56 protein-coding genes (1 of these 56 only partly in view) are annotated in these 56,271 nt (G+C 62.9%); 34 read left to right on the top strand and 22 right to left on the bottom strand.

All coding sequences use genetic code 11. The annotated features are described in order from the left end of the window. From AC3LB0_RS01915 to AC3LB0_RS01870, 10 genes are all read right to left on the bottom strand, one after another. Positions 1-645: the 5' portion of a cell division protein FtsX gene (locus tag AC3LB0_RS01915; RefSeq protein ID WP_488649481.1), read on the bottom strand. It extends 279 nt beyond the left edge of the window; 645 of the gene's 924 nt are visible here — the first part of the coding sequence; its start codon is at positions 643-645; its stop codon lies off the left edge, out of view. Beyond that, a complete protein-coding gene (locus tag AC3LB0_RS01910) occupies positions 645-1,370 on the bottom strand; it encodes a cell division ATP-binding protein FtsE (protein WP_488649480.1) in 726 nt (241 codons plus the stop codon). Before AC3LB0_RS01910 ends, AC3LB0_RS01915 begins: the two co-directional genes overlap by 1 nt. Before the next feature lie 9 nt (positions 1,371-1,379). Beyond that, positions 1,380-2,511 (bottom strand): peptide chain release factor 2 gene (prfB, locus tag AC3LB0_RS01905; protein WP_488649479.1). Its coding sequence is split into 2 segments (ribosomal slippage): positions 1,380-2,444 and positions 2,446-2,511, totalling 1,131 coding nucleotides; the frame shifts between segments, so codons are not numbered across the junction. A 54-nt stretch (positions 2,512-2,565) separates the two neighbouring features. Then, positions 2,566-5,274, bottom strand: coding sequence for a preprotein translocase subunit SecA (gene secA, locus AC3LB0_RS01900; protein ID WP_488649478.1), 2,709 nt, complete (start codon positions 5,272-5,274; stop codon positions 2,566-2,568). A gap of 13 nt (positions 5,275-5,287) precedes the next feature. Further along, positions 5,288-5,521 carry a hypothetical protein gene (locus AC3LB0_RS01895; protein ID WP_488649477.1) on the bottom strand — a complete coding sequence of 78 codons (234 nt, stop codon included), beginning with the start codon at positions 5,519-5,521 and terminating at the stop codon, positions 5,288-5,290. Next, on the bottom strand, positions 5,518-6,558 hold the full coding sequence (locus AC3LB0_RS01890) for a ribose-phosphate diphosphokinase (protein ID WP_488649476.1): 1,041 nt from the start codon (positions 6,556-6,558) through the stop codon (positions 5,518-5,520). The genes AC3LB0_RS01895 and AC3LB0_RS01890 overlap by 4 nt, the downstream gene beginning before the upstream one ends. Positions 6,559-6,589: 31 nt before the next feature. Beyond that, positions 6,590-9,283, bottom strand: coding sequence for a DNA gyrase subunit A (gyrA, locus tag AC3LB0_RS01885; RefSeq protein ID WP_488649475.1), 2,694 nt, complete (start codon positions 9,281-9,283; stop codon positions 6,590-6,592). 14 nt (positions 9,284-9,297) lie between these two features. After that, positions 9,298-11,271, bottom strand: coding sequence for a DNA topoisomerase (ATP-hydrolyzing) subunit B (gene gyrB / locus AC3LB0_RS01880; RefSeq protein ID WP_488649474.1), 1,974 nt, complete (start codon positions 11,269-11,271; stop codon positions 9,298-9,300). Further along, on the bottom strand, positions 11,268-12,143 hold the full coding sequence (locus AC3LB0_RS01875; protein WP_488649473.1) for a ParB/RepB/Spo0J family partition protein: 876 nt from the start codon (positions 12,141-12,143) through the stop codon (positions 11,268-11,270). Before AC3LB0_RS01875 ends, gyrB begins: the two co-directional genes overlap by 4 nt. A gap of 15 nt (positions 12,144-12,158) precedes the next feature. Then, on the bottom strand, positions 12,159-12,980 hold the full coding sequence (locus AC3LB0_RS01870; RefSeq protein WP_488649472.1) for a ParA family protein: 822 nt from the start codon (positions 12,978-12,980) through the stop codon (positions 12,159-12,161). Between the two features lie 116 nt (positions 12,981-13,096). Between AC3LB0_RS01870 and AC3LB0_RS01865 the strand changes: the two genes are divergently transcribed. The 25 genes from AC3LB0_RS01865 to AC3LB0_RS01745 all read left to right on the top strand — a co-directional run bounded on the left by AC3LB0_RS01865 (position 13,097) and on the right by AC3LB0_RS01745 (position 35,549). Further along, positions 13,097-13,576: a hypothetical protein gene (locus AC3LB0_RS01865; protein ID WP_488649471.1), complete on the top strand. Its 480-nt coding sequence runs from the start codon at positions 13,097-13,099 to the stop codon at positions 13,574-13,576. A gap of 9 nt (positions 13,577-13,585) precedes the next feature. After that, positions 13,586-15,508 (top strand): penicillin-binding transpeptidase domain-containing protein, encoded by a 1,923-nt coding sequence (locus AC3LB0_RS01860; RefSeq protein WP_488649470.1) that lies wholly within the window; start codon positions 13,586-13,588, stop codon positions 15,506-15,508. Next, positions 15,501-16,628 (top strand): FtsW/RodA/SpoVE family cell cycle protein, encoded by a 1,128-nt coding sequence (locus AC3LB0_RS01855; RefSeq protein WP_488649469.1) that lies wholly within the window; start codon positions 15,501-15,503, stop codon positions 16,626-16,628. Before AC3LB0_RS01860 ends, AC3LB0_RS01855 begins: the two co-directional genes overlap by 8 nt. A gap of 132 nt (positions 16,629-16,760) precedes the next feature. Continuing rightward, positions 16,761-17,306, top strand: a complete 546-nt coding sequence (gene rplU / locus AC3LB0_RS01850) for a 50S ribosomal protein L21 (protein ID WP_488649468.1) — start codon at positions 16,761-16,763, stop codon at positions 17,304-17,306. Between the two features lie 30 nt (positions 17,307-17,336). Then, on the top strand, positions 17,337-17,600 hold the full coding sequence (gene rpmA / locus AC3LB0_RS01845) for a 50S ribosomal protein L27 (protein WP_488649467.1): 264 nt from the start codon (positions 17,337-17,339) through the stop codon (positions 17,598-17,600). Between the two features lie 10 nt (positions 17,601-17,610). Further along, entirely contained in the window at positions 17,611-17,820 is a 210-nt protein-coding gene (rpmE, locus tag AC3LB0_RS01840) for a 50S ribosomal protein L31 (RefSeq protein ID WP_488649037.1), read from the top strand. A gap of 5 nt (positions 17,821-17,825) precedes the next feature. Further along, positions 17,826-18,860 (top strand): DUF1385 domain-containing protein, encoded by a 1,035-nt coding sequence (locus tag AC3LB0_RS01835; RefSeq protein ID WP_488649466.1) that lies wholly within the window; start codon positions 17,826-17,828, stop codon positions 18,858-18,860. Then, positions 18,860-19,942, top strand: coding sequence for a peptide chain release factor 1 (gene prfA / locus AC3LB0_RS01830; RefSeq protein ID WP_488649465.1), 1,083 nt, complete (start codon positions 18,860-18,862; stop codon positions 19,940-19,942). Before AC3LB0_RS01835 ends, prfA begins: the two co-directional genes overlap by 1 nt. Next, entirely contained in the window at positions 19,942-21,042 is a 1,101-nt protein-coding gene (locus AC3LB0_RS01825; RefSeq protein ID WP_488649464.1) for a N5-glutamine methyltransferase family protein, read from the top strand. Before prfA ends, AC3LB0_RS01825 begins: the two co-directional genes overlap by 1 nt. Before the next feature lie 6 nt (positions 21,043-21,048). Further along, the gene (locus AC3LB0_RS01820) at positions 21,049-21,915 is read left to right on the top strand and encodes a Cof-type HAD-IIB family hydrolase (protein ID WP_488649463.1); all 867 of its coding nucleotides are present in this window, start codon (positions 21,049-21,051) and stop codon (positions 21,913-21,915) included. Between the two features lie 69 nt (positions 21,916-21,984). Next, entirely contained in the window at positions 21,985-23,259 is a 1,275-nt protein-coding gene (locus AC3LB0_RS01815; protein ID WP_488649725.1) for a serine hydroxymethyltransferase, read from the top strand. Next, positions 23,259-24,299, top strand: a complete 1,041-nt coding sequence (locus AC3LB0_RS01810) for a glycosyltransferase family 4 protein (protein WP_488649462.1) — start codon at positions 23,259-23,261, stop codon at positions 24,297-24,299. Before AC3LB0_RS01815 ends, AC3LB0_RS01810 begins: the two co-directional genes overlap by 1 nt. Continuing rightward, positions 24,296-24,691, top strand: a complete 396-nt coding sequence (locus AC3LB0_RS01805) for an AtpZ/AtpI family protein (protein ID WP_488649461.1) — start codon at positions 24,296-24,298, stop codon at positions 24,689-24,691. Before AC3LB0_RS01810 ends, AC3LB0_RS01805 begins: the two co-directional genes overlap by 4 nt. Then, positions 24,688-25,644: a F0F1 ATP synthase subunit A gene (gene atpB, locus AC3LB0_RS01800; RefSeq protein ID WP_488649460.1), complete on the top strand. Its 957-nt coding sequence runs from the start codon at positions 24,688-24,690 to the stop codon at positions 25,642-25,644. The genes AC3LB0_RS01805 and atpB overlap by 4 nt, the downstream gene beginning before the upstream one ends. A gap of 70 nt (positions 25,645-25,714) precedes the next feature. Then, positions 25,715-25,924, top strand: coding sequence for an ATP synthase F0 subunit C (locus AC3LB0_RS01795; RefSeq protein ID WP_488649459.1), 210 nt, complete (start codon positions 25,715-25,717; stop codon positions 25,922-25,924). Between the two features lie 15 nt (positions 25,925-25,939). Continuing rightward, positions 25,940-26,512, top strand: a complete 573-nt coding sequence (atpF, locus tag AC3LB0_RS01790) for a F0F1 ATP synthase subunit B (RefSeq protein WP_488649458.1) — start codon at positions 25,940-25,942, stop codon at positions 26,510-26,512. 2 nt (positions 26,513-26,514) lie between these two features. Further along, a complete protein-coding gene (gene atpH, locus AC3LB0_RS01785; protein WP_488649457.1) occupies positions 26,515-27,060 on the top strand; it encodes an ATP synthase F1 subunit delta in 546 nt (181 codons plus the stop codon). 39 nt (positions 27,061-27,099) lie between these two features. Beyond that, positions 27,100-28,632 (top strand): F0F1 ATP synthase subunit alpha, encoded by a 1,533-nt coding sequence (gene atpA / locus AC3LB0_RS01780; protein WP_488649456.1) that lies wholly within the window; start codon positions 27,100-27,102, stop codon positions 28,630-28,632. Positions 28,633-28,659: 27 nt separating this feature from the next. Beyond that, positions 28,660-29,514 (top strand): ATP synthase F1 subunit gamma, encoded by an 855-nt coding sequence (gene atpG / locus AC3LB0_RS01775; protein WP_488649455.1) that lies wholly within the window; start codon positions 28,660-28,662, stop codon positions 29,512-29,514. 22 nt (positions 29,515-29,536) lie between these two features. Next, the gene (gene atpD, locus AC3LB0_RS01770) at positions 29,537-30,955 is read left to right on the top strand and encodes a F0F1 ATP synthase subunit beta (protein WP_488649454.1); all 1,419 of its coding nucleotides are present in this window, start codon (positions 29,537-29,539) and stop codon (positions 30,953-30,955) included. A 14-nt stretch (positions 30,956-30,969) separates the two neighbouring features. Beyond that, positions 30,970-31,386 carry an ATP synthase F1 subunit epsilon gene (gene atpC / locus AC3LB0_RS01765; RefSeq protein WP_488649453.1) on the top strand — a complete coding sequence of 139 codons (417 nt, stop codon included), beginning with the start codon at positions 30,970-30,972 and terminating at the stop codon, positions 31,384-31,386. 81 nt (positions 31,387-31,467) lie between these two features. Beyond that, positions 31,468-32,826 (top strand): UDP-N-acetylglucosamine 1-carboxyvinyltransferase, encoded by a 1,359-nt coding sequence (gene murA / locus AC3LB0_RS01760; protein WP_488649452.1) that lies wholly within the window; start codon positions 31,468-31,470, stop codon positions 32,824-32,826. Then, positions 32,823-33,821: a rod shape-determining protein MreB gene (gene mreB / locus AC3LB0_RS01755; protein ID WP_488649451.1), complete on the top strand. Its 999-nt coding sequence runs from the start codon at positions 32,823-32,825 to the stop codon at positions 33,819-33,821. Before murA ends, mreB begins: the two co-directional genes overlap by 4 nt. Positions 33,822-33,825: 4 nt before the next feature. Further along, complete coding sequence (locus AC3LB0_RS01750) at positions 33,826-34,536, top strand: PHP-associated domain-containing protein (RefSeq protein WP_488649450.1); 711 nt, start codon at positions 33,826-33,828, stop codon at positions 34,534-34,536. An 8-nt stretch (positions 34,537-34,544) separates the two neighbouring features. Continuing rightward, the gene (locus AC3LB0_RS01745) at positions 34,545-35,549 is read left to right on the top strand and encodes a lysylphosphatidylglycerol synthase transmembrane domain-containing protein (RefSeq protein WP_488649449.1); all 1,005 of its coding nucleotides are present in this window, start codon (positions 34,545-34,547) and stop codon (positions 35,547-35,549) included. Here the strand turns inward: AC3LB0_RS01745 and AC3LB0_RS01740 are convergent. Both AC3LB0_RS01740 and AC3LB0_RS01735 read right to left on the bottom strand, forming a co-directional pair. Beyond that, positions 35,546-36,625 (bottom strand): deoxyribonuclease IV, encoded by a 1,080-nt coding sequence (locus tag AC3LB0_RS01740; protein ID WP_488649448.1) that lies wholly within the window; start codon positions 36,623-36,625, stop codon positions 35,546-35,548. The genes AC3LB0_RS01745 and AC3LB0_RS01740 overlap by 4 nt on opposite strands. A 41-nt stretch (positions 36,626-36,666) precedes the next feature. Continuing rightward, complete coding sequence (locus AC3LB0_RS01735; RefSeq protein WP_488649447.1) at positions 36,667-37,371, bottom strand: ComF family protein; 705 nt, start codon at positions 37,369-37,371, stop codon at positions 36,667-36,669. Positions 37,372-37,428: 57 nt separating this feature from the next. Here AC3LB0_RS01735 and AC3LB0_RS01730 point away from each other — a divergent pair, with 57 nt between their 5' ends. From AC3LB0_RS01730 to AC3LB0_RS01720, 3 genes are read left to right on the top strand one after another with little or no spacing between them, the layout of a single operon-like run. Then, positions 37,429-38,445 carry a GNAT family N-acetyltransferase gene (locus tag AC3LB0_RS01730; RefSeq protein WP_488649446.1) on the top strand — a complete coding sequence of 339 codons (1,017 nt, stop codon included), beginning with the start codon at positions 37,429-37,431 and terminating at the stop codon, positions 38,443-38,445. Positions 38,446-38,454: 9 nt separating this feature from the next. Then, positions 38,455-39,690, top strand: a complete 1,236-nt coding sequence (locus AC3LB0_RS01725; protein ID WP_488649445.1) for a glycosyltransferase family 4 protein — start codon at positions 38,455-38,457, stop codon at positions 39,688-39,690. Continuing rightward, positions 39,687-39,968: a hypothetical protein gene (locus AC3LB0_RS01720; protein WP_488649444.1), complete on the top strand. Its 282-nt coding sequence runs from the start codon at positions 39,687-39,689 to the stop codon at positions 39,966-39,968. The genes AC3LB0_RS01725 and AC3LB0_RS01720 overlap by 4 nt, the downstream gene beginning before the upstream one ends. Here AC3LB0_RS01720 and AC3LB0_RS01715 read toward each other — a convergent pair. Genes AC3LB0_RS01715 through AC3LB0_RS01700 form a run of 4 tightly spaced genes read right to left on the bottom strand, consistent with a single transcriptional unit; the run spans position 39,965 to position 44,782 of the window. Beyond that, entirely contained in the window at positions 39,965-41,050 is a 1,086-nt protein-coding gene (locus tag AC3LB0_RS01715; RefSeq protein WP_488649443.1) for a PIG-L deacetylase family protein, read from the bottom strand. The two genes, AC3LB0_RS01720 and AC3LB0_RS01715, sit on opposite strands and share 4 nt — an antisense overlap. Before the next feature lie 16 nt (positions 41,051-41,066). Further along, positions 41,067-41,291 (bottom strand): hypothetical protein, encoded by a 225-nt coding sequence (locus AC3LB0_RS01710; protein WP_488649442.1) that lies wholly within the window; start codon positions 41,289-41,291, stop codon positions 41,067-41,069. 21 nt (positions 41,292-41,312) lie between these two features. Continuing rightward, on the bottom strand, positions 41,313-42,452 hold the full coding sequence (locus AC3LB0_RS01705) for a lipocalin-like domain-containing protein (RefSeq protein WP_488649441.1): 1,140 nt from the start codon (positions 42,450-42,452) through the stop codon (positions 41,313-41,315). Next, a complete protein-coding gene (locus AC3LB0_RS01700) occupies positions 42,449-44,782 on the bottom strand; it encodes an MMPL family transporter (protein WP_488649440.1) in 2,334 nt (777 codons plus the stop codon). The genes AC3LB0_RS01705 and AC3LB0_RS01700 overlap by 4 nt, the downstream gene beginning before the upstream one ends. Positions 44,783-44,803: 21 nt before the next feature. On the opposite strand from AC3LB0_RS01700, the gene AC3LB0_RS01695 reads away from it, so the two are divergent. Together AC3LB0_RS01695 and AC3LB0_RS01690 are read left to right on the top strand one after the other, a co-directional pair. Next, positions 44,804-45,517, top strand: a complete 714-nt coding sequence (locus AC3LB0_RS01695; RefSeq protein WP_488649439.1) for a nucleotidyltransferase family protein — start codon at positions 44,804-44,806, stop codon at positions 45,515-45,517. A gap of 7 nt (positions 45,518-45,524) precedes the next feature. After that, positions 45,525-46,748: a glycosyltransferase gene (locus AC3LB0_RS01690; RefSeq protein WP_488649438.1), complete on the top strand. Its 1,224-nt coding sequence runs from the start codon at positions 45,525-45,527 to the stop codon at positions 46,746-46,748. On the opposite strand, the gene AC3LB0_RS01685 is transcribed toward AC3LB0_RS01690, so the two are convergent. Together AC3LB0_RS01685 and AC3LB0_RS01680 are read right to left on the bottom strand one after the other, a co-directional pair. Next, positions 46,745-47,494 (bottom strand): metallophosphoesterase family protein, encoded by a 750-nt coding sequence (locus AC3LB0_RS01685; RefSeq protein WP_488649437.1) that lies wholly within the window; start codon positions 47,492-47,494, stop codon positions 46,745-46,747. The genes AC3LB0_RS01690 and AC3LB0_RS01685 overlap by 4 nt on opposite strands. A gap of 6 nt (positions 47,495-47,500) precedes the next feature. Next, positions 47,501-48,163 carry a DedA family protein gene (locus AC3LB0_RS01680; RefSeq protein WP_488649436.1) on the bottom strand — a complete coding sequence of 221 codons (663 nt, stop codon included), beginning with the start codon at positions 48,161-48,163 and terminating at the stop codon, positions 47,501-47,503. Between the two features lie 40 nt (positions 48,164-48,203). Here AC3LB0_RS01680 and AC3LB0_RS01675 point away from each other — a divergent pair, with 40 nt between their 5' ends. The 4 genes from AC3LB0_RS01675 to AC3LB0_RS01660 are packed head-to-tail and all read left to right on the top strand — an operon-like array spanning position 48,204 to position 52,689. Further along, positions 48,204-48,530 carry a hypothetical protein gene (locus AC3LB0_RS01675; RefSeq protein ID WP_488649435.1) on the top strand — a complete coding sequence of 109 codons (327 nt, stop codon included), beginning with the start codon at positions 48,204-48,206 and terminating at the stop codon, positions 48,528-48,530. A gap of 5 nt (positions 48,531-48,535) precedes the next feature. Beyond that, positions 48,536-51,229 (top strand): S8 family peptidase, encoded by a 2,694-nt coding sequence (locus AC3LB0_RS01670; protein WP_488649434.1) that lies wholly within the window; start codon positions 48,536-48,538, stop codon positions 51,227-51,229. Next, positions 51,230-52,519: an MFS transporter gene (locus AC3LB0_RS01665; protein WP_488649433.1), complete on the top strand. Its 1,290-nt coding sequence runs from the start codon at positions 51,230-51,232 to the stop codon at positions 52,517-52,519. It abuts the gene before it with no gap. Between the two features lie 5 nt (positions 52,520-52,524). After that, complete coding sequence (locus AC3LB0_RS01660) at positions 52,525-52,689, top strand: hypothetical protein (protein WP_488649432.1); 165 nt, start codon at positions 52,525-52,527, stop codon at positions 52,687-52,689. Between the two features lie 55 nt (positions 52,690-52,744). On the opposite strand, the gene AC3LB0_RS01655 is transcribed toward AC3LB0_RS01660, so the two are convergent. The 4 genes from AC3LB0_RS01655 to AC3LB0_RS01640 form a co-directional block, all read right to left on the bottom strand. Next, positions 52,745-53,818 (bottom strand): hypothetical protein, encoded by a 1,074-nt coding sequence (locus AC3LB0_RS01655; RefSeq protein WP_488649431.1) that lies wholly within the window; start codon positions 53,816-53,818, stop codon positions 52,745-52,747. 51 nt (positions 53,819-53,869) lie between these two features. Beyond that, on the bottom strand, positions 53,870-54,211 hold the full coding sequence (locus AC3LB0_RS01650) for a DUF805 domain-containing protein (protein WP_488649430.1): 342 nt from the start codon (positions 54,209-54,211) through the stop codon (positions 53,870-53,872). A gap of 8 nt (positions 54,212-54,219) precedes the next feature. Further along, complete coding sequence (locus tag AC3LB0_RS01645) at positions 54,220-56,112, bottom strand: DNA/RNA helicase domain-containing protein (RefSeq protein ID WP_488649429.1); 1,893 nt, start codon at positions 56,110-56,112, stop codon at positions 54,220-54,222. After that, on the bottom strand, positions 56,088-56,271 hold a 184-nt coding region (locus AC3LB0_RS01640), incomplete at its 5' end, for a hypothetical protein (protein ID WP_488649428.1). The genes AC3LB0_RS01640 and AC3LB0_RS01645, both read right to left, overlap by 25 nt.

Here is a 56,271-nt window from a genome sequence, read left to right as displayed (position 1 = left end):
CTCGTCGCTTCGCGCCAGGATGGCGAGCCGGATGGCGTTGACCACCACGGCAAGCACGGCGAGCGAGAAGCCGATCACAATGATCAGCCCAACGATGCGCAGCGCGCCAGTAATGGCGACCAAGCTCTCCGCAAGTGCGCGCCCGTCGATAATGCGGCTGATGGAGGCTGCGTCCGGAATTGAGGCGAGGCCGTCGGCAACCCGCCCCGTGTCTGCAGGGTTATCTAGGGCGATCTCGTAGCTGGCGGGGAGCGGGTTCACACCAAGGTTGCCGGTGAGGTCGGGCTCGCCGCGCTCCTTTAGGCGCACCTTAAAGGCGGCCAGCGCATCGTCCGCACTCACATACGTAGCCCCCTTCACCCCGTCTATCCCCTCAATCTGCACCTGGATTGAGCGAGCCTCGCTCTCGGTGACGGAGCTCTTGAGATAGGCGATGACCTCAACCTTTGAATCGGCATATGAGAGCGCCGCGTCGAGGCCCGCTCGAATAACGAGCACAGAGGCGAGGACCATCAGCATCAGCGTCATCGTCGTAGTGGCGGCGATCGTTGCGAGGCGATTGCGAGAGAGTCCATTTGCCGCCGCGGAAATGCTTAGCCGAATGAGGCGGCCGCGATTTGACTGGCTTTCGCGCTGCACGCTCATCAGCCCACCCGGTGATACGTTGCGTTCGCTTCATCGCGAATGAGGCGGCCACCCTCGAGGCCGATCACACGACGGCGCAGCGTAGTGACGATGTCAGAGTCGTGCGTCGCTACCAGCACCGTGACGCCAAGTCGATTGATGTCCATCAGGAGCTCCATGATCTCCCAGCTGATGAGCGGGTCAAGGTTGCCCGTCGGTTCGTCGGCGATGAGTAGTTCTGGCTCACCGACGATGGCGCGCGCGATTGCGGTGCGCTGCTGCTCGCCGCCAGAGAGCTCAGAGGGGTAACGATCGGCGAGACGCGCCAAGCCAACAATGCGCAGTGCTCGATCCGTTGCGGTGGCAACGAGGTCGGGCGCCGTCCCCGTTACCTCAAGGGCGAAGGCAACGTTCTCGCGAACGGTTCGTCGCGGCAAGAGGCGGAAGTCCTGAAAGATTACGCCAACGCGACGGCGAAGCTTCGGCACATCACCCCCAGAGAGGCGATGAACTGGAAAGCCTGCGACGTACACCTCGCCCGCCGTTGGCAGCACGTCGCGAACGAGGAGTCCGATAAGAGTGGACTTTCCTGCACCCGATGGCCCAACAAGGAAGGCGAACTCTCCGCGCTGAATGGTGAGGCTCACATCACCAAGGGCGATGTGGCCACTCGGGTAGGTCACGGAGATACCTTGCAGGTCAACGACTGCACCCTCGGTTGCATCAAGTTCTACTTCGTTGCTCATCGGTCGATCCTACTCCTCATCCACGCTGCCACCAGCGAGCGGTGCCCCAGTAGAGACACGCTCAAGCTCGGCAAGAATAAGCGCATCGAAGTCGCCATCAAGAATGCCGACAGTGTCTGAGGTCTGGCTGCCAGTGCGGTGGTCTTTCACCATCTGGTATGGGTGCAGAACGTAACTGCGAATCTGGTTCCCCCAGCCGGCGGAGATCGTTTCTCCGCGCACACGTGCAAGCTCATCTTCGCGCGCACGAATCTTTAGCTCAATCAGTTTGCCGCGCAACATGCGCTCGGCTGTTTCGCGGTTCTGCATTTGTGAGCGCTGGTTCTGACTGGAGACGACGGAGTTTGTTGGAAGGTGAGTGAGGCGCACTGCAGATTCTGTCTTGTTGACATGTTGGCCACCAGCGCCACTCGAGCGATACGTATCAACGCGAATCTCATCCCAGTTGAGCGTTACCTCGGCATCGTCTTCTACCTCTGGAATGACTTCGAACATTGCAAAGGTTGTCTGTCGGCGCTTCTGCCCATCGAATGGCGAGATGCGCACTAGGCGATGCACGCCGCGCTCCGCACGCAACCATCCGAACGCATTGCGACCGCGGATCTCTAGAACAACACTGCGATAGCCAGCGCCTTCACCCTCGGTGGAGTCGACGATCTCTGTTGCGAAGCTATGTCGTTCGGCCCACCGCATGTAGGCGCGCAGCAGAATGGCGGTCCAATCACACGCCTCGGTGCCACCGGCGCCCGCCTGAAGGGTGACGATGGCGTCGGCGTCGGCATACTCGCCGCTAAAGAGGAGTGAGGTGCGCGCCTTCTCGAAGTCGCTCTCAAGGAGCGCCGCCTTCGTTGACACCTCGTCTTGCAGCCCGTGGTCGCCCTCTGACTCGGCCAACTCGAAGAGTTCACCGAGGTCGCGCGCGGCGGTGGTGAGCTCCCTCCAGAGGGTGAGCTCTTCGCGCAGCCCCTCCGCCTCGCGGGCGAGCCGTCGAGCGACCCGCTGGTCATCCCAGAAGCCGGGGGCGAGCATCGCCGCCTCGATCTCGGCTAGGCGGGCAGCCTTTGTTACAGGGTCAAAGACGCCCCGAGGTTGCCTCGATGCGGCCGAGGAGGTCTCGCAGGGAGGCAGCGTCGACGCTCACCCTGCACCCTCACCCAGCCGAATCGCGGCATCCACGGGGGACTTGCTGCTCACGCTATGCGCCATGGCACTTCTTATACTTCTTCCCGGAGCCACAGGGGCACGGGTCGTTTCGGCCGACAGTGGCGGCAGCCACAACAGGCGCCTTTGGCGCTGGGGCTGACGTGGTGCTCGCTGCGCTGGTGGCGACGATCTTGGGGCGCGGCGCCTCCTGCTGCACCACGCTGACGCGCAAGATCGATCGGCCGATGCTGACGCGGATGAGTCCCTGGAACTCGTCATAGAGTTTGAACGCCTCTTTCTTGAACGCATTCAGTGGATCTTCTTGGGCGTATCCGCGCAGCCCGATGCCGCGACGCAGATCATCCACCTCAGTGAGATGTTCCACCCAGAGCTGATCGATGCTGCGCAAGATCACGGCGCGCAAGACGCGCGGCCAAATCTTTGGGCCGAACTCCTCCGCCTTCTTGTCCAGCGCCGCAAGTGCGGCAACCTCAATCGCATCAATCAGGATCGCATCTTCAACGATGTTCTCGAGGTTCTCTGGCGGCTCAATCCCGGCACGCTTTAAATCGCCCTTCAGCGCTTCAAGGCTCCAATCACCTGGAAGGCCTGGTGGGCAGTGCGTCATTACGATAGAGCGCGCCTCTGCGCTGAGCGAATCCTCGACCGTTAGGTTGAGATCGTCGCCGTGCAACACGCGATCACGTTCGCCGTAGACGGTCGCGCGCTGCTTGTTGATCACGTCGTCAAACTCAACGACGCGTTTACGAATGTCGAAGTTGTACCCCTCAACGCGCGTCTGTGCCCCCTCAATCGTGCGACTGACCATGGACGACTCAAGCGCCTGTGTCTCATCGAAGCCGAGGCGATCCATCAGGCTTACGACACGTTCGCCAGCGAAGCGCTTCATCAGGTCGTCTTCGAGCGAGAGGTAGAAGCGCGATGAGCCTGGGTCACCTTGGCGGCCGGCGCGACCACGGAGCTGGTTGTCGATGCGGCGCGACTCATGTCGCTCGGTGCCAAGAATGCGGAGGCCTCCTGCAGCGAGGACGATTTCGCGATTTGCTACACAGGAGCGCTCCGCTTCAGCGAGTGCCTCTGCGTAGGTTGCTGCATCAACCTCGGCAGGATTCAGGCCGCGCAGGCGCAACGCTTCAGATGCAAGCCCAGCAGGATTACCGCCGAGCACGATGTCGGTACCGCGGCCAGCCATGTTGGTGGCGATCGTCACCGCACCGCTGCGTCCCGCCTGTGCAACGACGGGCGCCTCACGCTCGTGCTGCTTCGCATTCAAGACGTTGTGGGTAATCCCTTCGCGATTCAGCAGTGCGGCAAGATGTTCAGAGCGCTCAACGGAGGTAGTGCCAACAAGCACCGGCTGGCCAGCGGCTCGCCGCTCCTTGATGTGCTCCACGATGGCGCCATCTTTCGCGCGCTCTGTACGGTAGACAAGATCGGACTGATCGTCGCGCACCATCGGTTGATGCGTTGGGATCGCGGTGACCTCAAGGCTGTAGATCTTGCTGAACTCCTCTGCCTCGGTCATCGCAGTGCCGGTCATGCCGGCGAGCCTGCCGTAGAGGCGGAAGTAGTTCTGGAAGGTGATCGTTGCAAGGGTCACCGACTCGCGCTGCACGTGCAGTCCCTCCTTCGCCTCGATTGCCTGATGGAGGCCTTCAGACCAGCGCCGCCCTGGCATCTTTCGCCCAGTGAACTCGTCGACGATGACAATTTCGCCGCCCTCAACGATGTAGTCTCGATCACGCTTAAAGAGTGCATGCGCACGAAGCGCTGACTCAAAGTGGCGCGCCATGAGTGGATCGCCGCTGTAGAGGTTCTCGATGCCGAGCATCTGCTCGACGCGAGCGACGCCATCCTCTGTCGGCGAAACGGCCTTCTCCTTCTCGTCAAGGAAGTAGTCGCCGCCGACCGCCGCACCAGTGTCACGCGCGCGCAGGCGCGGCACAAGCTTTGAGAACGTTGCGTAGAGATCCTGCGACTCAGCCGCCTGGCCGCTGATGATGAGTGGCGTTCGTGCCTCGTCGATCAAGATGTTGTCGACCTCGTCGACGATGGCGAATGCGTGACCGCGCTGTACGCGCTGCTCGAGCTCGGTGACCATGTTGTCGCGCAGGTAGTCGAATCCGAACTCATTATTCGTGCCGTAAGTCACGTCAGCGGCATACGCTTCGCGTCGGGTGACGGGGCGCAGCTTGGCGGTCTGCTCGTCGCTGCTGTGATATTCGGGATCAAACAGATACGAGCTGTCGTGGGCGATGACGCCGATGCTGAGACCCATGAAGGCGAAGATCGGCCCCATCCAGCGTGCGTCGCGACGGGCGAGGTAGTCGTTCACGGTCACCACGTGCACGCCACGGCCGCCAACGGCGTTGACACTGGCACCGAGCGGACCAACGAGCGTCTTCCCCTCACCGGTGCGCATCTCGGCGATTTTGCCTTGGTGCAGCACGATCGCACCGAGGATCTGTTCGTCGTATGGGCGCATCCCCGTGGTGCGGCGCGACGCTTCGCGCGCCGCTGCGAGAATCTCTGGCAGCTCGTTGTTGAGCGCCGTCTTTAGCGCCTCGCCCTCAAGGGTGCGCAGTACGGCAGAGATGGCGTCAATGCGCGATCGGATCTCACCATCGCTTGCGGCCTCCATCTCGTCGGCGCGCGAGTTGACCGCGTCGAGGATCGGCTTGAGGCGACCGAGCTCGCGGTCGTTTGAATCTACAAGTCGGGAGAGAAAGCCAAAGACCATCGCAGGGAGAGGCCTAGCGCCAGAATCCGGCGGAGTACCCGATCACCAGGATGCCGAAGGTAAGCGCGGCGAGCACAACCCAGTAGAGGGCGCTTGCCGGCCTGCTGGTCGGATTCATTTCAGGATTCCTCATTGGTGCGGCATTCCATCGCGGGCTACGCAGCGATGCGCGCCAGTCCACGTTCTTCTCGGGAGCACGCGCAACAATCGCACCACGCTCGTCCGGACGGTGCAGCTTGAGGGTCATCGCCGCCGCGTTCGCTTCTCGCTCGTCGGAACGGTCGAGACTGGTCCTGACTGGTGCTCATCCCAGAAGAGCATCTCCTCGGCGGTGGCCGACTCTTTACCGAAGAGGGCGCCAACCGATTCACCGAGGTGAATTCGCCGGATGGCCTCGCCGAAGAGTGGCGCAGAGGAGAGGCGCTTGATCTTCGTGCTCTTTGCCCCGATCGGCATTGGGATGGAGTCGGTCACCACCACCTCGAGCACGTTGCAGTTCTCGATGCGCTCAATCGCCGGACCAGAGAAGACACCGTGTGTTGCACATGCGGTTACCTCAATCGCGCCGGCCTTCTCAATCGCACGGACAATTTCAGTAAGCGTTCCAGCGGTGTCAATTTCGTCGTCGACGATGACGACGCGCTTCCCCTTCACGTCACCGATGACGTTCACTACCTCGGCCTGGTCGTTGTTCCCTTCGCGTCGCTTCTCAACGATCGCGAGTGGTGCGTTGAGGAGTTCTGCGAAGGTACGCGCGCGCTTGGCGAAACCGAGGTCGGTGACGACGACGAGGTTCTCGGTGCCGCGCCGGCGCATGTAGTTGGAGAGGAGATGCACGGCGGTGAGCTCGTCGACAGGAACGTTGAAGAACCCCTGCAGCTGGCCCTGGTGCAGGTCGAGGGTGAGGATGCGGTTTGCGCCAGCAACCTGCAGCATGTCAGCGACAAGTCGTGCCGTGATCGGCACGCGCGGCTGATCTTTCTTGTCGGAGCGACCGTAGCCGTAGTACGGGATGACGGCGGTGATGCGGCCAGCCGAGGCGCGCTTGAACGCGTCGATCATGATCAGCAGCTCCATGATGGAGGTGCTCACCGGGCGCGATGTGGGCTGCACGATGAAGACATCTTTCTCGCGAGCGTTGTCGAGAATCTTGACGAAGATGTTCTCGTTGGCGAAGGCGAAGACCTCTGCCTTGCCGATCTGGCGTCCGAGGTAGCGTGCGATCTTTGCCGCAAGTTCGGGGTTGGCGTTCCCCGTGTAGACGTCGATTGAATCTGCCCTCATCGCCGTCCTCCGCTCTCTGGACGGGTCACCCTTAGCGACCCGTACGCTTCTTCGGGGCTGGCTTCCCCTTTGCGACCGGCTTTGACTTCGCTGCTGGCTTCCCCTTTGCGGCCGGCTTCCCCTTTGATGGAGTGCCACCCTTGGTTGTCGGGCGAGGTGCCTTCACAACCTTGGCGATCTTTGGAGCCTCGTCAGCTTCGTCCTCATTGTCGCCTGTGCCGTTGCGCTTTGCCAGACCCGTACGGAAGGCGGCGATCCCGGCGACCTTGTCACCCTCACGAAGGGTCATCACGCGCACCCCTTGGGCACTGCCGTCCTTGCGGGTGGCAATGCTCTCGAGCTTGGTGCGCACGACCTGCCCCTCAGCGCTGATCAAGATCACCTCTTCGTCGGCCTCGCTGACCTGGCGTACGGCCACAACAGGGCCGGTCTTGCGCCCCTCGAGTGGGATCAGGCGGACACCCTGGGTGCCACGGTGCTTGCGGGCGAAGGCGCCCACAGGGACGCGCTTCCCGTGGCCGGTCTCCGTAAGGACAAGAAGGTCTGCACCAGGCTCCGCCACGGCCATGGCAACGACAAGGTCACCCTGGCGGGCAAGGCGAATGCCGATCACGCCACCAGCGGTGCGGCCCATGGCGCGCGCCTCGCGCTCGTGGAAGCGGCAGATGCGCCCCTGGCGGGTGGCTATGACCAGGTCATCTTCACCCGAGGTCTGAATCACCTGGGCGAGCTCATCGCCCTTATCAAGGGTGATGGCGATGATGCCGGTGGAGCGCACCTTCTCGAACTGCTCAATCGCCGTCTTCTTGATGATCCCCTTCTTGGTGGAGAAGGCGAGGTAGCTGCCTGGTGTGAAGCCGTTCAGGATGATCGTGGCGACCGGGGTCTCGCCCGACTCTACCTGCACCCCTGGAAGATTGACGATCGGGATCCCCTTGTTCTGTCGCGAGGCGTCAGGGATCTCGTGCACCTTGGCGCTGAAGCCGCGCCCCTTGTTGGTGAAGAAGAGGGCGTAATCGTGGGTGTTCGCGACCTGCAGCGTGGCGACCGCATCCTCTTCGCGCGTGGTCATGCCGATCACGCCCTTGCCGCCGCGATGCTGCTGGCGATAGGTGATGAGCGGCTGGCGCTTGATGTAGCCGCGGCTGGAGATGGTGATCACCACATCTTCGTCAGCGATCAGGTCCTCGTCCGACATCTCGCGCGTTGCATCTTGGGCGATCTTGGTGCGACGTCGATCGGCGAACTTCTCCTTCAGCTTGGCGAACTCATCCGAGATGATCTTGGAGATGCGCGCCGGTCGAGAGAGGATGTCTTCGAGTTCGGCGATGAACTTGATCACTTCGAGATATTCGTCCTCAATCTTCTTGCGCTCGAGTGCGGCGAGGCGGGCAAGGCGCATGTCGAGGATTGCCTGCGCCTGCAGCTCGGTGAGCTTGAATCGCTCCATGAGATGGGTGCGCGCGATATCGACGTCGGCTGCCGCACGAATCGTCTTGATCACCGCATCTAGATTGTCGAGGGCGATCTTGAGTCCTTCGAGGATGTGGGCGCGCTCACGTGCCTTCTTCAGTTCGTATTCCGTGCGGCGTCGCACGATGATGCGGCGGTGGTCAATGTGGTGCTGCAGTACCGACTTCAGCGAGAGGGTCTGCGGCTGCCCATCGACGAGCGCGAGCATGTTCATGCTGAATGCAGAGCGCAGCGGGGTGAGCTTCAACAGCTTGTTGAGCACCTTATGTGGATTCGCATCCTTCTTAACCTCAACGTAGACGCGCATGCCGTCGCGGTCAGACTCGTCGCGCAGGTCGGCGATGCCATCGAGGCGCTCCTCTTTGACGAGGTCCGCAATCTTCTCAACGAGCGATGCCTTGTTTACCTGGTACGGCAGCTCGGTGATGATGATCGCCGTGCGATCGCCACGCGACGCCTCTTCAAAGTGCGTCGCGCCGTCAACAACAACGCGGCCGCGTCCGTGCGCGTACATCTGTCGCACCGCATCAATGCGCTCCGTTGCGCCTGTGAGTGGATTCTTGATGGTGTCGTAGCGATAGAGGATGCCGCCGGTCGGGAAGTCTGGCGCATTGACGTACTTGCAGAGATCGTCGACGGAGAGTTCAGGGTCAGCGATCAGGGCGATGGCGGCGTCGGCGATCTCGCCAAGGTTGTGCGGCGGAATGTTTGTCGCCATGCCGACGGCAATACCAGAGGAGCCGTTGACGAGCAGGTTCGGTAGGCGCGAAGGGAGAACGCTTGGCTCCTTCTGCGTGCCGTCGTAGTTCGGCGTGAAGTCGACGGTTTCGTGATCGATGTCGGCGAGCATCTCACCGGCGATTGAGGTGAGGCGTGCCTCGGTGTAGCGCATCGCAGCGGCGGAGTCGCCGTCAACGGAGCCGAAGTTTCCTTGGCCATCAACGAGCGGATGACGCATGGAGAAGTCTTGTGCGAGTCGCACGAGTGCGTCGTAGAGGGCGCCGTCGCCGTGTGGGTGGTACTTGCCCATCACCTCGCCGACGATGGCGGCGCACTTGCGATAGGCGGAGCCGCCAGAGAGGCCCATCTCACCCATCGTGTACAAGATGCGGCGGTGTACCGGCTTGAGGCCGTCGCGGACGTCGGGGAGTGCGCGCGCCACGATCACGCTCATCGCGTAATCGAGATAGCTCGTTCGCATCTCGTCTTCGATGCGAATCGAACGGACGCTCACTCGTGCCTCGTCGCTCATGCTCTCATCGCCTCCTATACGTCCAGGTTCTGCACTTTGTGGGCCTCAGCCTTAATGAAGTCGCGGCGCGGCTCAACGCGCTCGCCCATCAGCATCTCGAAGATCTCGTTCGCCACGGAGGCATCTTCAATGCGCGCCTGCAAGAAGACGCGGTTGTCGGGATTCATTGCCGTCTCCCAGAGCTGCTCGGCATTCATTTCGCCGAGGCCCTTGAAGCGCTGCACGCTGACGTTCTTCGTCTTGAACGAGGCGATCGCCTCGTCGCGCTCCTTCTCAGTCGACGCGTACTTCGTCTCCTTGCCCGTGCTCACGCGGTAGAGCGGCGGCTGGGCGATGTAGAGGTAGCCCGCCTCAATGATGGCTGGCATATAGCGATAGAAGAAGGTGAGCAGCAGCGTTCGAATGTGCGCCCCGTCAACATCGGCGTCGGTCATGATGATGACGCGGTGGTAGCGCAGCTTCGTAATGTCGAAGCGGCCGTTCGAATCTTCCATGCTGGAATCCTGAATGCCGGCGCCGAGCGCCATGATCAACGTGCGAATGTTGTCGCTGCCGAGAATCTTGTCGATGCGCGCCTTCTCAACGTTTAGCAGCTTGCCGCGCAGCGGGAAGATCGCCTGGAAGCGCCGATCGCGACCCTGCTTCGCCGAACCACCGGCCGACTCACCCTCCACGATGTAGAGCTCAGACTTGGCTGGGTCGCGCTCTTGGCAGTCGGCGAGCTTGCCAGGGAGTGCGCTCCCCTCAAGTGCGCCCTTGCGCATGACGAGCTCTTTCGCCTTGCGCGCCGCTTCGCGTCCACGCGCCGCGTTGAGCGACTGACGAATCACCTCTTTACCATCTGAAGGATTCTCTTCAAGGAACTGCGTCAGGCCCTTGTTCACGGCTGTCTGCACGATCCCCTTGATCTCGGCGGTGCCGAGCTTCGCCTTTGTTTGGCCCTCGAATTGCGGATCGATAAGTTTCACGCTGATCACCGCGGTGAGGCCCTCGCGCACATCTTCACCGGTGAGGTTTGGATCGTTGTCTTTCATCGCACCGTTCTTGCGGCCCCAGTCATTCAGCGAGCTGGTGAGTGCGGCGCGGAATCCGGTGACGTGCGTTCCACCGTCAACGGTGTTGATGTTGTTCGCAAAGGCAAGAAGTGTCTCGGACCACGAGTCACTCTGATACTGGAAGGCGACCTCTACGGTGGTCGTCCCCTCCACCCCTTCGATGTAGACAGGTCGATCGTGTGTGACCTTGCGCTTGCGGTTGAGGTGGCGCACAAACGAGACGATGCCACCCTGGAAGTAGAAGGTTGCTTCGCGATCGGTGCGATCGTCCAGCAACGTCATCCAAAGACCCTTGTTGAGATACGCGGATTCGCGCAGACGATTTGCAAGTGTCTCAAACGAGTACTCAGTGCTCGAGAACATTTCCGGATCGGGCAAGAAGGTGGTGAGTGTTCCACGTCGGCCAGCCGACGGATTTCCCTTTACAACTTTGGTGCGTGGCACGCCGCGCTCGTACTCTTGCGACCAGACGAATCCGTCACGCGCTGATTCAACGCGCAGCTTGATGCTCAGCGCATTGACGACCGAGACGCCGACGCCGTGCAGTCCACCAGAAACTTTATAGCCGTCGCCGCCGAATTTTCCGCCGGCATGCAACACGGTGTGCACAACTTCAAGCGCATCTTTTCCGGTGGAGTGTTTACCAACTGGAACGCCGCGACCATCGTCGGCGACGGTGATGGAATTATCTTTGTTGATGCGCACAACGATGCGCGTTGCATGCCCGGCCATCGCTTCGTCGACAGAGTTGTCGACGACTTCATAGACAAGGTGATGCAGACCGCGCTCATCGGTGGAGCCGATGTACATGCCGGGACGCTTGCGTACCGCTTCAAGCCCTTCAAGAACTTGAATGCTGGATGCGCCGTAGTCGCCAGAGACCTTTTTTCCGCGGCTACTCGTTGCGGCTACAGCGCCCCGTTTTTCGGTCACCCAGTCACTCCCTTGATCTGCTCTACGAGCCGATGCAGTTCTTCATTTGAGTAGTAATCGATCACGATCTGTCCGCCCTTGCCGGCAGGCTTCACGCGCACCGGAGTGCCGAGATGCCCCTCAAGATCGCGCTGCAGTGCAGCGAGCTCTTCACTTGGCAGTGCGCCAGGCTTTCGCTTCGTGGTGATTGTACCGCGCGCAGCACCGCGAACCGTTGACGCGGCCGCCTCTGCGCCACGCACGGTTACTGCATCGCGCACAAAGGTGCGCGCGAGCCACGCCTGCTCTGATTCGGGAAGGCCAACGAGCGCGCGCGCATGCCCTTCACTGAGTCGCCCAGCGGCAACTTCGTTCTGCACATCAGTAGAGAGATCGAGAAGGCGCAGCGTGTTTGCAACAGTGGTGCGCGCCTTGCCGGCGATCACCGCAATCTGCTCCTGCGTCAATCCAAACTCATCGGCGAGACGTCGATAGGCGTGTGCCGTTTCAATCGGCGACAGGTCACTGCGTTGAACGTTCTCAATCAGTGCCAGCTCAAGGCGTGACTGGTTGCCAACAACGCGCACGACGGCGGGGATCGTGCTCTTTCCTGCAAGCTTTGAGGCACGGAGACGTCGCTCGCCTGCAATGAGCGTGTAGCCGTTCGGCCCCTCCTCGACAACGATGGGCTGCAGCACCCCATGCTCACGAATGCTCTCGGCGAGTTGTGCCAACTCAGCAGTCGAGAACTCTGTGCGTGGCTGATATGGGTTCGGTTTAATCTTGCTGAGCGGAATCTCCAGCGCGCCTGCACGCGTAGCCCCCACGGCGCTCGCCGCCTCTGGGATCAGTGCGCCGAGGCCTCGCCCGAGACCGCTGGCCTTCTTCGCCATGCTCCCTCCTTATTACTAGCTGGCGCCTACAGGGGTTCCGTTGAACACCCGGGCATCGAATTCCGCTGCAGCCTGTGCGTACGATTCAGCACCCGAGGTGCCTGGCGCGTAACTCCGGATCGCAATCCCGTGGCTTGGCGCTTCGGCTAAGCGTACCGAACGCGGCACGCGGGCTCGATAGACCAGATCCCCGAAGTGGCTCTCCACCTCGCGCACCACGTCGCTGCCAAGTTTCGTGCGGGGATCAAGCATGGTTAAGAGGAGGCCATTCACCTCTAAGGCGGGGTTGAGACGCTCCCGCACGAGGCGAATCGTGGCCATGAGCTGCGAGAGCCCCTCCAGGGCGTAGTACTCGCACTGCACAGGAACAAGCACGGCATCAGCGATCGCGAGGGCGCTGACGGTAACCAGACCGAGCGAAGGGGGGGTGTCCACGAGGATTACCTCGGCATCCCCTGCGCTGCGGAGGCCAACCGCAAGCTGGCGCTCGCCACTCTCGTCGCCTGTGGCGAGCTCAACGTCGATCCCGGCGAGGTCGGCAGAGCCCGGAATGAGCGTGAGGTTCGGGATCGAGGTCGGCTGGGCCAGTTCCGTCGCCGGTCGGCGCCCAACAAGGAGGTCGTAGGCGGTCGGCGCCCCTTCAGGAAGGGTGAATCCGAGGCCACTGGTGAGGTTTCGCTGGGGGTCAAGGTCGACCACGAGCACGCGGCGCCCTGCATGGGCGAGCTCAGCGGCGAGGTTGAGCACAGTGGTGGTCTTGCCAACCCCGCCCTTCTGGTTCGCACACACGATGATCGGCGCGTGTGATCCGGCAGAGTGCTGGGTGGAGGTATTCACGCTTCTATCGTAGCAGGAGGGGGCTACGGCGGGGTTCCGCTGGGCATGTTTCACGTGGAACAACAGCGGTTCGACCGGGGGGTGCGCCGAGGCGCCTGCGGGAGTATCCTGAGGCGATGAACAAGCAACTCGGCTACGTGCTCGGAATCGTGCTTGCCGCGCTCATTCAGGCGCGGCTCCTGCCCGAACTCGGTCTGGAGCGCGCGATCAACCTGCCAATCGTACTACTGATTGTTACAGCCTCAGCTGATCGGCGCACGCTCGTGCTGGCCGCCGCAACCTTCGCCGGGCTGACGATCGACATCGCCCTCTTGCGGCCACTTGGGCTTACGAGCCTTGCGATGATCGCTGGTGTGCTGGTTGCGAGCCAGATTCGTGGCGCTGGCGATGCCCTGCTCCTCAAGAGATTTGTCGCCCTCCTGTTTGGGCTGGCAGCGAGTAGCGTGACGATCTTCCTGCTCAGCGGCGGAGGGATCGGCCGTATCGGCGAGAACGCTCTTGGGCTCGCCCTGAACCTTGTGGCCGGCAGCGCCCTGGCCTGGTTTGGACAGCGTCGACGCAGGGGCCACCAGTTCGACCAATCACTTCGCGGGTAGCGCAACAATATGACACCCCCTCAGGTTTATCCGGGTGGCGGTGGACCAACCGATCGTGAGGTTCGTCGACGTCGCCCCCTGCGATTCTTTGCCGCCGCACTTGTCGTTCTTCTAACGTTTGGCGGGCTCGGCGGGCGCTTAATCCTCATTCAGTTTGGCGCGACAACCTCGTCGGGCACAACGAGTACCGTGGCGCGCGGCCATCGCATTGTTGAAGAGCTCATCACGCCGGCACGCGGGCTGGTGTATGACCGCAGCGGGCGCGTGCTTACAAAGAATGTTGCGGTGTACGCGGTGCAGATTCGCCCCGGTGACCTGTCGCTCACCATTCGCGCGAGTGTTGTGAAAACGCTCGGCGAGATTTTGAACATGGATCCCGTGCGCATCATCACGCTGCTTGATCGCAGTACCGGTTCGCTCTGGGAGCCAATTCGCATCGCTAACAATGTGAACGAGCGCGCTGCGAGGCTCATCAATGAAGAGCGCGCCAGCCTGCCTGGTGTAGAGACTGTTGTTGAGGCTCGACGCGTCTATCCGTACGGAACGCTCATCAGCCACATCGTGGGATACGTTGGTCGCATTGACGCAGTTGAGGCGAGCACGCTTGCTCCAGCCGGATACACCGTCGTTGATTTCATTGGGCGTGCAGGCGTTGAGGCGAGCTATGAGGAGACCCTTCGCGGTGCACCAGGAATTCGCCAAGTTGAAATTGATGCAAAGGGCCGCCTTGTGCGGATTCTCGGTGTGACGAAACTTCCGGTTGATGGGTCTTCACTAACGCTCACCATTGATATTGAGGCGCAACAGCGCGCAGCGACCGCGCTGGAGTGGGGGCTCAAAGGGTCGGGCACCAAGGAGGGCGTCGTTGCCTCAATGAATCCACAGAACGGCGAGATCATTGCGATGGCCTCACTCCCCACATATGACAACAATGATTTCTCTGCCGGGATCAGCAACGCAAAATATCAGAAATATCTCGCGGACAAATTCTCGCCGCTGCTGAACCATACGGTCGGCTCGTACTTCCCTCCGGGAAGTACGTACAAACTTGTGACGTACTCCTGTGCGCTGGACAACAATCTCGTCACACCAACATCACGATTCCCATCTACGGCCTATCTCGAAGTGGACGGCGAGAAGTTTTATGAGTGGAATCGTGTGGGATTCGGTGGCTCGCTGACACCCTCTGAAGCATATTCGTGGAGCTCCAATGTGGTGACATTCCAACTCGCACGACTCATCAAGATTGATCGACTTGCAACATGTGGTCGACAGTGGGGCTTCGGTGCACCAACGGGTGTCGACCTACCGAGTGAGATCTCAGGGCTCGTCCCTGACCAGGCGTGGGCACGCTCCACCATTAATCGCGGACTCTACAACGCTGAGGTGCTGCAATCGGCGCAGGGCCAAGGGTACGACTTGGTGACGCCGATCCAAGTGCTCAACTCGTTTGCCGCGCTTGCAAACAGCGGCACACTCTGGCGGCCGCACGTCGTACTCCACATCACGCAGCCAAATGGAAACATCACGCCAATCGCACCGGTAGTAAATGCGGTGGTGGGGATGCGAGAGTCCACCTATCGCGAGATGCGCCTCTCCGGCCGCAAGATGGCGCTGAACCCTGGGCCGTCGCAAGGGGTTTCGCGAATGCCGCTCTTCGTCTCTGCCAAGAGCGGCACCGCGCAGTACGGCGTCCGTGACAGCCTTGGCCGGCTGCCGTACCACAACTGGATGGGCGGCTTCGTCGCCCCAACGAACGATTGGTCAAAGAGCGACTCCGACTTCGCCTATGTGGTCTTCATGCATGGCACCAACACCGTGGGGAATGCGGCGAAAGAGGTGACGAAGTATTACCTGCAGTTGCAGTTTGATTTGAAGCGGGACTACCGCTCTGCGGGGCTTTTAGCGCGGGGGAACTTCTTCGGTGAATAGACTCGACTCGCCGCTCGGCTCCGCCCTTCGCCGCGTAGACTGGATCGCTGCGGCCACCGTTGGGCTACTAGCGCTGACCGGAATCGGCATGGCCTGGGTCAACGCACGCAGTTACGGGCAAGAGCTGCTGACGCCGGACTCGCTACTCGTGCGCTCGCTGGCCTGGACACTCCTCTCTATCGCTGTCTATAGCGTGACAACGCTGGTGAACTGGCGCTGGGTGCGCACTTTCGCCTGGCCGCTCTACGCCGCAAACATTCTGCTGCTGATCGTCACGCTGATCTACGGCGTCGACTCTGGTGGGAACAACCGAGCGATCGCGATCTTTGGTCTCGCCATCCAGTCAAGCGAGCTCAGCAAGATCCTGACGCTCGTCGTCATCTCCACAGCACTCACGCGGGCGGACCGCACGAGCGGCGGGCTGCAAGATCTACTGCTGGCGGGCGCCATTGTTGCTCCACCGTTCTTCCTCGTCGTGGCGCAGCCAGACCTCGGCACCGCGCTGGTGTTGGTAGCGGCGCTCTTTGGCGCCCTCTATCTCTCTGGCGTCGCGACACGCTGGATTGCCGCCCTCACAAGCCTGGTCGCCATCAGCGGCGCCCTGGCGTGGGTCGTAGTGCTGGCGGATTATCAGAAGGAGCGACTCCTCGCCTTCATCGACCCGAACGCCGATCCGGCCGGGCCGAAGTACCAACTGCTGCGCTCACTCGAGGCGATCAGGGGGGGCGGCCTCTTTGGCGCAGGCGCTGACGGCACCGCGATCCTGACCCCCCTCCCAGTACAAGAGAGTGACTTCGTCTTTGCGGCGCTTGTCCGTGCGTTTGGCGCGGTTGGCGGCTTCTTTGTGATCGCTCTGCTCGCCATTCTGGTTGGGCGCCTGGTCTGGCATGCCTGGACCTCCCCCGATGAGTTCGGGGTGATCTTTGCCGGAGGGATGGCCACCGTCGTCCTCTCCCAGACGCTCGTCAATATTGGGATGAACCTCGGCGTTGCCCCCATTACGGGGATCACCCTCCCCTTTGTGAGCTACGGCGGAGCCTCCGCAATCTCGCTCGCCTTCGGCCTCGCCCTCGTGCAGAGCCATCGAGTACACGACGGAGGCTCATCGCCGATAATGTAACAATAGGGCGCGGTTGACGCGGGAGAGCCCTGATCGTAGACTTCCCCTCCCGCGACTGACCCGTCCGTCAGACCGCGACTCGCCCAGCAGGCGCCGCCTGTACGGCGCACAGACAGTGAGGACAGGGGAACCATGTACGCAGTCATCGAGACCGGTGGAAAGCAGTATCGAGTGGAGCTCGGCAGCGAGCTGCACGTTGAGTTGACCGGCGCTACCCCAGGGAGCGAGATCTCGTTCGACCGTGTCCTCCTTGTGCGCACCGACTCCACCACGGAGATCGGCACCCCTGTTGTTGCTGGCGCAAAGGTCACCGCAACGGTGCTTGGCCAGGAGCGCGGACCAAAGACAATCAGCTTCAAGTATCGACCGAAGGCGCGCAGCCGCATCACCAAGGGGCACCGCCAAGAGTTGCACCTCATCAAGGTCACCGAAGTTGCCGTGAACGGCACGAGCGCGAAGGCGCTCTACGAAGCCGGTGCTGCAGATCGCGCCAAGGCGCAGGCCGCCGCAGTCGCCGTCGCCGCTGATAAGGCGAAGGCCGATGCCGCAGTTGCCGCAACACTGAAGGGTGGCGCGCCAGCCGAGGCGAAGGCAGCGAAGAAGCCAGCCGCAAAGAAGACAGCAACCGCAAAGCCGGCAGCGAAGAGCGCCGACGCATCGGCCGCCGACACCGAGTAACGCAGCGAACGCTGAGAGAAGGAGAGACCCATGGCACACAAAAAGGCAGGCGGAAGTGTTCGCAACGGACGCGATAGCGCTGGTCAGCGCCTTGGCGTGAAGGTTGGCGACGGCCAGAAGATCAACGCTGGTGGCATCATCGTGCGACAGCGCGGCACCACCTTCGCCGCAGGGCGCGGCGTTGGCCTGGGCAGCGACTACACCATCTATGCAACCGTCACCGGCAGGGTGAAGTTCGACCACGCGTCGCGCACGAAGAAGCGCGTCAACGTTGTCGCTTCACCAGACGCCTAGAGAGTCGCTGATGAAGCCAGAGATTCATCCCAAGTACAACACCATCGAAATTACGTGCCTTGCATGCAGCACGAAGTTCTCGATCGGCTCGACGCGAACCAGCGAGCTCAAGACGGAAGTCTGCTCAAACTGCCATCCGTTCTTTACGGGGAAGCAGCTGATTCTCGACACGGCTGGTCAGGTCGAGCGCTTCCAGAAGCGCCTCGGTCGCTCGCGCTGATCTCTATGCGGCGCCGACTCGGCGTCGCTGCGCGATTCGCGCAGGACCGCTTCGCAGATGTTTCACGAGGGCTACACGCCGTATCTCTGAGCGCGCGCCCAACGAGCGGCGCAGCGTATGGTGGCCAGGCGCTGATCGACGGCATTCTGATGCGCGGACCATCACACATTGGCGTGGCGCTACGCACCGTTGATGGTGGCATCGCGGTGACGTCAGAGCCGATCGCCACCGGACCGATTCGTCGACGCTTCACACGCATCCCAATCTTGCGTGGCGCCGTTGTTCTCTGGGAGACACTCGCACTCGGCAGCCGATGGCTGCTGCGCAGCGCCGACGTGTCGGCGGGTGATGAGGAGCGATCAACCGGCGGCACCGGCTCAATGATCGCAACACTGGCGGTCACGCTTCTAATTGCCGTGGTGATCTTTAATGTGCTCCCAGCGATTGCCGCGTCGGCGATTGTGCACGCACTCGGCTTCACAGAGCTGCTCGTGGAACGCGCGATTGACGGACTCTTGCAGGTGGGAATCTTGCTTGGCTACCTCGCAGCGGTCGGACGCAGCAGCGATGTGGATCGCACCTATCGCTATCACGGCGCAGAGCATCGCGCGATTCACGCGCTTGAGAACGGTGAGCCGCTCACGCGCGAAGCGCTCTCGCGCTGGCCAACGGCACACCCACGCTGCGGCACCGAGTTCCTTGTTGTCGTCATTCTCGTGAGCATCGTCAGCTTCTCGCTGGTCGGTCGACTCGATCCGATCCCAACGGTGATCAGTCGCATTGCAGGGATTCCGCTCGTTGCCGGTCTCGCCTATGAGATTCTTCGACTCCTGGGTCGCTATCGAACGAACCTGATTGCCCGCGCGTTGGCAGCACCAGGGATTGCCGTACAGCGCATCACCACGCGACGACCTGACGATGGCATGCACGACATTGCGATCGTTGCGCTGACCGCGGCGATCGAAGCGGAGGGTGGCGTTGTGCCGAGCGGCTCAGAGCGACCAGCATCACGTGCGCTGCAGCCGCTGAAGGTGACCTGATGGCTGACGTGGTGCAACTCAACGCGCGACTCGCGGCGGCGCTCAAGGCGCGCGCCGAGCTTGAGGCGCAGCTGACACTTCCTGAGGTACTCGCCGACCACACCGCCCTTGCTCGCATTGGCCGCGAGTTGTCGCGCACCGCACCGCTTGCCGAGGCGGGCGAGGTCCTCACCGCCGCCCGGCTGCGCGTGACCGATTCACGCTCCTTTGAGGCGGATCCGGGGGCAGACGCAGAGATGCGTGACCTCGCCGCCACTGACCGTGCCGAGGCCGAGGCGATCGAGCGCGACGTTCTCGAGCGACTCCCGGGCCTTCTGCTTGAGCCTGATCCAAACGATGGGCGAGATCTGCTGATTGAGGTGCGTCCTGGCGCTGGTGGCGACGAGGCTGGCATCTTCGCCGGCGAGCTCTTCCGCGCCTACCTGCGCTACGCCGAACGCCAGGGGTGGAAGAGCGAGGTTGATGTGATCAGCGAAACCGGCGTTGGCGGGATTCGCGAAGGGGTGATGGAGGTCTCTGGCGAAGGCGCATGGGCCGCCTTTAAGTGGGAATCGGGAGTGCACCGCATTCAGCGCGTTCCGGCAACTGAGTCAGCGGGGCGTATTCACACCAGCACCGCCACGGTTGTGGTGCTTCCAGTGGTGACCGCTGTTGACCTGGTGATTCCCGAAAACGATATTCGCATTGACGTGAAGCGCGCATCGGGGAACGGCGGACAAGGGGTGAACACCACCGACTCCGCAGTGCGCATCACGCACATCCCGAGCGGCATCGTGGTCGAGATGCAGGACGAGCGCAGCCAGCTGCGCAACAAAGAGAAGGGGATGGCGATTCTGCGCAGCCGCATTATCGCCGCCGAAGAGGAGCGCAAGCGCGCCGCCGACTCCAAGGCGCGCAAGGCGCTGATCGGCAGCGGTGATCGTAGCGAGAAGATTCGTACGTATAACGGGCCGCAGAATCGCGTCACCGACCACCGCATCGGCTTTGACAAGTTTGATGTACCCGGGATTCTCGGCGGCGACCTCGCCCCATTCCATGAGGCACTCGCCGCCGCTGAGCAGGCGGCACGACTGGCGGAATGATGAGCGAAGAGCAGATCGCCAGTCGACCAGTCGTAGAGCGCGAGGCCGATGGCCCCGCACTGCTGCGCGAAGCAACGTTGCAGCTTGAGGCGGCGGGAAGCCCAACACCGCGCCTTGATGCCGAGACGTTGCTCGCAGCACTGCTCGGCACCCGCGTTGCCACACTGCGCACCGCCGTTGCTGCAGGGTTTCCACTCCCACTCCCAGCGCTCAGCGAACTCCCAGAGCCGGAGCCGCTCAGCGATCAACATCCACAACTCGCCGATGCGTTGCGCATCGCGCGCAGCGCGCTACTTGCCGGCGACGCGCCATCTGCGCTCGCAGCACTAGTGCAGGAGCGCGCGACAGGTCGACCGATCAGTCACCTCACTGGACGTCGTGGATTCCGCAGGCTCGAGCTGCTCGTCACGCCGGACGTGCTGGACCCGCGACCAGAGAGCGAACTGATCATTGAGACGGCACTCGCCTTCCTCACCGACCGCGTTGCTGCCGACCGCGCACTCGGCCGTGCGCCCCATCCACTCAACGCCGCCGAGATCGGCACCGGCAGTGGCGCACTCGCCGTGACGCTCGCCGACGAATCACCAGTGCCCCTGCGCCTCATCGCCACCGACATCTCTGGCGATGCGTTGATGGTGGCGCGCGCGAATGCGTTGCGCTGTGGCGTTGCGTCGCGCATCACCTTCATGCAGGGCGATCTTGCGGAGCCGCTCCTCGCCGCGCGTGCACCCGGCGATCCAGCGCACCTCGATCTCCTGATCGCCAACCTGCCGTATGTGCCAACCGCGGATGTTGATGCGGCGAAGGCCGCCGCCAGCATTCGCGACCTGGCGCCGCGCGACCTGGCGCGCCTCGGCATTGCCGCAGAGCCACGCCTTGCACTCGATGGCGGCGGTGATGGGCTGGAACTGATTCGCCGACTTATCGCCGAGCTGCCGCGCCTGCTGCGCCCAGGTGGCGCCGCACTCCTTGAATTCGGTGACGGTCAGGGTGACGACGTTGCGCGTCTCGCCGATGGCCTCGGCATCGGTTGGCGCGTGGCCGTTCGCGGCGACCTCTCGGGTCGCGACCGCATGGCCGAAATTCGTCGGAGTGGGTAACGCGTCATGGCGGTGAAACCTGCGTTCCCAATCCGACTCCTCGTTATGGATCTCGATGGCACGCTGCTGCCACACGACGGCGTGATCGCCGAGCGCACCATTGATGCGATTCGCGCGGCGCGCGCCAAGGGGGTGATCGCCACCATCTCGTCGGGGCGCAACGTGCCGTCGATCATCGAGTATGCGCATCAGATCGGTCTCGACGGTCCGCTGATCGGCATGCAGGGGGCGATCGCGCGCGAGATCCCGGCGAAGGGCGAGGCGGGCTCGGGGCGCATGATCCGGCACTTCCCCTTCCCCGCTCACCTCGGGTCCAAGGCGGTCGCCTGGTGCCGCGAGAACAACCTCTGGGGCCACGCCGTGATTCGCGATGACCTGCGCTTCGATGTTCGAGATCCCCATGTGCGCCAGTACGAGGTTTGGCTGAAGGGGAATGCCCTGAAACGCCTCGGCACGGTTCCAGACCTTATTGGCTACCTTACCGAGCGCAAGCTGCACCTCTCCAAGGTGGTCGCCCACGCCCCCGAGGGGCACGTCGACGGGATACTAAATCGCGCTCGGGCGACCTTCGCCGGAGAGCTCGATGTGACCATCAGCCACCCCGAATACCTGGAGTTCACCGCCCCTGGGGTCAATAAGGGAACCGCCCTCCGCTGGCTCGCCCGACGCCTCAAAATCCCCCTTGGGCAGGTGATGGCCATCGGCGACCAGTACAACGACCTAGAGATGCTCGACGTCGCCGGGCACGGGGTGGCGATGGCCGGCGCACCCGGCCCAGTGCGGGCCGTGGCGCAATATGAGGCACCCCGCTGTGAAGAGGACGGCGTAGCGCGCATGATTGAACGCCTGATCCTCGGATCAGCGGGAGAATAGGGGTCAAGCACCCGCATTGGGGCAGAGGAGAGGGAGGGGACCATGAGCAACGCCGCACACGATCCGTTGATGAACCTGAGCCTTCGCAAGGTTGACCCTGAGCTCGACGCCATCTTTGTCAAAGAGGCGGTGCGCCAGCGCGACCACATTGAGCTGATCGCCTCTGAGAACTACACCTACGCCGCAGTGCGCGAAGCGCAGGGCTCCATCCTCACCAACAAGTATGCCGAGGGTCTCCCAGGGAAGCGCTACTACGCCGGTTGTGAATTCGTCGACGAGGCGGAGAACCTTGCGCGCAGTCGCGCGCTGGAACTCTTTGTTGGCAGCGAGCATGTCAACGTGCAGCCGCACTCTGGTGCCTCTGCCAACATCGCCACATTCACCGCCTCAATGTCACCGGGCGACTCATTCGTTGCCATGAGCCTCGACCAGGGCGGACACCTCTCCCACGGTGCATCGGTCAACATTTCAGGGAAGTGGTTCAAGCCAACCTTCTACGGCGTTCGTGCCGAAGACGGTCTAGTAGATTGGGATGCAGTACAGCGCGCCGTTGATGAAGCGAAGCCGAAGGTCGTCATTGCTGGCGCATCGGCGTATCCGCGCGTACTCGATTTTGAAAAATTTGCGGCCATCGCACATGCAGCGGGAGCAAAGCTGATGGTCGACATGGCGCATATCTCAGGAGTCGTTGCGGCAGGGCTACACCCGAGTCCATTCCCGCACGCTGACTACGTCACCACCACCACACACAAGACGCTGCGTGGACCGCGCGGCGGCATGATCTTTGCGCGAGCAGACGAAGCGGCTGCCATTGACCGGGCAGTTTTCCCTGGGAATCAGGGCGGACCACTCATGCACGTGATCGCCGCCAAGGCGGTTGCGTATAAGTTGGCGCTGCAGCCGGAATTCCGTGCGTATATGCAGCGCACACTCGACAACGCGAAGGCGCTCGCCGCAGCGCTCGCCGCCCGCGGATTCGGTGTGATCACTGGCGGCACCGACATCCACCTGATTCTCTGCGACGTGACACCGCTTGGCGTGACGGGCAAGGAGGCTACGGCTGCATTGGAAGCGGTAGGCGTGACGATTAACAAGAACAGCATTCCAGGTGAGACGCGCTCGCCGATGGTGACAAGTGGCGTTCGCTACGGCACGCCAGCCGCAACCACGCGCGGCATGGGGCCCGCCGAGATGGAACAGATCGCACAGTGGTCTGTTGAGGCGATCGCCGCGCGCGAGGATGCGACCAAGCTTGAGCAGATTCGTCGCGAGGTAGTAAAGGTCGCCCAGAAATTCCCAGTCCCCGGTAACGATGCTGCGGAGCTAGCGGCCCGCGAGAGCTAATGGAGACCGCTCCGCTCTATCTCGCGATCGCACTGCTCGCTGCACTTGTCGCACTGGTCGGCACAAGGGTTGCGCGACAGGTTGCCCTCTCTCTAAACATTGCCGATGCGCCAAACGAGCGGCGCATCAACACAACCCTGATGCCGCGCGCTGGCGGTTTCGCCGTTGCACTCTCCTTCTTCTTGGTTGGTGCGGCGGTGACGATCCTTGCCGCACCACTCGGTCTTACGGGCGGCACCCCACTTCCAACCTCCGGATCTGCCGCGCTGCTCCTCGGCGCCCTACTCGCCGGTGTCATCGGCCTTGCCGACGATCGCTTCGATTTGCGCGCACGCTGGCAGCTCGCCGGGCAGCTGGTGATTGCGGCGGTACCGATCGCGTTCGGCGTGCGGATCGCAATCCTGTCGAATCCATTCGGCGCAGGTGACCTGTTGATCCCTGACGCCATTGGGCTCGCCCTCACCCTCTTCTGGGTTCTCGGCATGCAGAACGCCATGAACTTCATCGATGGGCTCGACGGCCTCTCGGGCGGGATCGCCCTTATCGCTGCGGTCACCCTTGGGGTGATCGCCCTCCCGGCGACCCCCCTCCTCGCCGCCCTCTGCTTCGCCTTGGCGGGTGCGCTCGCCGGCTTCCTACGACACAACTTCTACCCCGCCTCCATCTATATGGGGACGAGTGGGATCCTGGCGGTCGCCTACGCCCTCGCGGTCCTCTCCCTCCTCGGCACCGCCAAGGTCGTCGCCGCGCTGCTGATCCTGGGGGTGCCCATCATTGATGCCTTCTTCGTCATCGTGGGGCGGCTCCTGGCCGGGCGCTCCCCATATAGTGCCGACAAGACCCACATCCACCAGCGCCTGATCGACGCGGGGCTCAGCCACCGTGGGGCAGTCCTCGCCCTCTACGGCGTCACCCTCCTCCTCTCCGTTGGGGCGGTTGTGCTGACCGCAAGCGCCGCCCTGTACGCCTTTGCCGGGCTCCTCGTGGTGCTCGGCGGGGCGATCGTCTGGCTCTCGCGACGAGCGGAGCGCCGTGCATGAGCAACCCCACCCCAGCCCCAAAAAACGAACGCGAGTTTGGCGACCCTCCGCTAGAATCGCCGCAGATTCCCGAAAAGGCTGTTGGCCTGACGTCCGACATCGGCAAGGGTGCGTATCTCGCCCTCTTCTCGCAGATCGGTATCAGCCTCCTCATCGCGAATCTCGGTGGAGCACTCCTCGGACACTGGATCGACGGTCAGCTCAACAGCGGACCGATCTTCCTGCTCCTTGGATTTGTCGGAGGCTTCGTCGCTGGCGCGGTGGCCGCAGCACGGCTGGTGCAGCGAACGTTGCGCCGCCTTGATGCATTTGATGTTGCAGCGAAGGTAGCGAAACGAGAACGTGAGGCGCGCGAACGAGACGCCGCACGATTGAAAGGTAGGGTTGAATGAGCGTCGCTTCGGCGAAGAAGAGCTCAACGAAGCGCACCCTTCTTCTTGCCGCGGTCGGCGTAATCCTTCTTGACGCATTCGCGATTGTCATGTTTGGCGGCGTCGGACTGAACAACTTCCCTGGCGACGTCATCAAGCGGTCGCTGGAACCGATTGTTCCCCACACGGTGATTGATCTCGGCGGCGATCCAAACCATGCCGCGTCGCTCTTTGACTTCTACCCATCCATTACCGGCTCGATCATCATGAGCTGGGTCGTGATGGCGGTCGTGATTATTCCGCTGACGATTGCAGCACGACGACTCAAGGAGATTCCGAGCGGCGCGCAGAACGTGTTGGAGTTTGCCATCGAGGGCCTCACCTCATTCGCGATGGGGATCGGCGGCCCAGGTGCGAAGCGCTTCATCACCTTCTTCCTCGCCTGCTTCCTCTTCATTGTTGTCTCGAACTGGTCAGGCTTGATTCCAGGCGTTGGTCGAGTGTATGAGTTCCGCGCGCCAACGAGCGACGTGAATGTCACCGTGGGCTTGGCACTCGTCGCCTTCGTCTACTTCCACTACCAGGGCGTTCGTGCGCTCGGCATTGGTGGCTACCTTGGAAAGTTCTTCACCCTCAAGGGCGGCCCTATCGGCCTCTTTGTTGGCGTGTTGGAGTTCTTCCTTGAGCTGGTGAAGCCGATCACCCTGGCAATGCGACTCTTCGGCAACATCTACGGCGGTGAGCTTGCCCTTACCGTGATGACCACGATCACCCTTGCCTTCATTCCAGTTGCCCTGTATGGCCTCGAGCTCTTCGTGGGCCTCATGCAGGGGATCATCTTCAGCGTCCTTGTCCTCGTCTTCACCATGCTGGCCATGGAGGGGCATCACGAGGAGGGGCACGATGAGCACAGCCCGGCAGCGGCCGGGGATGGCGCGACGGCGGGAGCCGAATCGCGAGTTGCGGCACACTAGCCGCAGGCAGTAACGGAGCGTCGGACGCACGGCACGAGTCCGGGCGGCGACACAGTAGGAGGTACGAATCATGGAACAGCTTCAGGCGGGCATCGCAGCCCTCGGCGTAATTGGGCCGGCCCTCGGCGTAGGCATTGCCACTGCGGCAGCCGCTAGCGCAATCGGTCGCAACCCAGAGGCAGCAGGTGCAATCCGCGGCGTCTTCATCATCGGTGCCGCATTCGCAGAAGGCCTCGGCGTTCTCGCGATCGTACTCGGCATCCTTTCACTCGTTCTCTAAGGCGACTGACCACCGATGCAGGCAGTCGACCTGATCCAGGGGGCGCTGAGCGCCATCCCGTTTGCTGAGGCCGCCGCTGGCGAAGCCGAAGGCGCCGGGCTGAGCTTCAACCTCTTCTGGATCCTTGTCTCAGCGGCGAACTTTGGCTTCTTCATTATTGTGCTGCGTGCAGCTGCGCTCGGCCCGATCACGAAGATGCTCGACGAGCGACGTGAGCGCATTGAGCGCGGGCTTCGCGAAGCGGCTGAGGCCACGATCGCCAAGAGTCGCGCTGAAGAGGCGGCGGGCGTTGCGCTCGCCGACGCTCGACGCGAGTCGAACGAGATCCGTGCAAACGCCGATAAGGCTGCGGCACAGATTCGCGATGAGCAGGTCGCCACGCTGAAGGCGGAGTTGGATCGCATGCGAGCCGACGCCACCAAGGAGATTGAGGCGGCGCGCGTCAGCGCCCTGGCCGCAATCCGCAGTGAGGTCGCCGATCTCGCTATTGGTGCCGCCACGAAGGTGGTCGGCTCCTCAATGGACGGCGATCGCCAGCGCGCCCTCGTGGGCGAGTTCTTGGACGAGCAGTCCAAGAAGGGGAACTGATCGTGGATCGACCGCTCGGCTCTGCACGACGTTACGCAGCGGCACTCCTTGGCCTGGCCAAGGACGCGTCGTCAGCAGCATCGCAGGCAGACGAGCTCGACCGCCTCGCGGCGGTGATTGCGGCACCAGGCGCACGCCAGATTCTCGATGACCCACGCACGCCAGCAGCTGGCCGTGTGGCGGCGCTCGAGAAGGCGGCGGGCGGCACGGTGAGCCCACACATTCACACGTTGGTCGGCATGTTGGCGCGACGACGCACCCTTGCGTCGATCCCGGCAATCGCCGAGGCGACGCGCGACGCGCTAAATGCGCGCAACGGCATCACCATTGCACGTGTGGTTACCGCCCTTGAGGCGAGCCCTGCAGAGCGCACACGATTCGAAACCGAGGCCGCCACGATGGCGGGCCATGCAGTTCAGATGTCGTACGAAGTAGATGCAAGCCTCGTCGGCGGAGCAACGCTCCGAGTCGGCGATCGACTTGTTGATGGCAGCGTTAAGGGGCGGCTCTCGCGAATGCGTGAGCGGATCCTCTCGGTCGCCGGCTGAACCGGCAGAGCGCGTAGAGCAGCGAGGAGCGAGAAGATCATGGCAATTCGATCCGACGAGATCATCAGCATTCTGAAGGCCCAGATCGAAGGGTTTGATGGGAGCGCCGAGTCGCGCACCGTCGGCACCGTTGTTGAGGTGGGCGATGGCATTGCACAGGTCTACGGACTTTCAGGCGCGCTCTCGTCTGAACTTCTGGAGTTCCCAAACGGCGTTGCCGGCATGGCCTTGAACCTTGGTGAAGAGACGGTCGGCGCCGTGCTCCTTGGCGACGCGAAGTCCATTAAGGAAGGCGACACGGTTAAGACGACCGGCAGGGTTGTTGAGGTGCCAGTCGGCCCCGAGCTGATCGGACGTGTTGTTGACCCACTCGGTCGACCGCTCGACGGCAAGGGCCCAATCAACGCGAAGAAGTCGCGCCCAGTTGAGCGCATCGCTCCGGGCGTTATTAGTCGTAAGTCGGTAACGACGCCAGTGCAGACCGGCATCAAGGCCGTTGACGCACTGATTCCAATCGGCCGCGGTCAGCGAGAGTTGATCATTGGCGACCGCCAGACCGGCAAGACCGCCGTTGCTGTCGACACGATCATCAACCAGAAGGGGAAGGGCCTCATCTGCATCTACGTCGCGATCGGCCAGAAGCTCTCGACCGTGCGCACCGTTGTTGCGCAGCTCGAGAAGCAGGGCGCCATGGCGCACACCGTGGTGGTGGTCGCCGGCGCCGAAGATCCAGCACCGCTCCAGTACCTCGCACCATTCGCCGGTTGCGCGATTGGCGAAGAGATCATGGAGAACGGCGTCACGATCGACGGCGTGCTCGTACGCGATGCACTCTGCGTCTACGACGACCTTTCGAAGCACGCGGTTGCCTATCGCGAGATGGCGCTCCTCTTGCGCCGACCACCAGGACGCGAAGCCTACCCAGGCGACGTCTTCTATCTGCACAGCCGTCTGTTGGAGCGCGCAGCGCGACTCTCCGACGATCTCGGCGGTGGCTCACTGACGGCGCTGCCGATCATTGAGACGCAGGCGGGCGACGTGTCGGCCTACATTCCGACGAACGTCATCTCGATCACCGACGGCCAGATCTTCTTGGAGACCGACCTCTTCAACGCCGGTCAGCGACCAGCGGTGAACGTTGGTATCTCCGTATCGCGCGTGGGTTCCGCCGCGCAGACGAAGGCGATGAAGAAGGTTGCCGGTCCGTTGAAGCTCGACCTTGCGCAGTACCGCGAGCTTGCGGCCTTCGCACAGTTCTCGGGCGACCTCGACAAGTCGACCCGCGACCAGCTGACGCGCGGCGAGAAGCTCTCGTCGATCATGCGCCAGCCGCAGTACCAGCCGGTCTCGATGGAGCGACAGGTTGCGATTCTGTATGTGGCATCGAAGGGGAAGCTCGACGACGTACCAACGCCGCGCGTTGGTGAGTTTGAGACAGGCTTCGGCACCTTCCTTGAGCGCGAGCGCACCACGATCCTGACGAGCATCGCTAAGGAGAACGCGATCTCTGACGATACGGCGAAGGGTCTCGATGAGGCCGTTGACGCATTCCGAAAGGGGTTCCTCGCCTAACGGCGAGGGGCGAGCGGCGAGGAGAGCATGCCAAGCCAGCGCGAGATTCGGCGACGAATCGGATCGGTGAAGAACATTCGCCAGATCACCCGCGCCATGCAGTTCGTTGCCGCCTCAAAGTTGAAGCGCGCCCAAGACGCCACGCTGGCGAGCCGCCCGTATGGGCACTCGATCGACGAGGTCATCGCCGACCTCGCCTCAGTGCTGGGCGAGGAGGGGCACCCGCTCCTGCGCAGCCCAGAGAGCGGCGCACCACGCACGATCGTGCTCTTCACGACCGACCGTGGCCTCGCCGGCGCCCTGAACAGCAACCTGATTCGCTTCGCCCTGAAGGAGCTCGAGACGGCCGGCGCAGGGAGCAAGGTCATCACGATCGGCAAGAAGGGGCGTGATGCCCTCGCCCGCGGCGGGTACGAGATCAGCGCCGCCTTCCCGGGGTATGGCGATAAGCCGACCTTCGGCGATGTCACCGCCCTCGTCAGCCTCCTTGTTGGCGACTTCCTCTCAGGTCGCTCGGCGGGCGTCACCCTGATCCACCCAGCATTCATCTCCACGCTGACGCAGCGCCCAGAGGCGGTGCAGCTACTCCCGATCACGGCGTCGGCCGACACCGCCGGCATCCCCGGGAACCAGTTCCTCTTTGAGCCCGACCCGGCGGCGGTGCTTGAGGCGCTGCTGCCACGCTACGTTGCGACACGCATCTACCAGGGCGTGCTCGAGACCACGGCGTGCGAGCAGTCGAGCCGCATGGTGGCGATGAAGAACGCAACGGAGAACGCAGGCGACCTCATTAGCGATCTCACGCTCACGTACAACAAGGTGCGACAGTCGAACATTACGCGCGAAATGATCGAAATTGCTTCAGGCGCAAGCGCGAACTGAACATAGAAAGGCAGGAGGAGTGATGGCGAACGCAACCGCAGCAAAGGCAGGAGCCGTAGGAACCGTAGTTTCGATTACGGGACCGGTCGTTGACATTGAGTTCGCCGCACGCGAGCTGCCAGCGATTTACAACGCCGTACGCATTGATCGAACCGACGGTTCGCTCGTTGTTGAGGTGCAGCAGCATCTCGGCAACAATCGCGTGCGCACCGTTGCCATGACCACAACCGACGGGCTCGCCCGTGGCGCAAAGGCGACCGACCTCGGCTCACCGATCTCGGTGCCAGTTGGCGCCGGAACGCTTGGCCGCGTCTTCAACGTGCTCGGTGAGCCGATCGACCAGGCTGGCGACGTGAAGGTCGATCAGTACCTACCAATCCACCGCTCCGCACCAGCGTACGAAGATCTCACCACCGAGACCGAACTCTTCGAGACTGGCATCAAGGTTATTGACCTTGTCTGCCCGTTCAAGAAGGGCGGCAAGATCGGCATCTTCGGCGGCGCCGGCGTCGGCAAGACCGTCGTGATTCAGGAGCTGATCCGCAACGTTGCGCAAGAGCACTCCGGCTACTCCGTGTTTGCGGGTGTCGGTGAGCGTTCACGCGAAGGGAACGACCTGATCGGCGAAATGCGCGACTCGGGCGTTATCGACAAGACCGTAATGGTGTTCGGCCAGATGAACGAGCCACCTGGAGCACGACTGCGCGTCGCACTCTCGGGCCTAACGATGGCCGAGTACTTCCGCGATGCGGAAGGGCGCGACGTGCTGCTCTTCATCGACAACATCTTCCGCTTCACCCAGGCGGGCTCTGAGGTTTCCGCGTTGCTCGGCCGTATGCCGAGCGCCGTGGGCTATCAGCCGAACTTGGCAACGGAGATGGCGGCGCTCCAGGAGCGCATTACGTCGACGAAGAAGGGTTCGATTACCTCGCTGCAGGCCGTGTACGTGCCAGCAGACGACTACACCGACCCAGCGCCAGCAACCACCTTCGGACACCTTGACTCGACGATTCGCCTTGAGCGATCGATCACCGAGCTCGGTATCTACCCGGCGGTGGATCCGTTGACGTCGACGTCGCGCGTGCTCGATCCGCTCGTGGTTGGTGTGAACCACTACGAGACGGCGCGAGAGGTGCAGCGAGTGCTGCAGCGCTACCGCGACCTGCAGGACATCATCGCCATCCTTGGCCAGGACGAACTTTCGCCTGACGACAGGCTGCTGGTGAACCGTGCCCGCAAGTTGCAGCGTTTCATGAGCCAGCCGTTCTTCGTGGCCGAGGTATTCACGGGCCGTCCCGGCAAGTTCGTGAAGATCGCCGACACGATCGCCTCGTTCCGCGAGATCCTCGAAGGGAAGGCCGACGACCTGCCAGAGCAGGCGTTCTTCCTTGCAGGAACTCTCGATGACGTTCGGGCGAACGCCGTCGCACTGAACAAGTAAGGGTTCGAACCGATATGCCATTTACGTTGGAGATCGTGACGCCGGAGCGCCTCGCCTGGAGGGGCGAGGCCTCCGCGTTGGTCTTACCAACAATTGATGGCGAGGTCGGCATCCTGCCGAAGCACGAGCCGTATGTGACCGTTCTTGGCGCAGGCGAAGGGCGCATCACCGCACTCGACGGATCGATTGAGTACATCGCCATCATTGGTGGTTTCGTGCAGGTGCGACCCGATCGCGTGGTGGTCCTTGCTGAGTCGGCCGACCTGTCGGGGGAGCTCGACACTGCCGCCATTGAGAAGGCGAAGACTGCCGCGGAAGCGGCGATCTCCGGTGCCGGTACGCAGGATCCCGCCTCACTCGCTACCGCCCGAGCCTCGCTGAGCCGAGCGCTCCTGCACCTTCGCGTCGCCGAGCGCCGCCGCAAGCGCTAGCGCACGCCGCCGCCCGTGCGGGTGGCCAAAGAAAGTGAGCCGCTGTTGGACGCTTCTGCTGCAAACGGCGAGAATCCGCCCATGACCGCCGTGAAGCCGTTCTCGTGGGAGTACCGTCCGATCCCCCTGGCGAAGGAGGAGTTCCGCATTCAAGGCGGGCAACCCCTGGCTGGCCGCGTGCGGGTGAGCGGCGCCAAGAACGCCGCCCTGAAGGTGATGGCTGCCGCAGTGCTGACCGGCGAGCGCGTGAACCTCGAGAACATCCCAGGAATCCTCGACATTGATGTGCTTGCTGACACCCTGCGCGACATCGGCGTGACCATCGAGCGACCAACCCCCGAGACGATGAGCCTGCAGGCAGCCAACGCCGAATGGCTCTTTGTGCCGCTTGAGGCGGCGGCGAAGATGCGCGCCAGCTTCATGCTCCTTGGCCCGCTCTTGGCTCGCTTTGGCCGCGTGATCATTAGCAACCCGGGTGGCGATCGCATCGGTCGTCGCCCCGTGAATCTGCACGTTGACGCCATGCGCGCCCTCGGCGCCGAGATCGACTATCGCGACGGCTACTACTTTGCGAAGAGCAACGGCCGTCTTAAGGGGGCAACCATCACCTTCCCGCAGATCACCGTGATGGGCACCGAGAACGCGATCCTCGCCGCCGTCCTTGCGAAGGGGACCACCGTCATTACACCGGCGGCGCAGGAGCCCGAAGTTGATGACCTGATCGTGCTGCTGAACGCGATGGGCGCGCAGGTCGCACGAACCAAGCCCGACCGCATTGAGATTCAGGGTGTCGACGGGCTGCACGGTGCGAGCCATCACATCATGCCTGACCGTATTGAGGCGGGAACATTCGCCGCCGCCGCCGCGGTTGTGGGCGGCACGATCAATATTGATGGCGTTGAGCCAACGCACATGAAGGCCTTTATCGATCTGCTCGGCGAACTCGGTGTTGATCATGCGATTGAGCCCGATCCAGTTGATGCAACGCGCAAGAGCTTGCGCGTAACAGGGCTCCCTGCCGGTGGCGCATACAAGCCCACCAACATTCGCACGCAGCCGTTCCCTGGGCTCGCCACCGACCTGCAGCCATCTGCAGGGTTGATGCTGACGCGCGCCGCTGGTACGAGCACCATTGAAGAGACGATCTTTGAAGACCGACTTGAGTGGCTCGTTGGACTTCGCGGCTTTGGCGCACAGGTGGAGATCGTTGATCCGCGCACCGCGCACGTCACGGGCCCAACCACGTTCCGCGCCGCTGAGGCGGAGATTCCAGATCTACGCGCAGGTGCCACACTGATGCTCGCCGCTCTGGCCGCACCAGGGGCGAGCCGCATTCACGGCGCGCACCACGTGCGCCGCGGCTATGCGAACATTGAGGAGAAGTTCCGAGGCCTCGGCGCGGAGCTCACCCACGTTAGCGAAGAGGGAGTGGCGGGATGAAGATTGGCATCGACCTAGGAACCGCAAACATTCTCGTCTTCGTACAGGGGAGCGGCATTACCGTTCGTGAGCCGAGCGTTGTTGCCATCAACGATCGCGATCAGATTGTGGCCGTTGGCAATGAGGCAAAAGAGATGCTCGGACGCACCCCTGGCTCCATCACCGCTATTCGACCACTGCGCGATGGTGTGATTGCCGACTACGTCGTTACCGAGGCGATGCTCCGTTACTTCATCAAGAAGGGCACCGCCGGACGATTCTCGTTCGGCCGACCAGACGTCCTCGTGAGCGTTCCAGCCGGCTCAACGTCGGTAGAGAAGCGCTACGTGCTCGACGCTGCGCGTCAGGCCGGTGCAGGGAAGGCGTTCCTCATTGAAGAGCCGATGGCGGCAGCGATCGGCGCAGAGCTGCCGATCAGCGGCCCGTCGGGGAACATGATCGTCAATATTGGCGGAGGCACCGCTGAAATTGCCGTGATCTCACTGTCCGAGATTGTGGTGAGCAAGTCGCATCGTGTTGGCGGTAACCGCTTCGACGAAGCGATCGCGCTCTACATTCGCCGCAAGTACAACCTGATGATCGGCGATCGAACCGCCGAGCAGGTGAAGATTGAGATCGGCAGCGCCCTCCCACTTGAGGAGGAGTTGACGACGAGCGTGAGGGGTCGCGACATGATCGCAGGCCTGCCACGCGAAGTGAAGATCACCTCGACCGAAATCACCGAGGCGCTTGAGGTGCCGCTGCGAAACCTTACTGACGCTATTCGCGCCGTGCTGGAGCAGACACCGCCAGAACTAAGCGCCGACATCATCGACAAGGGAATCGTGATCTCTGGCGGCGGCGCGCTGCTCCGCAACATTGACCGCCTCATCACCACCGTCACCGGTGTCGCCTCACACATCGCTCCGGACCCGCTGAGCTGCGTTGCGAAGGGGACGGGCATCGCGCTCGAACACTTCGACCAGTTCGCGAAGTCCATGACCAGCGCGGCCTAATCCTATGGCGGCCCGCGCCGTCGTTGACCTGCACTGCCACACCAGCGCAAGCTTCGACTCCCTGAGCGACCCGGTCGCCGTTGCCCGTACCGCGGCGTCGCGGGGGATTACCCACCTCGCCATCACCGACCACGACCGCATCGACGGCGCCCTGCGTGCCCGTGACGCCGTCACCCCTGGGCTGGCGGTGATCGTTGGCTCTGAGGTGCGCACCGCCCAGGGAGACCTGATCGCCCTCTTCCTCGAGCGCCCCATCGCCGCCGGCCTCCCCGCCAGCGAGGCGATCGCCGCCATTCGCGATCAGGGTGGGCTCGTGGGGATCCCCCACCCGTTCGACGGCTGGCGTGGCTCGCTGCTTCGCGACGAGGCGGCCCTCTCGCTGCTGAGCGAGGTCGACTGGATCGAAGGCTGGAACGCCCGACTCGTTGCGCCAGGCGGCAACCAGCGTGCCACCGAACTTGCAATCGCTCGCGGTATTCCGTCGGTAGCTGCGAGCGATGCACACACGCTGCTCGAGATCGGTGGCGCCGCCACGATCATGACCGGCGACCTCGACACCGCAGCCGGATTTCATTCGGCGCTGCACGGCGACCTCACGCGCATCACTGGTCGTGGCGCACTCCTTGCGCGCCTCTTCACGCCGATCGCAAAGCTCGTTAATGCCACCCGTGGGAATCGACGCGTGCGCCCAGGCGTGACCTTCGGCGAACGCTAGGCGATCAGATGCTGCTCGCCCGACTGACGCGCCGCTCCACCATCTTCGCCCTGCTCCTGACGGTGGTCCTCGTGGCAGGCGTGTTGCGCGCTGCGACCTCATTCAACCTTGCTGAAGTAGCCGCAACGCTTAATCGCGCGAACGCCGCATGGATTCTTGTTGCGCTCGCAGCCAGTTGGAGCACCTTTCCGCTGCGAGGCTTGCGCTGGCGCATGATCCTTGCCGCGTCTGGTCTGCAAATCTCGCGACGCGCCGCAACGGAGATTCTCACCCTCTCATTCTGGGTGAACTGTGTCTTGCCGGCGAAGATGGGTGATGTCTATCGCGGCTGGCTGCTGAAGCACAATGGCGCAACGTCGTTTGGTAACGCCGTCGGCACGGTGATTGCGGAGCGACTCGTTGACCTCGCCACCGTCGCGCTCCTTGGTGCCGCCTCGACCTTTGTGGCCTTCGGTGGAAAGCTGCCACCAACCGCGCTCGCGCTCACCGCGATCGCCCTCGGCGTCGCAGCGGCGACAACGCTGTTTCTGCTCGTTGCACGCGGCTTTGCTGCCACACTCATCTACGCGCTGCCGATCCCCGATGCGATCAAGAGCGGCTTCACCAACGCCGCGGCGTCGCTGCGCGCAGGGAGCGGCGGAAGAGTGGTTCGCACCGCCCTGCCGTTCTCGCTGGCGATCTGGATCGGCGAGTCACTCCGACTCGCCGCGGTCGCTATGGCGCTTGGGCTCTTTGTGGTGAATCCAGCGGCCGGTCAGATCGGCATTGCGAGCACGATCTTTGTGGCGCTCGTTTCGGCGGTGCTCACCGTGGTGCCATTCACGCCAGCAGGAATCGGCGTTGTTGAGGCGGGGATGGTCGGCATTCTCGTTGCGCTCTTCGGCTTCTCACCCGAGTCGGCAATTGCGCTCGCGCTGCTCGATCGCCTCGTTGGTGTTGGCAGCTTGATCGTTGGCGGTGGTGCGCTCTTCGCCCTCTCGCCGTATCGGCGCGGTGTTGGTTCGTTGCGCTAGCGCTTCTTCTTCGCGACGGGCTTTTTCGCGGCAGTCTTCGTTACGGCCGGTTTCTTTGCAGCTGGCTTGGCGGCAGGAACCGGCTTCGCTGGAACCGTCTTCACCTTCTTGACCTTCGGCTCTTCGGCGGGGAGTGGCTTCAGCTTGAGTGTCCCTTCGGAGAGCTGCAGGCTGCGCTCAATGTTGAGCTTGTCCCAACCCGCCTCCATGCCAGGGGTCTCGAGGTAGTAGTTGACGTGCGCGAGGCGCGGATGGCGAATGAGCGCCGCAAGACCGCGCGTGCCAACCTCGCCGCCACCGATGTGTTGGTGACGATCGAGCTTTGAGCCGTGCGCCGCCTTGCTGTCGTTGTAGTGAATCATCACCAGCTTCTCGAGGCCAATCTTCTTGTCGAACTGCTCCACAAGGCGGTCGACCTCATCGTCGCCCTTCATCTCAACGCCAGCACCCCAGAGGTGGGCGGAGTCGAGGCAGTAGGCAACGCGCGACAGGTCGATGCCGCGGGCGCCCATTGATTCGTGGATGTCGATCAACTCGTCAAGGCTCTCGCCGATCCCATTGCCGCCACCAGCACTGTTCTCGAGCACCAGGAGTGCCGAGTCGTCGGCGAGCGGCACGCCGTCCAGGATGCGCTCCACCGCCTCGGCGACGCGGGCAACACCCGCCTCAATACCGGTCCCCATATGTGAGCCGATATGGACGTTGACGAACGAGGCGCCGTACTCAGGCGCCACGCGAAGTTCGTGGCGGAGCAGCTCCACCGTCTTCTCACGGAAGAGAGGGTTCGGTCCGGCGAGGTTCGCCAGATAGGCGGCGTGTACGGCGAGCGGCCCGAAGCCGTGCTCCTTCATGCGGGCGCGGAAGGCGGGGAGCTCCTTGGGGAGTTCGGCGCGACGCGCCCAGCCCGTTGGGTTGCCGGTGAAGATCTGCAGCCCCATCGCCCCAACCGCTGCGGCGCGATCGGCCGCCTTGACGAGGCCAGGACCTGCGGCGAGGTGGGCGCCGAGCATGCGATCGAGTCGCCCAGCCGCCGCGGCTGGTGCGCTGCTCTTCAGTTTCGGTCGCTTGGCTGCCATGGGGAGAGATTGCCACGCCGCGCCAGAGACCGCTCGTCGCCTTACGCACCGTTCACCAGCGCCTCTCGGGTCACGGCGACCACGCCGATGGTCGTGCACCCAGCAGCTCGCAAGGTCGCCGCCGCCGCCTCGAAGGTGGCACCACTTGTCCAAATGTCGTCGACCAGAATCACGCGCTGCGGCATTGTGGCACCCGCGCGCACCGCGAAGACGCGGTCCATGACCCGCCGCCTCCCAGCACGACCGAGCGTATGCAGCGCAGGTACCGCCCTGGTGCGCTCAAGCAGCGCCGCAAGTTCACAGGGGAGCGCGCGCGCAGCCGCAGCCGCAATCAGCGCAGCATGATCGAAGCCGCGATCCCGGAGGCGTGCCGGGTCCGTTGGAATAGGTACGAGCGTGGCGTCACCACCGAGCTCGCGCTGCACGGCATAGATCGCGCTTTGTAGGCCAACCCCCAGTGGTTCAGCGAGCGCGGGGACGCCGTGAAACTTCAAGGTGCGCACCGCCTCACCAAGGCCTCCCTCGTACGGACCAATCCAGGCTCCAGCGACGCATCCGGCTGGTGCGGCACCGCGCTCCACACTTCCAGCGCCGGTGAGACCAAGCTCGCCGCAACACTCGGAGCAGAGGAGCGCCCCCTCCACGCCGCAGGCGCCGCAGCGTTGCGGGGCGAGGAGCGCCAACACTGGTGCAGCGGCGCGCTGCAACTCGGCGAGAGCATCGCGAGCACGCTCGGTGAACTGCATTCACGCAGGATCGTGCGTCGCACGTACCCCCTGCGTAACGGGCGGTACGATAGGCAGATGACCTCCACCACTATCGCCTGGACCGTTCGAACCCTGCCGCTCGCCGAACTACCGGCCAGCGAGTGGGAGCGACTCCTGGCAACAAACCCAACTGCAAGCGCCTTTAGTAACCGCGCCGTTCACGAGGCGTGGTGGATCGGCTACGGCGCCGACGCCACCGACATCTCACTCGCCGTTTACGACGCCGCTGGCGCGCTCTACGCTTATCTCCCGCTCATGCTTCGGCCAGATGGCGTGCGCTACCTCGGCGCGACGTATCACATCGACTACGCCACGGTGCTGATTGACTTAGGCGAATCGGAGAGCGCGATCGCCGCGGCAGATGCGCTTGTCGCACATCTCTTCACGGATACGGCCGCACTCGACCTTCGACGCTTGCGCCGTGCCGATCGCGCACACGAGCTCTTCATGAGCGCACTCGCGAACAACAGAACACGAGCCACAACGCTGACCGTCGAAGATCCTGCACCGGCAATCAACCTCACAAACATCACCACGTTCGATGAACACCTCGAGCGCATCGATAAGAAGGATCGTCACGAGATCCGCCGCAAGGTGCGACGCGGCGAAGGTGCTGGCGTAACGATTACTACGAAGCCGCACGCCGTTGACGATCTCGCCGAGTTCATCAAGCTGCATCGCGCACGATGGGGCCATCACGGGCTCTTCACCGATGACGAGAAGGGTGCGCGCGACGAGGCGTTCATGCGTGAGCTATTTGCACGAGCGCCAGAAGATTTGATTACGTTGATCGTCGCGCGGAATCTGGAGTTCGGCGCGTTTGCCGCGGGACTCTTCTTGCGTGACGCAACGGGCATTCGCTACTGGAATGCTGGTGGCGAACTTGCCGCTCGCGCACTCTCGCCAGGAATCCTGCTCTTCGCACATGGGCTGCAGATGGCGATCACCGAACGCAAAGAGACCTTTGATTTCTTGCGCGGCAACGAGAACTACAAGTACGAGGTTGGCGCCGCAGATGTGGATGTGCTGATGGTTACGGTGCCAGCGGCATGAGTGCGTCGCATGACTAAGCCGAAGGCGGGTGAACGATGTGGCGGACGCGCACCGGTAGGGCCGCTCCCTGATGGCACGCGACTGCGCGTGGTGCAGCTGCTCGCGACCGGCACCAACGGCGGCGCACAAGAGAGCGTGGTGAGCACGGTGATGCGCCTCGACCTGTCACGACACGAGACGCACGTGATCTCGCTCTCGCACGGCAGCACCATGGCGCGTCTACAGCGCCTCGGTTACGCCACCGAGGTGATCGAAGAGCCAAGTGACCAGCGCTCTGCCGAGCTGCTGGCGGACCGACTGATTGCCCTCAACGCCCAGGTGCTACACGCCCACATGTACCGCGCCGAGGTGGTTGGCGTGGCTGCGCTTGATCTAGTGGAGCAGCGCACGGGACACCGCCCGTACATGGTCTCAACGGTGCACTCGAGCCGCTTCCGCTCCCCCGACGACCGCGAGTTGCTGGAGCGCATCACCCCCAAGATCAACCGCCTTATTGCGGTGAGCGACGCCATCGTCCACAAGTTGGTGGCGGAGGGACGCGACACCACAGCGATCAGTCGCATCTATAACGGCGTCGACCTGGAGCGCTTCGATGAGGCGACCGGTGGCGAGGCGATTCGTGCGGAGTTCGACATCCCTGCCGACGCCCCACTCGCGGTAGTGGTGGGGCGCCTTGAGCCCGAGAAGGGGCACCCCACCCTCATTGAGGCCTGGCCCGTGGTGCACCACCACTACACAGCGGCACACCTCCTCGTCGTTGGCGAAGGCTCGGAACGTGATCGTCTCGAGGGGCTCGCCGCCGCACACCTTCGCGCTGAAGTCTGCTGTGCCAGCGTGCACTTCCTGGGGCGCCGTGAAGACGTGCCGCAGATCCTTGCCGCTGCAGATGTGGTGGTCATGCCGAGCTATCGCGAGGCGCAAGGGCTCGCGATCGTCGAGGCGCTCGCTGCCAATCGACCGGTGATCGCCAGCAACGTTGGCGGAATCCCCGAGATGATTCACTCCGGTGAAAATGGCATCCTTGTGCCCTCACAAGATCCATCCGCCCTTGCGTCGGCGATCGCCTTCCTCTTCGGCGATCGAGCACTCGCCGAGCGACTCGCGAGCGCTGGGCACGAGTTGGTCCACGCGAAGTTCTGTGTTGATGACATGTTGCGCGACATTGAGGCTATCTATCTGCTTGCTGTGGGTGGTATATTGAATGACGTACCTGATCGAACAGGCGTGAACGGAGGGTCGCAATGAGCACAAAGTCGAAGGCGCAGACGCCAATCATCACCCCAAGGTATTGGCTCGTGCTGAGCACCACTGCCGGCGTCGTCGCCCTCTCTCCACTCGCCGTACTGCTGGTGAATTTCGCCGCAGACCCATCGAGCAATCCGTTCGATGAACGCGGCTACGGCGCGGTGATCTGGATCCTCTTTATCTCAGTGCCGACAGGCGGCATCATCTTTGCGGTAGGAGCCTTAGCGGCTGTCGCAATTGAATGGTTTGCCACGCGAAAGCGAAATCGTTCGCGCTAGCTGCGCACCGCGCTCCAGTAGCGCTCGACCGCACCACCGCGGCCACTCTGAAGCGCAACCGTTGCACCCTGCGTTCGTACCGCGTCGGCCATCTTCTCGACGGAGCCGAAGAGGTGCGGCATCTGTGACTCGTATTGCGCAATCCCCTGGATCTTCTGCTCGAGCACATCGGTGACGTCGGCGATCTCAGGCGTTAGGTCAATGTTGGCGGGGAGACCAGCGGTGTAGTTTGCCGGTAGGCCAGCCGATGGATCGAACTGCTGCCAGTAGGCGTACGGGAAGTCTTCGTAGAAGGCAACCTTGTCGCTCCAGTCAATGCCGGGCATCGTCCACGCCTGCGCATCACTGAGCAGCGCGGCGCCAACGCGGCGGCAGAGCTGGTGGTCAACATGCGAGCCGATGCCGAGCGGGAAGTAGACACGCTGCGGCTCTAGTCGCGCGATCTCCTTACGGAGCAGATCAATCGGCGCTGCGTCGTGCTCGCGCACAGAGCCGAGCAGCTGCTCATCACCCTCGTAGCCGCGGAAGACGGCGTCGGGAAGATCGAGGAAGACGACCGCCGCTTCAGCGAAGAGTGCGTAGCGCTCATCCTCTTGGCGACGCTGTGCCATCGCCTCGCCAGCTGCGGCGGCAACGGCAACGGCGCCAGGATCGATCACGCCCTGCCCGTTGCTGGTGTCGCGCGTGCGTCCGCCTGGAAGTGAGGTGGCGCTGATGTCGGCGCGGCGATACCACGATGCGCGCTGCCAGAACTCCTTGGCGCTATCGTCGGCCTCGCGCTGCGTCTGCTTTAGTCGTGCCGGCTCGGCCTGCCATGGGGCGAGTGCGTCAGCCGTTTCGCGAGGTACGTTGTGGTCAGCGGCAATAGAGCCGCTGTCGAACGCCTGTGATGCGGGCCAGATCGCCTTGCCACCAAAGCCGAGCGCCTGTCGCTGATACGAGGTGAGGCGATCGAGACTGCCGTGGCCGGAGTAGACGCTGAGGATGATCACGTTCTGGCCGAGCTCGCGCAGGTTGGCGATCAGGCCGCCACACGAGAGCGCCGCGTCGTCGGGGTGGGGTGAGACGAAGATGTGGCTCACGCGCGCCGGCCCGTCGCTACGGGGTGGCGCTGGTCGACGGTGAGGCGCTCGGCGATGCTGATGGTGCCGGCGTGGCGGTGAGGAATTTGTTCACCGAAGCGGCGAAGCCGTCGGGGCCAGAGATGAACGCCCAGGCGATTACGCCGCCAATCACTAGGTAGGTGAAGGTGACGAAGCGGCGCGGCCCGCGATCGCGCGGAGCGACCTTCGGGGCGACTGGCTGGGAGCCGATCTCTGTCATGCGCCGATTCTAGCGGGAGAGTTAGCGAAGGGTCGCGTACCCCGTGAGCTCGACATAGGAGCGTCCGGTGATCGGCACCCCGGCAAGGCTCCCCGCGACCGAGTTCGCCCCCTCCCAGTAGATGACCCCGGTGCTCTCGAGGGTGTTGAGCTCCTGATCCGCTACCTCGGGGGTGACGGTCACGTCGAGGCCAATCTGCGCGATCTGCACTCGCCAGCCCGAAGGCCAGGTCGCCCCGGTGCGTGGGCTGGTCCAGGTGCCGAGGGCGGTCAGGGTGATCTGGTCCCCCTCGATGTGCCGCACCACGCCGTCGGCCCCAACCCAGGTGCCATAGACGAGCGGGTAGCTCCCATCCTTCGCGCGCACGTACGAGAGCATCAGGTCGCTGCCATCACTGAGGTTCAGCGCGAACCAATCCCAACCGCCGCCACCGATGGCGATGAAGTCGCCCCACTGATGATCGAACCAGGAGCTACCCGTTACCGCGAGCGTCTCACCACCAACAGTCAACGTGCCACCCGTTGGCATGCGCGTGCGGGAGTAGTAGTACGAGCCGCCGGCATCGGCGAAGGCAACCCAGCCATCGGTGTCGTGCAGCACGGGCGCGCGGCCAGCGCCAAGTTGCAGCATCAGGCCGTTGCCGCCGATCTCCATGCCGCCATCGGGGAGCACGAGCATCACCCACGGATCGCGACCAAGCGTTGCGGGCTCAAGAGGATTCGCGCCAGTGATGGCGAAGGCGGCGCTCACCGCGCGCGACATGACCGGCGCAGCGTTCACCTGCGAGCCAACCTCAACACGCTGGTCATAGCTAAACGAGCCTAAGCGACCAACACGCGGCTTCTCGGTAATGGCAATATGCGATGCCCACGTCACCGGGAACTGCCCACGTTTCGCACGAAAGATCACCGCCTCGTAGCCAAACTCACGCGTGCCGTCCAGCGTTGCCAAATGGCCAGTGACGTACCACCACTCGGTTAGTCGATCATGTGGCGCATCATCTCTTGGGAGCGATACAGCAATCGGATCAACCGTGCTCGGCCGCGGCGTTGGCTTCTCGAACGGCGCACCCGTTGGCGCTGGTGAGTTCGCCAAGATCGGGCCAGAACATGCAGCGGCAAGCACCGCACTCAAGAACAGAAGAGCCAACCGCCGCATCATCGTCGCTCCGCCTCTGACTCTGTGGCAATGCGACCGGCGAGCAGTCGCTCCATCCACTTCGGTGCCCACCAGTTCTTATCGCCGAGCAGGCGCATCGTTGCGGGAACGAGGAGCGCGCGAACAATAGTTGCATCGAGCGCCACGGCAATCGCCACACCAACGCCGAGCGCCTTGATCAGCACGATCTCGGCGAAGACGAACGATCCAGCAACTACGACAACGATTAGTGCGGCACTCGTGACGATGCGACCACTGCGCTCCAAGCCGCCCGCAACTGCGGCGGCGTTGTCACCGGTGCGATCGTAGATCTCACGCATGCGCGTTAGCAAGAAGACCTCGTAATCCATCGAGAGGCCAAAGAGCACGCAGAACAAGATCACGGGGATCGTCGTTTCAACGAAACCGAGTGGCGCGAAGCCGAGCAGCGCAGAGAGGTTGCCATCTTGGAAGATCCAGACCAGCGCGCCGAAGCTCGCCAGAATGGAGAGCGTGTTCATGATTACCGCCTTGATCGGCAGCACGATTGAGCGCAACAGCACCGCGAGAATGATGAGCGTTGCGAGAATCACTACGAGTGCGCTGCGCGGGAACTCCGACGAGATGGTGTCAACCACGTCAACGATCTCTGCAGCACCGCCACCCACGAGCGTCGTGAGCCCAGCGGGTGGCGTCAGCTTCGTCACCTCACCAGCGCCAACGGCATCTGGCGTTGCGGCGCGCAGCTCAGCGACAAGTGCACGCGTGTCGGGGCGGTTCGGCCCCTGCGCCGGCGTAATGGTGACGGCGGTGAGATCACCCTTCGTTGTGACCGAGAGCAGCTGCTGCACGTAGCGATCGGGCGGTGCACCGCCTGGCGAGTCGTAGAGGAGCTGGTACTGCGCCAACGTGAGCCGTTCATCAATAGAGACGATGGAGTCGACACGTGCCACGCGCGGATCGGCCTCTAGTGCGCGCACCCAGGTAAAGAGGAGCGCAATGTTCTCTGGCGTGGTGGCGTCGCCGTTGGTACGCACCGCAACGGTCATCGGCGAGAACTCGCCTTCACCGAACGAGCCAGTGAGTGCATCGAGTGCCTGGCGACTCGGCACGCGCGCGGGCAGGATGCTGCCGTCGGGGGCGTTGAACTTCACGCCCAACCACGGCGAGCCGAGCGCGACCAGGAGCACTAGCGTTGGCACGGCAACGGCGAGGGGGCGGCGCATCACACCACGGGCGAGGCGTGCCCAGCGGCCCTGCTCACTCGGCTCCTCGTAGCTCACCTTGCGCACAGCAAGGCGGTCCACCCGTGCTCCGAGCACGCCCAAGAGTGCGGGGAGGAGGGTGAGGCTGGCGACCACGGCGAGCGCCACGGTGATCGCCCCAGCGATGCCAATCGAGCGCAGGATGGCGAAGTCGAAGAGCACGAGACCCACAAGGCCGAGCATCACCGTGACCCCACTGAAGAAGACGGCGCGACCGGCGGTCGCCACGGTGCGCTGCACCGCCAGGGCTACACGATCGGCACGGCGCGCGCTGCCACGACCGAGCTCTTCGCGGAATCGCGACACCATCAACAACGAATAGTCCACGCCAAGACCAAGGCCGAGCAGCGTGGTGAGGTTCAACACGAAGACGCTCATGCGCGTCACCTGCGCAACACCGAAGATCGCGGCAAGCGCAACGAGCACCGCGGCCCCACCAACCGCGAGTGGCAGGCCAGCCGCAACTGCAGAGCCGAAGACCAGCAGCAACACGATCGCTGCGAGCGGCAGGCTGATCAACTCGCTGCGGCGCAGGTCGCTCTCCGAAACACTCTGAATGTCGGCGTAGAAGGCGGGGCCACCAGCGATCTGCACGGTGAGCCCGTCAACGGCAACGAGTGCCGCCGCAACACCCTCGAGCGCCTCAGGTGAATCGTCGGGCTTCAGATCCAAGAAGACCACGTCGTAGACGATGCCGTCAGCAACGCTCACCTGCGATGGCGCGATCAGGTGTGAGCGAATCGCAACCACGTGTGGCGCCTGCACAACACCGGCAACGGCGCGCGCGGCAGCCGATTCAAACTCTATCGACCCGGGTACCAAGCTCTCCGAAGAGATCGCCAGTACCAGCGCCGATGGTGGCGCACCAAGCTCCTCTTCTAGCAGCGTGCGAGCGCGTGCGGATTCCAGCGTTGGCAGGTCGAAGCCGCCCGCCTGGAGCGCCCCAGGTGCCTGCGGCGCGAACGGGATCGCCAGTAGCACTAGCAGTCCCCAGGCGACGATCACCGCGCGGCGGCGGCGGTGTGCCCAGGCGCCGAGTCGTTCAAAGGGCGGCAGCCGCGGCGTGTGGTGGGGCGTGTGTGGGAGCATCACCCTATTATGATCGCGACAATGAAAGATGTCCGCCAGCGAGTCGTTGGAGTCCTTCCCATGGCCGGCAGTGGTTCGCGCCTCGGGCTCCCCTTTCCAAAGCCCCTCGCACCGGTCGTCGTTGATGGGAGCATCCGACCGCTCTACTCGTTCACGCTCGCCCGCATCCACCGCATCACCGACGAGGTGATCGGCGTCGTCAGCCCAACCGGGGCGAAGGACCCCTATCTCGCCGAACTGCCGCTCCGCCTCGTCGCCAAGCCGACGCAGGGGGAGCTGCCGACAAGCGTCTCGTTCGCGGCACAGTCTGTCGATCCGGCCACGCTGATCGCCGTCGCCCTTCCCGACACCGTCTGGTACCCCGAGGATCTCTTCGAGCGCGCGCTTGCCGAGTTCTCCGCGCATCCCGACATCGACGGCGTGACCCTCTGCTTCCGCGGCGACCGTCGCCAGCTCGATGCGGTGACAATCAACGATGACGGTCGTGTCCGCGATGTGCGCCTCCACCTACGCGAAGACGATGAGCCGGGCGAAATCATCGGCTGGGGCGCTCTGCTGCTGCGCGCAGGAGCGGCCACCGGCTTTACCGACGAACGCGACCTGGCGAGCCAGCTTTCATCACTCCACCTCCGCGCGGTGCTCGGCGAGGGCCCGTACCTCGACTTCGGCACGCCTGAGCGCTATCTCCAAGGGCTGCTCGACGTGGGCGCGCGCCACGCCACGCCGCGCGACTGATCCGTTGATGGCAGCACTGCGCATCCTCGTCATCGAGCACCCACGTCCATCGACGCGCACGGTGCGCTTCATCGACACCTTTCGCTCGCTCGGTGCAGAGGTCGCCTACCTCGACCATCCGGACGCGTCGGAGCACCCCGAGCTCGTCGGCTGTCGGCGAATTGACGTACCCGCCGCTTCAATAGTGGATCGCATAAGCGCACGCTTCGGAATATATCCACGGTACGAGCCGGCGGTCCCCCCTGTCGAGCGCTTGGGTCGAGGGCTGCCGAGCACCAAAAGATGGTGGTATCGCGCTACCGCCGCGATTCGCAGGGAACGCCCTGACCTCTACTGGGCCGCTGATCTCGACGCCCTCCCCGTGGCAACCTGGGCGCGGGCGGCTCGAGGCCGTGGGAGCGCGCAAGTCCCGATCGTCTTCGACATGCACGAGCTCTGGGCCGACCAAGGGGGTCTCCCGGAGGAGCAGGTGCCGACCTGGCGGGAGATCTCCCGACGCTTCATCCCCACGGTCAGCCGGCTCGTCACCGTGTCGCAGGAGTTCATCGACGACACTCGCCGCGAGCACCCTGGGGTCGCCGCCGAGGTGATCCTTTCGCTCGCCCCCGATGTTGCCCCGCTCGCGACCGAGGGGATCCACGCCGCTCTCGGCATCCCCGCAGGCGCTCCGATCGCGGTGCACATTGGCGCAACCGTCGCCAACCGCAACCCCGACCTCGGCGTCCGCGCGCTCCAGTTTCTCCCCGAACACCACCTGGTCTTCGACGGAACCACGTCCGATTCAATGCTCGAGCACCTGAACAGGCTCGCAGCAAGCCTCGGCCTCTCTGGCCGTGTGCACGTAACCAACAGCGCACCGCGGGCGCGACTCGAGGCGCTGCTTGAGGGTTGCAGCGTGAACCTCGTCCTGTATGGGCCGTCGCAGTCGACGAAGAACCAGTTGCTCGTGTTGCCGAACAAGGTCTTCGACGGCCTCGCAGCCGGATTGCCAACGGTCGCCGCGGCGGGCACCGCGACTGGCGACTACCTGCTGCGCGAGGGGCTCGGCACGACGTTTGTCGCCGACGATCCCGCCTCGCTCGCCGATGCGATTCGGCGCGCCGAGGCTCCAGCCCTTCGCGCCGCGGTCACCGCGCGCCACTCAAGCTTCCACTGGTCGGCGAATCGGCCGGCAATCGCCGCGCTGCTCGACTCAGTCGCCGAAGATAGTGCCGAGCGCGCGTCGCGCTAGTGCCCCGCTGCGAGACGTTCGGCGAGAAACTCCGGCAGCCCCGCTGCACGCACGCCCGATTGTGTTCGTGCAATGTCGTAGTGAACGCGTCGCCACTGCACCGTGCCGAGCGTACCGATCGCTGAGCCATCGTCACTGCGATCCCAGAGGACCCAGCTCGCACGAACGTCGCCATCGCGTGGCTGTCCAACAGAGCCAACGTTGATCAGTGACGGCGAGAGGAGCGGCTGCGTGCGGCCGTTAATGTCAATCAAGCTCGCCTGCCCGCCACGCAGCGCCCAATAGGCGGGAACGTGCGTGTGGCCGTGAAAGAGCACCGGCGTGGAGAGCGCTAGCAAATTCTCACGTGCACCAACGGCATCAATGACATATTCACCGAGCGGTTCGCGTGGGCTGCCGTGCACCAACGTGGCGGCTCCCATCTCGCTGATCTTCGGCAGCGCATGCAGCCACGTGGCGTTCTCTGGGGTGAGGTGCGTAGCCGTCCAGCGAACTGCAGCAGCCGCGGCGGGATTGAACCACTTCACATCAAGCTCGCCGAGCACTGCCGCGTCGTGATTCCCCATTACGCCAACAGCACCACGTTCACGCAACAGAGCAACGACCTCGTTCGGCTCGGCGTTGTAGCCAACGATGTCGCCAGTGTGCCAAATCGCGGCATCAGGGGCGACCGCATCGATGTCGGCGAGCACCGCCTGCAGCGCGGCGAGGTTGGCATGAATGTCGCTGACGACCGCAATCTTCACAGCAGCCTACCCGCGCCGATCGCGCAAGCGGTCAAGGAGCCCGAGTCGCCAGGCGGCAAGGAGCAGCAGTGCAGGAACGCCAGCGATCAGCAGGAGTGTGTCGAGCGGCTTGAGCCAATCCTTGACCTGCTCCCAGTTCTGGCCAAGTGCCGCGCCACCACCAATGAGGGCGCTGTTCCATATAAGAGAGCCCACGGCGCTATAGAGAAGGAAGCGACCGAGCGGCATGCGGGCAATGCCGGCAGGGAACGAGATAGCGGTGCGCAGGAGTGGAATGAAGCGGCTCCAGAAGACGATCTTGCCGCCGTGTCGTGCGAAGAAGGCATCGGCGCGGTCGAGGTCGGCAGGGTCGATGCGCACGATGCGGCCGAAGCGGTTCAGCAGCGGCCGGCCGCCATAGGCGCCAATGGCGTAGGCGCCCCAGGTGCCGACCAGGCCGCCCAGGGTGGCGGCGGCGATCGTGGGGATCAGGAGCCAGCGCCCCCCGGTGAGCGGCTCGACCGCCGTAGGGTCGGCTACCAGGAATCCAGCGAAGGGGAGGATGAACTCGCTCGGCACGGGGAAGCTGGAGGCGTCGACCGCCATGGCGATCGCCACGCCGAGGTAGCCCACCGCCTCGTACATGCTCGTAATCAGGGGGATCAGGACCTCGTCTAGCCAACTCAACATGCCCTGATCGTGCCAGAGATCCGCCCGCTATGATTGAAGCATGGATATGTTCACGCTCCCGTTCCTCCACCCGATCGAGTTCTTCATCTCGATGGCGATCGGTGGCGGCTTCGTCTTCATCTTCCAGAAGGCCGCAATGAGCTCTGAGCAGCGCGAGACCCCCTGGGTGCGCCGCCTAATCACAGGCCCCAACGGCAAGGTGGTGTGGGGCGGCGCCTGGCTCGTCTGGGCGGTCGGCTTCGGACTCCTCCTTGGCACCTTCACCGACAAGACCGCCGCATCGCCGTATGGCTCGGTCGGCCTCGTCGCCCTCTTCTCGGGCTTCTTCCTGATGATGGGCTTCATCTGGGCAACGATCGGCGAATAGTCACCATGCTGCGCCGCCTGACCGCCGCCGTGATGGCGGCTCTTTTTATCTTCGGCGCAATCGCAGCTCCAGCACCCGCACGCGCCGCATCGACACGTACAACCATCGCACCTGAACCATTCGAATCACTCACCGTTCGCTTCGCCTACAACACAACTGTCGGTACGGCAGTGAGCGACGACGGAAAGACGCGTGAGATCCAACTGCGACCTGGCCAAGATGCAGAGACGGCACTCGCCGCGTGGGAGCAGGCACCTGGTGTCGTTGGCGTCATTCCTGACATTCGCGCATTTCCGCTGATTGATCCGATTGACCCGTACTACGCATCGCAATGGGATATGCACGCGCCAACATCAGGAAAAGAGGGCGCTGCAAACGTTGCGCCAACGTGGGGAACCTCGACAGGTGCCGGTGTTGTTGTCGCCGTTATTGATACTGGCCAAACGAACCATCCCGATCTGATCGCGAACATGCCCGAGGGTTGGGGCATTGACATGATTGAGAACAGTGGCACCGCACGCGATGGCGACGGACGCGATATGAATCCAACCGACGAGGGAGACTGGTGGGCGAATCCCTCTAGCTGGCACGGCACGCACGTAGCGGGCACGATTGGTGCGGCGCAGAACGAGATTGGCATCAGTGGCATTGCACCGAACGTGTCAATTCAACATGTGCGCGTTCTTGGTGCGGGTGGCGGATCATTCAACGATGTCATTGATGGCATTCGCTGGGCCGCTGGCCTCACCACAAGTTGGGACGGGCGCCCATGGAGTGCATTCGGCCTAACAGACAATGCGCATCCGGCTGACGTCATCAACATGTCACTTGGTGGCGGCAGCTCCTGCTGGTCAACGCTACAAGATGCGATCTCGCAAGCACGTGCCGCTGGCACCGTTGTCGTTACGGCGGCGGGGAACAGCTTCCGCGACGCGGCAAACTTCACGCCAGCCAACTGCAACGACACGGTGACCGTCGCAGCGACGGGCCGAGTGGGCGGGTTGGCGAACTACTCGAACTTCGGCAGCATCATTGACATCGCCGCACCAGGTGGTGACATGTCTCGCGATTCGGGCATTCTCTCCACGATTGGCACTGGCGCCAGCACGCTCACTGGCTATAGCTACACGAATTATCAGGGCACAAGCATGGCGGCACCGCATGTTGCTGGTGTCGCTGCACTCGTTGCGAGCTTGCATCCAACATGGGGACCGAGCCAGATTGAGGCGGCGATCTACGCCGGCGCTCGGCCGTTCCCTGCCGATACCCTGCGGCCGTGCGTCACAACAAGTGAAACCCCAACTGGCTCACAGCACCAATGCGGAGTGGGGCTGCTCGACGCAGTTGGCGCACTCAACATGGGTCAACCAACGATTGTGATCACTGCACCAGACCGAATGGCGGTTGGTGAGAGCGCAACCGTCTCCGCGTCAAGCGATTTCTCTGGCGTTGTCACGCTAGCGGTCGCCAGTGAGAGTGCGACCAATTGCACCTTGGACGGAAGCACACTTACTGCAACAAGCACAGGAACCTGTGCCCTTAATGCCGCAACGCCCGCCGCCGAGGACCACGTGGCAGCGAGTGCGAGCGTCAGCATCACGATCACCGGCACACCACAAACGATCAGCTTTGGCGCAGGTCCGTTCCTCACCACCGCAGATGTTCCGTACGGCACAGCCCCGCCCACACTCACCGCGAGCGCGAGCTCAGGGCTAAGCGTGAGCTACGAGATCAGCACGCCGACCGTTTGCGAAGCACTCGCCCCCGACAGCCTCGTCAGCACCTGGCGCCTGCGCCTACTGGATCTGGGCACCTGCACCGTGCTCGCGACCCAGGCGGGGGACGCCGTCTATGAGCGCGCAACCTCCATTGAGCGCAACTTCACCATCGTGCAAGGGAGTCAGACGATCGGCCTCGATGCTCTGAGTGACCGCAGCTTTGATCCAACGATCGCGCAACTCCTGCCACGCTTCAGCAGCGCTGGTTTGCCCATCAGCTACTCGGGCCTCTCCAGCAGCGTGTGCGAGCCACAGTTCAATGGCGCCAACTTTGAGTTGAAGGTCTTCAGGCCAGGAACCTGCACCATTCTTGCCGAGCAGGCCGGTACAAGCACCTATCGCGCGGCTGACTCGGTGACGCGCACCTTCGAGGTGTTCAGGCTCACGCAAACACCACTCATCTTCCAGGTGGGCCCCGCCTACCAATCTGTCGGTAGCACAGGAAGCTATGGCAACGGCGGCGGGAGCACCGCGGCGCCATTCGTCGCGACGTCGCTCACACGAACGGTTTGCACGGTCAGCGGGCGCACGATCCGCTACCTCAAGGTCGGCACCTGCATCTTGCAAGGTTTCAAAGATGGCAATGAGTGGCATCAACCAGCCTACGCAACTGTTCGCATCACGGTGTTCGCACCAGCGCGTGCAACGGCCCAGCCCCGCATCAACCAGATCGGGAACATCGTGTCCGGCACACGCGGCACGTGGGTTGGCGGCCCAACGCCAAGCTTCAAATACCAGTGGTACATCTGTAGCGCCGCGCCGCGCACGAGCTGCGCGGCGATCAAGGGTGCAACATCAACCAAACTCACGGTAACCAGCAAGATCGCCGGAAAGTACGCCTTCTTGCGTGTCTTCATGTATCAGGCTGGATACGAGCGCGCACGCACCGACTCGAACTCCATACAACTTTCGGCAAAGTAAATGGCGCGCGCCGCAGCGATCACCAAGAATGACCCGCGCGACCTGCGCCTCGTTACCGCCGGACAAGGGATCTCGCTGGTTGGCGATTCGATCACGCAGCTGGCACTGCCGATCATGGCGGTCGACCTGCTTGGCGCCGACTCACTCGGCACCGGCTTCCTTGGCGCGGCATCAACGCTCGCATATCTCTTCATTGGGCTACAGGCTGGTGTTTGGGTTGATCGTTCGTCGCGACGCGCCTACCTGCTCGCCGCGGACCTGGTGCGCGTGGTGCTACTGCTTGCGATTCCACTTGCATACGTGCTCAACGTGCTCACGCTGCCGCTGCTGATCGTCATGCAGGTTGGTCTCGGCGCTGCGACCGTGTTCTTCAACGTGGCGTGGCCGGCGTACATTCCGCGACTCGCTAGCGGCGTCGCGCTGCTCAAGCTCAACGCACGTATGGCAATCATGGGCGAGGGTGCGGGCTTTGTTGGGCCAGGGTTAGCGGGCGCGCTGATCGGCATCTTTAGCGCGCCATTCGTGATGGTGGTGGACGCGATCACCTTCGCGGTGAGCTACGTGACGTTGCGCGCCATTCGCACGCCGGAGCCGCCGTCACCCAAGAAGCGCAACTCACTTGTGCACGACCTGAAGGAGGGACTGCACGCACTCTGGGTGCGACCGAACTTACGCCTGATCACTTTTGAAGGGGTGAATGGCAATATTGCGTACGGCATCATGATCGGCCAGGCGATCATCTTTCAGCGCATCGACCTTGGCTTTGAGCCCGCACTGATCGGCGCAGTAGCTTCAGCCGGTTTCCTTGGTGGATTCCTTGGCAGCATCAGCGCGCCGTACTTGGTGAAGCGTGTGGGATTTGGCAAGCTCCTGATCATCGGCACCGCCCTCTTCGGTCTCAACGAGTTCCTGCTACCACTGGCGGCCTTTGTGCCGCGCGAGTTGGCGCCACTCTTCTCGATCGCCAACTTCTTCATTGGCGGTTACTTTCTGCTCATCTACATCGTGCCGGTCACCTCCTATCGCCAGCAGGCGGTTCCCGACCGTTTGCTCGGGCGCGTCATGTCGATCAACCGCACGCTTGCCTGGGGCTTCGGTGCCACCCTCGGCTTCGTGCTGGGCGGCTTCTTGGGCAACGCCTTCGGCCGGCCAAACGCGCTCATTGTCGGTGCCGTGCTACAGACGGTGATCCCCATTGTGATCTTTGGCTATGCCCGAATCTGGCGCTACCCTACGATTGAATCGGCGGCGAAGTTTGACAATCGCACTGCCGCCGCAGCAGAGAGGTAACCACCGTGTGTCACGAGATCGCCTGCGCAACGTGCGGCAAGCCAACCTGGGAGGGGTGCGGCGAGCACATCGAGTACGCCCTAAAGAGCGTGCCGCTCGACGAGCGCTGCACCTGCCCACGCCTACCCGTAACGATCGATCCGAAGGCGCAGAACACAACCAAGCGCTAGGCGTGAGGGGTAATAGCGGAACGCCCTTCGTTATCGAGCAGCGGCGAAGAGCCGCTTACTGCGCAACGAGTACGGGCGCACCAAGTTGGGCGGCGAGCTTATCGAGTGCCATGCCACGAAGACGCTCTGCGAGTCCTGGCTTCGCGGCCTCAGGTGGCAAGACGAAGATGCTGCCACCAAAGCGACGAGCCGCCTCGGCGAGCCCATCGGCGCCAGCCTTCACGGGGAACCAGCCGCCCGCCTCTAATCCAAGCATTCGCGCCGCCTCGAGAAAGTTCACGAGCAGGCCTCGCCCTTCGCGTCGCGCAATGTCTTCGTTGAAGAGGCGGTTTGGTGATGGGCGGTTGACGTCGTCGCCGCGCAGGTCCATGTACGGGTCGGTGAACCCCTCTGAGCTTCGATCAACAAGAACGATGGAGCGACCATCGCGCTTTGCAATCGCTGCGCCGGTGAGGAAGGCACGGCGGTCATCGTTGCGGCCAACGGCAATCACCACGGCGCCTGGCCCCGCCTGCACATCGGGGGCGGTCATCTTGTCGATGTCGGCAACGAGCGAGACCGTAGTTGGTGATGGTGGAGGTGGAGCCGCCTTCGGGATCGGTCGAGGAACGCCATCGAGGGCGGTGATCAGCAGGGCAACGACACCTGGGTCGTCACTGACGAAGCCAACGAATTGCTTCCCCGCCGTCGCCGCGCCACCCACGCCGAATTGCGCTGGATCACCGATCTCATAGCTGACAAAGGCGAGTTGGTCAGGATCGTCGGATGCGAGCACCCACTGGTTAGGGAGCTCGCGCGTGCTGTGCTGCAGCTCGCGGTAGTCGAGCGGCTCAAGGCGTGGGTCGCTCGGCTTCGCGCCGGTGGCCAGCACGGTAATGCGTGTGCCCGCAGCCATGAGCGCCTCATATCGCGCAATCTCGTGCTCGAGCTTTGACGACGTCTGGAATCCGGTCAGCAGGCGACCACCCTTGGCACCGCGCTCAATCTCGCGAGTTGCCAGCAGCATCTCGCGGGAGTCATAGATGAAGCGCGTAACGTCGGGCGCCCGGCCAAGCTCAATGGCGAGCCGCCGGCCAATCTCAAAGATGCCCGCCTCGTCGTTCGTCTCTGGATAGGTCCAATCCAACATGTGCTCAGCATACCCTCTTTAAAACATGGAAGTGGCGCCCTTTGAGCACCCCTATGCGCGCGCCGGCCCCTCGCCGTAGATGTTCGACCCAGCGTCAGAGGCCCGCACCAACCAGTAGAAGAGCACTGGGATGCCGATGATGGTGAACGTGATGAAGAACCACCAGCCGCTGCGACCCACGTCGTGCAGGCGTCGCACCACAAGCGCCAGGCCTGGCAGGAAGAAGGCGAGCGTGGCGAGGTTCCCGACCGTGCCGCCGAGCATGTCGGCAGCAAGCCCGGCGAGCACCGTAAAGAGGTAGAACCACCAGTACTCCGAACGGCTGGCCCGCCCATCAAACTGGGCATATGCCGCCGTGGTCATGTTGCGCTTGATTGAGCTGGTGAAGTCCATGGTGCCTCCTACTTGATCAGTGAGCGCACATAGTCACGTGTCTCATCGTCGGTGAAGGTTACGGCGCAGCCGCTCATCCCGCGAGTGAGTAGCACGCGATAGGTTTGCGCAATTAGCCGGCGGTAGAACTCCGGATCTTTCTTATCAGCACGCTTCACAACTGAGTCAAAGGAATGCTGAGCTTGGGCGACCCATCCATTGCCAGCACGCCAAACCAAGTCCTCGCCCCAAATTACCCCAACTCGATCAAACTCAAAACCCTGAGCGGTGTAGACGCAGCCAACCTGGTGAACACCCTCGGGGTCGATAGCCCAGGCGTTCGAGCTCGGGATTCCAGGAGCCAAGCGACCCGCAGTTGGCTTCGCGTTCCATGGACGTTGCCAATCGCCAATCACAACGTCATCAACAAGCGTGCCGTCACCTAGGGGATCACTCCACGGCCAACAGAACCCAGCTACCATTCGGGAATTCTGCCCCGCCTTAAGCGATTGCTGAACATTGCGCTCTAGTTCCGTCGGGGACGACACAATCGAGAAATTAAACTCACGCGGCTCAATGTCAAGTATCTCATCACCTACCATGCTTACGCCGAGTAGCCGGTCAACCCAGCGCACATACGTATCAGACCCGCCACAACGGAACTGCGCAGCGAGGTCGTATTCAAACACGGGCTGACCACGCTTCGCGCTCGCTTCGCGAATCAAGGCCGAACTGCCAACCTCACCTGGCCGCACCACTTGCCGATCATCAATGAAGAATGCAGCAATCTTTGCTGAATCAAGAAGCTCCTCAATTTGCGAGCCGCCACGGTCTTCCTTCTTTGTCCATTGGTTCGCGCTCGTCTCGCGAATGCGGTGAGCCTCGTCGGCAACTAGCAAATCAAATGGCTCACCATTCGTCATAAATGAGTTGAAATACTTCATGAGCTGCCCAGCCCGTGGCCCAACACGCTTGCGTAGGCCTTCAGTGAATGCGCGTGAGCCAGTGGCGTGCGCAACGGTCTTCCCCTCAGCCGCAGCACTTGCAAGCAACTTCAATGCAATCAAGCTTTTTCCTGTTCCAGGGCCGCCATTAATGATGAATGTGGATGGCTTATTCTTCTTTCCGGCGCGCTGAAGCTCGTCATGGACAGCCATGTAGGCCGTTACTTGGTCATCCAGCAACACGAATGCCTCTTCATTTGCGATTACAGAAGCTACGTGATCCAAGAGCTTCTTGCTTGGGCGATACTCAGAAGAAGAGATCTTTTCAATGAGCCCAGTGCTATCCCCATCTCCAACTTGTGCTGAAAGGTGGCTTGCGAGTTCTTCAATCTGGTCTTGTGCGTAGATGGGGGAAGTGCTGAGAAGATCTTGGAATTTGGGAGCGTAGAGTGGAGCCGCCACCGTTGAAGTTCGATCGAGGTTATGGAGGAATGCGAGCGAGCTCAATCCAACTTCTCCTGACGCAAATAGTTCGCTCATGTCGCGCAGGAATTGCTCGTACCTGTGAACTTGAGCGCTCGGATGAAGCGTATCTTTCGGGCTTCCGCCAGAAAAAGCGACAGCAACATGTTCCGTCATTGAACTTTCGTTGACGTGGCTCCATTGTTTTAGTTCGATGATGATGGCATTGTCAGCTGGGCCACTGCCTGCTGTGGAAGCACGCTTTCCGGCAATCATTACATCAAGCCGCTTAGAGGTAAGGGGGAGCTGGAGCTCGACGAGAACTCCCTGCGGGCCGAGCTCGGCAAGAGTGAAGACATTCGACATTTGCTGAAGGGAGTTACGCCAGGAGTTCACCTCTCCTTTATTGGCGTGGTGACCCTTTTCAAGGGCAAAGGCTCGATCGATCTTGTCCGCAAGCCGATTAAGCTGGGCGTCGCGAATGAATTCCTTTACGGCGCCTTGATAGAGGTACATGCCAGCATCATATCGACACGCATGCCAGGTATCTGACGCACGCTCAAATTTCCGCCCGCTATTCTCCCCCCATGTGCGGCCGCATCGTTCAAGCCACCTCGCCCGAAGAGATCGCCCGAGAGTTCGGCGCCGATCTCAGCGTGGCGCTGCGCGAGAGCC

The sequence above is a fragment of the Candidatus Limnocylindrus sp. genome (assembly GCF_040397235.1).
Classification (GTDB): domain Bacteria; phylum Chloroflexota; class Limnocylindria; order Limnocylindrales; family Limnocylindraceae; genus Limnocylindrus.
This window is presented reverse-complemented; position numbering and strand designations above follow the sequence as displayed.

Excerpts from the sequence above, each read along its gene's own strand:
- AC3LB0_RS01910 (WP_488649480.1), bottom strand. The coding sequence starts at position 1,370 with ATGAGCAACGAAGTAGAACTTGATGCAACCGAGGGTGCAGTCGTTGAC.
- secA (WP_488649478.1), bottom strand. The coding sequence starts at position 5,274 with ATGGTCTTTGGCTTTCTCTCCCGACTTGTAGATTCAAACGACCGCGAG.
- AC3LB0_RS01895 (WP_488649477.1), bottom strand. The coding sequence starts at position 5,521 with ATGACCCTCAAGCTGCACCGTCCGGACGAGCGTGGTGCGATTGTTGCG.
- AC3LB0_RS01890 (WP_488649476.1), bottom strand. The coding sequence starts at position 6,558 with ATGAGGGCAGATTCAATCGACGTCTACACGGGGAACGCCAACCCCGAA.
- gyrA (WP_488649475.1), bottom strand. The coding sequence starts at position 9,283 with ATGAGCGACGAGGCACGAGTGAGCGTCCGTTCGATTCGCATCGAAGAC.
- AC3LB0_RS01875 (WP_488649473.1), bottom strand. The coding sequence starts at position 12,143 with ATGGCGAAGAAGGCCAGCGGTCTCGGGCGAGGCCTCGGCGCACTGATC.
- AC3LB0_RS01865 (WP_488649471.1), top strand. The coding sequence starts at position 13,097 with ATGAACAAGCAACTCGGCTACGTGCTCGGAATCGTGCTTGCCGCGCTC.
- AC3LB0_RS01860 (WP_488649470.1), top strand. The coding sequence starts at position 13,586 with ATGACACCCCCTCAGGTTTATCCGGGTGGCGGTGGACCAACCGATCGT.
- rplU (WP_488649468.1), top strand. The coding sequence starts at position 16,761 with ATGTACGCAGTCATCGAGACCGGTGGAAAGCAGTATCGAGTGGAGCTC.
- rpmA (WP_488649467.1), top strand. The coding sequence starts at position 17,337 with ATGGCACACAAAAAGGCAGGCGGAAGTGTTCGCAACGGACGCGATAGC.
- rpmE (WP_488649037.1), top strand. The coding sequence starts at position 17,611 with ATGAAGCCAGAGATTCATCCCAAGTACAACACCATCGAAATTACGTGC.
- AC3LB0_RS01835 (WP_488649466.1), top strand. The coding sequence starts at position 17,826 with ATGCGGCGCCGACTCGGCGTCGCTGCGCGATTCGCGCAGGACCGCTTC.
- prfA (WP_488649465.1), top strand. The coding sequence starts at position 18,860 with ATGGCTGACGTGGTGCAACTCAACGCGCGACTCGCGGCGGCGCTCAAG.
- AC3LB0_RS01825 (WP_488649464.1), top strand. The coding sequence starts at position 19,942 with ATGAGCGAAGAGCAGATCGCCAGTCGACCAGTCGTAGAGCGCGAGGCC.
- AC3LB0_RS01820 (WP_488649463.1), top strand. The coding sequence starts at position 21,049 with ATGGCGGTGAAACCTGCGTTCCCAATCCGACTCCTCGTTATGGATCTC.
- AC3LB0_RS01815 (WP_488649725.1), top strand. The coding sequence starts at position 21,985 with ATGAACCTGAGCCTTCGCAAGGTTGACCCTGAGCTCGACGCCATCTTT.
- AC3LB0_RS01810 (WP_488649462.1), top strand. The coding sequence starts at position 23,259 with ATGGAGACCGCTCCGCTCTATCTCGCGATCGCACTGCTCGCTGCACTT.
- AC3LB0_RS01805 (WP_488649461.1), top strand. The coding sequence starts at position 24,296 with ATGAGCAACCCCACCCCAGCCCCAAAAAACGAACGCGAGTTTGGCGAC.
- atpB (WP_488649460.1), top strand. The coding sequence starts at position 24,688 with ATGAGCGTCGCTTCGGCGAAGAAGAGCTCAACGAAGCGCACCCTTCTT.
- AC3LB0_RS01795 (WP_488649459.1), top strand. The coding sequence starts at position 25,715 with ATGGAACAGCTTCAGGCGGGCATCGCAGCCCTCGGCGTAATTGGGCCG.
- atpF (WP_488649458.1), top strand. The coding sequence starts at position 25,940 with ATGCAGGCAGTCGACCTGATCCAGGGGGCGCTGAGCGCCATCCCGTTT.
- atpA (WP_488649456.1), top strand. The coding sequence starts at position 27,100 with ATGGCAATTCGATCCGACGAGATCATCAGCATTCTGAAGGCCCAGATC.
- atpG (WP_488649455.1), top strand. The coding sequence starts at position 28,660 with ATGCCAAGCCAGCGCGAGATTCGGCGACGAATCGGATCGGTGAAGAAC.
- atpD (WP_488649454.1), top strand. The coding sequence starts at position 29,537 with ATGGCGAACGCAACCGCAGCAAAGGCAGGAGCCGTAGGAACCGTAGTT.
- atpC (WP_488649453.1), top strand. The coding sequence starts at position 30,970 with ATGCCATTTACGTTGGAGATCGTGACGCCGGAGCGCCTCGCCTGGAGG.
- murA (WP_488649452.1), top strand. The coding sequence starts at position 31,468 with ATGACCGCCGTGAAGCCGTTCTCGTGGGAGTACCGTCCGATCCCCCTG.
- mreB (WP_488649451.1), top strand. The coding sequence starts at position 32,823 with ATGAAGATTGGCATCGACCTAGGAACCGCAAACATTCTCGTCTTCGTA.
- AC3LB0_RS01750 (WP_488649450.1), top strand. The coding sequence starts at position 33,826 with ATGGCGGCCCGCGCCGTCGTTGACCTGCACTGCCACACCAGCGCAAGC.
- AC3LB0_RS01745 (WP_488649449.1), top strand. The coding sequence starts at position 34,545 with ATGCTGCTCGCCCGACTGACGCGCCGCTCCACCATCTTCGCCCTGCTC.
- AC3LB0_RS01740 (WP_488649448.1), bottom strand. The coding sequence starts at position 36,625 with ATGGCAGCCAAGCGACCGAAACTGAAGAGCAGCGCACCAGCCGCGGCG.
- AC3LB0_RS01735 (WP_488649447.1), bottom strand. The coding sequence starts at position 37,371 with ATGCAGTTCACCGAGCGTGCTCGCGATGCTCTCGCCGAGTTGCAGCGC.
- AC3LB0_RS01730 (WP_488649446.1), top strand. The coding sequence starts at position 37,429 with ATGACCTCCACCACTATCGCCTGGACCGTTCGAACCCTGCCGCTCGCC.
- AC3LB0_RS01725 (WP_488649445.1), top strand. The coding sequence starts at position 38,455 with ATGACTAAGCCGAAGGCGGGTGAACGATGTGGCGGACGCGCACCGGTA.
- AC3LB0_RS01720 (WP_488649444.1), top strand. The coding sequence starts at position 39,687 with ATGAGCACAAAGTCGAAGGCGCAGACGCCAATCATCACCCCAAGGTAT.
- AC3LB0_RS01710 (WP_488649442.1), bottom strand. The coding sequence starts at position 41,291 with ATGACAGAGATCGGCTCCCAGCCAGTCGCCCCGAAGGTCGCTCCGCGC.
- AC3LB0_RS01705 (WP_488649441.1), bottom strand. The coding sequence starts at position 42,452 with ATGATGCGGCGGTTGGCTCTTCTGTTCTTGAGTGCGGTGCTTGCCGCT.
- AC3LB0_RS01700 (WP_488649440.1), bottom strand. The coding sequence starts at position 44,782 with ATGCTCCCACACACGCCCCACCACACGCCGCGGCTGCCGCCCTTTGAA.
- AC3LB0_RS01695 (WP_488649439.1), top strand. The coding sequence starts at position 44,804 with ATGAAAGATGTCCGCCAGCGAGTCGTTGGAGTCCTTCCCATGGCCGGC.
- AC3LB0_RS01690 (WP_488649438.1), top strand. The coding sequence starts at position 45,525 with ATGGCAGCACTGCGCATCCTCGTCATCGAGCACCCACGTCCATCGACG.
- AC3LB0_RS01680 (WP_488649436.1), bottom strand. The coding sequence starts at position 48,163 with ATGTTGAGTTGGCTAGACGAGGTCCTGATCCCCCTGATTACGAGCATG.
- AC3LB0_RS01675 (WP_488649435.1), top strand. The coding sequence starts at position 48,204 with ATGGATATGTTCACGCTCCCGTTCCTCCACCCGATCGAGTTCTTCATC.
- AC3LB0_RS01670 (WP_488649434.1), top strand. The coding sequence starts at position 48,536 with ATGCTGCGCCGCCTGACCGCCGCCGTGATGGCGGCTCTTTTTATCTTC.
- AC3LB0_RS01665 (WP_488649433.1), top strand. The coding sequence starts at position 51,230 with ATGGCGCGCGCCGCAGCGATCACCAAGAATGACCCGCGCGACCTGCGC.
- AC3LB0_RS01655 (WP_488649431.1), bottom strand. The coding sequence starts at position 53,818 with ATGTTGGATTGGACCTATCCAGAGACGAACGACGAGGCGGGCATCTTT.
- AC3LB0_RS01650 (WP_488649430.1), bottom strand. The coding sequence starts at position 54,211 with ATGGACTTCACCAGCTCAATCAAGCGCAACATGACCACGGCGGCATAT.
- AC3LB0_RS01645 (WP_488649429.1), bottom strand. The coding sequence starts at position 56,112 with ATGTACCTCTATCAAGGCGCCGTAAAGGAATTCATTCGCGACGCCCAG.